This is a genomic window from Peptoniphilus gorbachii, from assembly GCF_016908115.1.
Lineage (GTDB): Bacteria > Bacillota > Clostridia > Tissierellales > Peptoniphilaceae > Peptoniphilus_A > Peptoniphilus_A gorbachii.
Genome location: NZ_JAFBDH010000008.1, coordinates 1 through 57,671, shown reverse-complemented (window position 1 = coordinate 57,671; position 57,671 = coordinate 1). Strand labels below are relative to the sequence as shown.

Below are 57,671 nucleotides of genomic sequence, written 5' to 3'. Positions count from 1 at the left end.
CTTAAAACTTTTGCTTCCTTTGCAGTTATAATTTCTTTTCCATCTAAGTCAATTCCATCATTGGAAATTACATAGGACATGTGAGCTAAGTTTTCTGTGTTAACAAGAATTGAACAAGCTTTAAAATATGTATCTAAAACTTCTTCTACCTTTGTGTCACTTGGTAAAATTCCCTTAGCTAACATTAAATAAATTAGGGTCCTATTTGTAAAAGATGATTCCTTTTCTGACTCTGCAATTTCTCTACTGTAATCAACTTCTTCTCCCAGAAATTCACTTGCTTTTTTAAGTATTACATCAAAAGTTTTTTCTCTATAAACATTGTGTAAAATAGCTACTATAATAATTGCTCCAGCATTTATAAAAGGATTTACTGGTATCCTCTTTTCTGAAAGTTCAAGTTCAATAACACTGTTAAAAGGTTTTGCAGAAGGCCTAACTCCTACATATTTTTTAAGTTCAGCAACTTTGTAATTTTTCATTGCAAGAGCATATAAAATTACCTTTACAATAGACTGAATAGAAAATTTTATTTTAGAATCTCCAACACTTGTCAATTTTCCATCTTCAATAGTGGAAATTGCAACTTTATTTGCTTCAACTTTTGCAAGTTCAGGAATATAATCTGCAACAGCTCCTTCATGTAAGTATTTTCTACCTAAATTGAGAGCCTCTTCCAAAATTTCTTCTGTATAAATAATAAAATTCACCTCCTTAAATTTATTTGGGATTGTTTTCCTCATGTAAATAGATTACCATATCAAAAAATCTTTTTCAACGAAAAATTTCAGCCTGATAAAGCTATAAAAATTAGGAAATCATTTTTTAAATCACTAAATATTTTTATTTTTAAAATAAAAATCATAGGATTTTAAAAAAAAGGACCAAAAATATTGGTCCTAAAATTTTTATAATTAATTTTATTTAACAAAAATTTTATAGTCTGAATATCCCTTCTCATCCATTTCTTCATAGGGAATAAATAAAAGGGCTGCACCATTTATACAATACCTAAGGCCACCCTTATCCCTTGGCCCGTCAGGAAATACATGACCAAGGTGTGAGTCTGAAGAATTTGATCTTACTTCAGTTCTTAGCATGCCAAAGGACCTATCCACATTTTCATCTAAATAAGTTGATACAATTGGTCGAGAAAAAGAAGGCCAGCCACAGCCAGAGTCAAATTTGTCACTTGATGCAAAAAGTGGTTTTTTTGAAAGTTTATCTACATAAATACCCCTTCTGTACTCGTCGTTTAACTTGCTTGTAAAAGGTCTTTCAGTGCCAGCATTTTCCATTACATCATAGGAAATATCATCGAGATAAGCTCTTTTATTTTCTTCAAGAAATTCTCTATCATCATCTATTATTGGATCATCTGCTCTATTTAAATTTACATGACAATATCCTCCTGGATTTTTGTCTAGGTAGTCTTGATGATAATCTTCTGCCTTTACAAAATTTTTAATAGGAGAAATTTCTACTGCAACTTTGCCAATTTTTTCTTCCTCATATTTTATAAAGTCCTTTACATTTTTTTCTGACTCAGAGTCGCCGTCTTCCCAATAAATTCCTGTGCGGTACTGTCTTCCAATGTCATTACCCTGTCTATTTATTGATTTTGGATTAATAATTCTAAAATAGTGGAGGAGAATTTCTGTAAGAGAAATTTTTGAAAAATCGTAATAAATTTTTACTGTCTCTGCATGGTCCGTACTTGATACAATTTCATAACTTGTGTCGTCGCTATCGCCATTGGCATAACCTACAAGAGTCTTAGAAATTCCCTTTAATTTTTTAAAATAGGCTTCTGTTCCCCAAAAACATCCACCAGCTAAATATATAATTTTAATATTTTTCATATAATCACCTAACTTACCTTTACCCAAAAAACTAGAAATAAATATAAGGCCTTGCTGGACTCCTCTTAGGGGGAGAGCTTTGTGGGTAACTTCCTTTCATTTTTATTTTAAAAATCAATTATTTCTAAAGGTTTTTTATGAGGGATCAAATAAATCTTAATAAAATAATTTTTCTAAATAATAATCCTTCGTGTTTATTAAATAAATTTGCATAAGTACTTTAAAATAAAACTTTAGAACTTGCTATACTAGGCTTATAAAATGATGATTAATATCATTTACAAGTTATGTAATATTTTGTAAATCCTTTCATATAAGAAAATTTTTTCTTCTAATTTCTTTAAATTCTTCACAAAATATTACATAACTTATATTTTAAGGAGGAATTATGAATAAAAAATTTAGACTGTCACTAGGCCTATTGGCCCTATCCGCAACACTTCTTGTTGCTTGCAATAAGGAAGAAACTAAGAATGAGCCTAAAGAGAACAACACTAAGGTTGAACAAAATGTAGAGGCTAAGGCTGAAGATAAGGCTACTGATGAAGTTGCTCTTTCTGACTGGGACGGAGAATGGAATAACATTGCCAACTATCTTGATGATCCTGGACTAAAGGGAGCTTACGAGGAAGTTGCTAAGAGAGACAACATCACTGAAGATCAAGCTAAAAAGAATTTTGCTGACCACGTTGCAGTTGATTTTGGAGCCCTAAAGGTTGATGGAGATAGCATAACTTTCTTAACTGGACCTGAAGGAGAGGAAATTGACAAGGCTGACTACAAACTTGTAGACAAACACCCAATGGAACACGGTGGAAAAACTCTTTATTGGTACGAGTTTTCTTCTAATGGAAAATATCCAACAATTTTATTAATGCCAGTTCACGGCGAAGACCACATGCCACACTTCCACTTAAGAGTTGGAGGAAGTGCTGAAGAAATGTTAGCTAAAGATGACTGGTACCCAACATTTGTTAGTCCAACAGTAACTATCGATCAAGTTTACGAAGAAGTTGCTGAATAATATTTCTATTTTTTTCTATCCTCGATGTTTCATCTCTTGATGTTCATCGGGGATAAATTTTTTTAAGAGAAAGGAGACTTTATGCCAAAAATAATAAAAATTATGACTGTATTTCTCTTGGCTTTTTCTCTAGTTGCCTGTAAAGCAGAAAAGGATGACAAGGCAAAATCTGTCGTCTACACTTCCTTTTATCCAGTCTACAGCTTAACTAAAAGCGTAGTTGGTGACACTGTGGACCTAAGGATCCTCATGCCAAAAAACCAGGACCCCCACCTCTGGGAGCCAACTCCAAGAAGGATAAAGGACCTGTCAAATTCTGACCTTTTGATTATAAATGGAGCAAATATGGAAAACTGGGCAGACTCAATTGCAAATACCCTTCCAAATTTGGATATCCTAAATCTTGCCAGTGGGGTAAATTTAATTTCCTACAAGGGGGCTGCTGCCATTGGAGACTTCCAATACATGGTGGCTGGCGACTTTGACAAGGAAACCTACTCCTTTGACTTTGGTCACACCCACGAAGACAACATGAGGATTGCCTTCCTCTATTGCGACAAGGACTACTCTGAAAAGGACCTTGTTAAGATGGGACGAAAGATCATGGAGGACCCCGGAGAAGATATTCCACAAAAATCTTTAATAAAGGTTGAGGACAGGAAGACTTACAAGCTTGCGATGGGCCATGAGCATGGAGAAATTTATTACAAGCTTCCTAAGAAGGGAAGGTGGATTATGTTTAGCGACAGAATTTCCACAGACCTACTTTCTTACAAGATGCTTGATGCCCATGGAGATCCTATGAAACTTGATGTTCTTCGTGATACTTCAACTACTAACGAGGACAAGATAACCTACGATCCTCACTCTTGGATGAGTATTAGAAATGCCAAGAGATATGTAAATGATATTGAATACAAGATGTCCAAGCTCTATCCAGAGAATAAAAGCCTCTACAGGAAGAATGCTTCCAAGACTTTGAGAAAGCTTACAGAGCTTGACTACAAGTACAGGGACCTCTTTAAGAAAACTAAGAGAAAGGAATTTATTGTGAGTCACTTTGCCTTTGCCTACCTTGCCAAGGACTTTGACCTCATCCAATATCCTCTCCAAGGCCTAACAAGTACAGATTCTCCAAGTATAAAGAAGATCACCAGGGCCATAGATGACGCAAGGGATAGAAAGATCAATACAATCTTTTACGAATATGGTATGCCAAAAAATGGGGCAGACATAATCGCAGAAGAAATTGGCGCCGACCTAAAAGGCCTAATATCCATGGAATATATTAACAGGGATATTGAAAGGGACGTTGGAGACGACTTTATAGACATGATGGAATACAATTTGAAAAATATATATGAATCATTGAGGTGATATATGAAGGCTATTGAAATAAAAAATGCCAACTTTGCCTACGATAGGGACCCAGTTCTCAGGGACTTAAACCTAACCCTGATGAACAAGGAGAAAATCACTATAATCGGTGGCAACGGAGTTGGCAAGACAACTTTAATAAAAATAATTATTGGGGAGCTCAAGCTAAGGTCTGGAGAAATAAAAATTTTTGAAGAAGATATAAGTGTAGATTCACTGAAAAAAATCGGCTACGTTCCTCAATCACAAAAGGAAAACTTATATACATTTCCCATTTCCGTCAAGGAGCTTGTAACCCTACAACTCTATGAGAGCATGGGGATGATAAAAATTCCAAGAAAGACCCACTACGACAAAACTATAGAACTTTTAAAGAAGATGAATCTTGAGAAGTACGCAGACTATCCTATAAGGGACCTGTCTGGTGGCTTGAGACAAAGGGTTGTAATCACAAGGGCCCTTATGAACAATCCAGAGATTTTAATTTTTGACGAGCCAACATCTGGTGTCGACGAAAATTCAAAGAGGCAGTTTGCCAAAACCCTTGAAGACCTAAACAAAAATTTTGACGTATCCATAATTTTAATAACCCACGAGCTAGACTGGGTGAAAAACAATTTGCAAATGGATAAGTTTTACGAACTAAAGAAGGGAGGTCTTGAACTTGTTACAGTATAGCTTTATGATTAGAACTCTCTTAGTTTCCCTCATGATTTCCATAATAATTCCCCTCATTGGAATTGTAATAGTAAATCGTGGAACTTCTATGATGGGGGATGCCCTATCTCACGTTTCACTGGCTGGAGTTGCCTTGGGACTAATCCTTTCAATCAACCCCCTAATTGGTGCCATCTTCGCCTGTGTAATTGGAGCCTTCTCCATTGAAAAAATCAGGAAGAAGTTCCCCCAATTTGGTGACATGGCAACTGCCATAATAACCTCCATGGGATTGGGACTTGCTGCCCTCTTGTCAGACTTTTCGCCAGGAGGAAGCAGCTTTGACGCCTATCTCTTTGGTAGTATTGCATCAGTATCAAAGGCTGACGTTATAATCGTCCTCATAACCTTTATACTTGTTGTTGCAATTTCTTTAATTTATTATTTTGGTCTCCTCTCCATTGCAGTTGATCCTCAACTTGCCAAGATGAGTGGGGTAAATGTGGCGAGAATAAATTCAATATTCACACTTTTATCTGCCCTTACCATTGCCCTTTCAGCCAAAATAATTGGTGCCCTCATGGTGACATCGCTTATAGTATTACCAGTGGCATCATCATTATTAATAAGTAAATCCTACAAGGCTACCTTTATAAACACCCTGGTTCTTGGACTTGTTTACACCCTAAGTGGTGTCATCCTGTCCTACTACTTTGACCTAAAACCAGGTGGAGCAATAGTAGTTATTGCCTCCCTAGGAATGCTAGTTTGCCTCTTAATTTCAAAACTAAAAAACAAGAAATCATAACCACCCGTAAAACGGGTGGTTTGATTACGGGCTATAAGCCCGAGTGATACCAACCAGCGTCTCAAGGCGCTGGTTTTCACTTTGTTCAAACCTTATTGTTTTTGCCTCTTTAGCCAGCCCTGAAAGGGCTTCATTCATCTTCTTTTGAATGGATCTTCGTATTCTTTTACACTCAATTTATCCATTGCTATGTCGTGTTGCTCTTGCTCTCTTATATACTTTGCTATTGTTTGTTCATTCAATCCTACTGTACTTACATAATATCCCTCTGCCCAAAAATGTCTATTTCCAAATTTGTATTTTAGGTTTGCATGCTTGTCAAACATCATTAGTGCACTTTTCCCTTTCAAGTATCCCATGAAACTTGACACTGATATTTTTGGAGGAATACTAACTAACATATGCACATGATCTGGCATTAAATGTCCTTCTATTATTTCTACTCCTTTGTATTTACATAACATCCTAAATATTTCTCCCAAACTATCTCGGTATTGATTAAATACTATTTTTCGTCTATAATTTGGTGTAAAGACAATATGATATTTACACATCCATTTTGTGTGTGATAATGAATTTGCCTTTTGTGCCATATTAATCACCTCTTATTATTTTAGGTCTGAACAACTCTATTATAATACTGAGGTGATTTTTGGTATAACCTATTGTTGCCTACCCGCATAGCGGGTAGTTTTATGTTTCGCACGCGTTGCGTGCTCAACTGACTAAAGTCACAATAAAAAGGATAAGAGTTTAATCTTATCCTAAAAAAATTATTTTTTTGTATAATAGGTTGCCCTTCCACTTCCATGCCTTTCAATTATATCTTTTTCTAACAATTCTTTTAGAGACTTTTCTACAGAGGACTTACTAATTGCTGGAGCAAGTTCCATGATTTCACTCTTGGTAAATTTTCCAATTTTTTTGTCAATAGCATTTAAAACTTGATCAAGGGCTGATAACTTTGTATCGAAAATATTTACCCTATCTTCAAAATCTCTATAGGCAGCAAGTATAATAGCCAAAATATATTTTATGAAATATGTTGGATCTTCACTATTTTCGTGCCAATTTACACCACTTTTCTCTAGGGCAATATAGTAATTTGTCTTAGTTTTTTCAATTTTTTCTTCAAGACTTATATATCTTCCTACAACATATCCTAACTTGTATAGCAACAAAGTTGTTAGAAGCCTCGACATCCTTCCATTTCCATCGTTGAAAGGGTGAATGCACAAGAAATCGTGTATAAAAATTGGAATAAGTATTAGAGGGTTTATTTCTCCCTTGTCAATTTCTCTATTGTACTCTTGGCAAATTTTTTCAATTGCTTGTGGAGTTTCAAAGGGGTCAAGAGGCCTAAACCTAACTATTGTCTCACCATCTTTTTTTGTTTCTGAAATATAATTTTGCGAATTTTTATATTTTCCACCAATTGATTTATTTGAAAATTTGTAGAGGTCTCTATGAAGTTGCAAAATTATTTTTGAATTTATTGGCATATAATCAAAAGATTCATGAATTGTAGATAGAACTTCCTTGTAACCTAGAATTTCTTCTTCATCTCTATTTTTGGGAGCAACTTTTTTCTTGACTAAATCCCTTATTCTAGAGTCAGTTGTTCTTATTCCCTCGATTTCATTAGAACTTTGAGTACTCTGTATAATGGCAAGTTCTACGAGATTATTAAGAACTGTAGGCTTCTGACTTAAGTATAATTCTTGTCTTCCCTTATACTCGCTAATTTGTGAAATATAATTTAAGATTTCTGCATCCCACTTTTTTTCTTTTAATAAACTGTAATCAAATTTGCGCATAAAAACCTCCTATTCGCATAAATTATACCATATTTATGCGTAAAAAATATTTTTATGGGCAAATTTTTCTAGTAAATAAAAAGACTGTAAAATAAAATTCACAGTCTTTAAAAATTATTTAACTTTTAAATTTTTATAAATCCAAAGGCTTACATCTTAAATAAAATTTCGTTTTCGATGTAAATGTGTCTTCTCATGTCCTCGTCAAGTTCTCCCATAAGCTTGTTGAGTTCCTTGATTTCTGGCTCTTCTGCATTCATTTTATAGTCACGAGTTAAATATTTTATCCTGTCAAAAAGTCCAATAGTTTTTTCGTGTTCTGCAAGAAGATTTTCAAAGTCAACATTTTTTCCTGCCAAGGCATCTTTAAATTCAAACTCTTCTTCGCTGGAGAAGTGGGAAACAAGTTCTGCCTTAATTAATAAAAGGACTTCATAAATTACAAAGAGTTGTTCTCCTCTTTCTCTGTAATATTTTTTTATTGCTCCCCTAAAAATTTCGTCGATTTTTTCAGTTGTTGCAAGTTCATAAGGGTGAATTTCATCAACAATATAGTGAATAAGCTCTTCCTTATTCATCTTTCTAACTCTATCCATGTCCTTAAAATCAGACTGACCCTCAACTCTTTTTATAAATGCATCACAATTTTCACCAAGAGATTTTAAGGCATCCTCTAAACTTTCCATGGCTATAAAATCATATTCTGCGCCAAGTTTTTGAAGTTCTTGTAAAACTTTTGGATTTTCCATTACTGCAGCTTCAACTGTCATATTTCTTTCTAACATAATTCCTCCTATTATTTAATAGATTTTAAAAAACCTCTCACATCTTCTTCACTTGTTCTATAATTTGTAACAAGTCTAATTATTGACTCTTTCTCATTGTCTATTTCAAAAATATTTTCTTTTTTTAATTTTTCAATTTCTTCTCGATTTGACTTAATAAAAATTTGGTTGGACTCACCAAAAAGTGGATCTCTATTTATTTCTTTTAGTCCATCTACAAGAAGCCTTGACATTTCATAGGCTCTCTTTGCATTTTTATAATATAAGCCATCTTGAAATAAAACCTTAAAAGATAAACCAATTAAGAAGGACTTTGCCATCATGGCTCCCCTTTGTTTTAAGTAATATCTAAAGTCCTTCTTCAAATTTTCATCTAAAATAACTAGGGCTTCACCAAAAATTGCGCCGTTTTTTGTGCCACCAATGGAAAAAATGTGGGAATACTTGGCATAATCAGATAATTTTGTATTATTTGCTGCCATGGCATGAGCAATTCTTGCACCATCAATATATAAGTATAAGCCCTTTTCGGTGCAAGTTTCATAAATTTCTCTTATTTCATCAAGAGAGTAAACTGTGCCAACTTCTGTAGTTTGTGAAATGTAGACAACTTTTATTTTTACATCAACTTCTCCAGCTTGATTCTCAACTAGGTCTTTTATGTCCCTTGCCCTTAGCTTGCCATCAGAAGTTTTTATTGTCACAACTTTATGTCCCGTTGCTTCAATTGAGCCCGTTTCGTGATGAGTTATGTGACCAGTGGATGCAGATAAAACTGCCTCGTAGGGCCTTAGAGCAAAAGTCGTCGCCAAAATATTTGTGGCAGTGCCACCAGAAACAAATTCAATGTCTGCATCTCTATCTATTTCTTTTAAAATTAATTCTCTTGCAGAATTTGAAATTTCATCTAGTCCGTAACCAGAAATTTTTTCGTCAAAAATTTTATTTATCTCGTCATAAATTTCTCTTGAACCAAAATCATTGTAATCATTTCTAAAATTATTCATAACTCACCTCATTTTATTCTTACCCAATATTATATATTAAATGTAAAAATTTTAGCAAATAGGGTACAATAGGAAAGAGGTGTTTAAATGAACAGTCATGGTGCAAATGTTTTTGAAATTGCAAAAAACAATGGCATAAAAATAAAAGACATAAGGGATTTTTCTTCAAATATAAATCCTCTAGGTCCCAGCAAAAAAGCTCTCGACGACCTAAAAGATAATTTAAATTTACTTTCTAGCTACCCCGATGTAGATTATATAGATCTTAGAAATTCTATTTCAAATTATGTAAATTGTAATAGCGAAAATATTGTCCTTGGACTTGGATCTACAGAAATTTTAAAGGATGCAATAAAATTTTTTGCTCCAAAAATTTCTATGATATTATCGCCTTGTTACTCTGAATACGAAAATGAACTTAGAAAAATAAATTCAAAAATAATTGAATATAACTTAGAGGAAAAAAAGGATTTTAAAATTGATTTAGATGAGCTTATAAAAACTATAAGAGAAGATAAAGTTGATTTTTTAGTTTTTGCAAATCCAAATAATCCCACTGGCACAATTTTAAGTGCAAGTGAAATAGAAAAAATTTTAAAAGAAACTTCCGCAAAAATTTTGGTGGATGAAACTTATATTGAATTTACAGATATGTCAATTTATTCTTCCACAAAATTAATTGATACTTACAAAAATCTTGCAGTTGTTAGGGGGACATCAAAATTTTTTGCCCTTCCTGGCATAAGACTTGGCTATGGACTTTCCTCTGATGAAAATTTTTTAAATTATTTTAAAAATAAAGAAGTCCTTTGGCAAGTAAATTCAGTTGCAGAAATTTGTGGCAAGGTCATGTTTTCTGATGAAAAATATATTACAGAAGTCTTTAATTTTATTACTTCAAGGAGAAATTACATATTCAGTGAAATTTCTAAAATAAAAAATTTAAAAGCCTATGAAAGCTTTGGGAATTTTATTTTAATTAAGATTTTAAGGGGTCCCAAGGCAGGAAAACTTCGCGAAAAACTTTTAGAGAAGGACCTCGTAATACGTGATTGCAAATCTTTTAATAATTTAGATGAAAATTATTTTAGGATTTGTCTTTTAAAAGATGATGACAATAAAATACTTTTAAAAAATCTAAAGGAAATTTATAGGAGTGAATAAATTGAATAAAAATTTGAAAAGAAATAAAACTAAAAAAATAAAAAAATTATTTGCTACTTTTCTTCTAATCCCAACACTTTTAATTCCAAGTTTTGTCTCTGCTGCTCCTTCTCTTACAAAGCTTAAAGTAAATAACATAAAAATTGCAGAGAAGCAAAATACCTTAAATAAAAAAATAGAAGAAGCTCAAGAAATAAAATCCAAAAAAAATATTGAATCACAAGATAAAAATCCAATTTTTAGCCCTTGGGCGGCTGAGGAACTTAATCAAGCTCAGTTTATGGGTCTTTATCCTGCAAAAAATTTTTTTGATGGAAGAGATTTTACAAAAGCAGCAACACTTGATGATGCTAAGACTTGTTATAAGCTAGCTAAAGAAAAAATTGAAGCTAAAGGCTTAGAAACTGGAGGAGATTTTTCTTTTAAAAATTTAAGTCGAGCTGAAATTTTAAATTCAATTTCAAAACTTTTAGGGGACGAAAAATTTGAAATAAAAAATTTAAGAGCGGCAAAAATATTTTTAGGTCCAGCTGATGAAAAATATTTAAATTCAAAAATTCCTCTTCAAGAGATGATTTCTTTATATTCAAGAGCTGTTAATAAAGTTCTGCAAGATAAGGGCAAGGTTTCTAAGGGTTTTTTCTACGAAGTAAATAATAAGGGCAATAAAATTTATATGTTGGGATCCATTCATGTTGGCAATAGCTCCCTTTATCCCATAGATGAAAATATAATAAAGGCCCTAAAATCTTCTGAAAAAATTTATATGGAAATAGATTTGTCAAATAGAGAAGAAGCAAAAAAGATGCGTCAAAAAATTTATTATAGTGATGGCAAAAATTTAAAAGATGATTTAGGTGAGGAACTTTACTCTAGAGTTTTAAAAATATTTCAAGGCTATGGTATGGAAGAAGATCAGGTAAAAATTCTTAGACCTTGGGCAATTTATAACACCATGGCATCTGATCCAAAGGGAGAGTCTCCTAAGGGAAGTTTTGGAGTCGAATCTTATTTTTTGGCACTGAGCTTATTAAATAAAATTGAAATTGATGAACTTGAGTCCATGGATTTTCAATCAAATATTCTTTCAAATTTTGACAAGAAAACTTATGTAGAAATGATTGAAAATCTCACTGCTGAAATTGAAAAAAATGGCTACAAAAATATAAATTCAGGCCTTTACACTTTACTTGATGCTTGGCAAAGTGGCGACAGAGATAAAATGAAATCAATTTTATCTTTAAAGGGTGACAAGGCATCAGAAAAATTTAACGAAGCTATTTTAGATGAAAGAGATGAAGGTATGGCTAAAAAAATTGACGCAATGCTAAAAAAAGATGGCAAAAATACTTACTTTATCCTAATAGGTTCAGCACATCTTGTTCCTGAAAATTCTGTAACGGGAATATTAAAGGACATGGGTTATAAGGTTATAGAAAAATAAAATTTAAAATAATTGCAAAATTTATAGAAAAAGGCGAGGCATAAAACCTCGTCTTTATTTTTGCTATTTTATTTTCCAATCATTTCCCTTAAAATTACTTCGTCAGTTTCTTTCATACCTTCTTTTGCAATATGGCCAACAGTTTTTATCATGTCATCTACATCTTCTTTTACAATTCCATCTCCAGCTTTAAAAGAATTTCCTTCCTTAGCTTGCTTGTAAGCAAGAAAAGACATTTTTAAACTAGATGCAATTTTTATTGCACAAGATTCCTTGGCACCATCACAAATAATTCCTGAATTTGTAGCAAGTGCATTTTTGAGAATTTCCTTTATAAGTTTCTCATCTTCATCTTTCATGAAAGAAAGCCCACAAATAGATGCTGCAGCAGCAGAGACAACTCCGCAATAAGCAGAAAGTTCTCCAATCCCTTCTTTTAAATAAAGCCCAATTAAATTTGCAAAAATAAGAGATCTATATAACTTATCCTTATCAATATTGTGATCTTTAGCGTAAATAATTATTGGAACAGAAACAGTAATTCCTTGATTGCCAGATCCTGAATTTATTACAACAGGTTTTTCACAACCTGACATTCTGGCATCTGAACCGGCAGCAGCATAAGCAACTAACTTTTCATTGTAATTATCTTTTGCATCTTCCAAAATCATTTTTCCAATATTTGCACCCCAAGGATTTTCAATACCCTCTTTTGCAATAGCATAATTGTAGTTGATTTCTTTATCTAAAACGTCTATTATGCTCTCATAATTTCCATTTTTTGCAAAATCATAAATTTTATCAAAGGACAAATCAATTTTATCCTCTTCTTTTTCTTCTTCATCTTTTTTTTCAAAGATAATTTCATCATTTAAGCTCTCAAAAATAATGTTAGTGTGATAATCTTTTATAATTACGCGAGATTTTTTAGCTCCCTTCTCCATAATTATGTCTATGTATAGGCCCTTAATTTCGTGTACAAGTTCAATATCAACTAGACCATTTTTTATCAAATTATCTAAATACTCCAACTTACTTTTGTCAACATCAGATAAAACTTCAAGTTTTTTCTTATAATCTCCAAGAAAAGCACCAGCAGCAAGAGAAATTTCAATTCCCTTTCTTCCATCAGTTCCTGGAACTTTGACGCTATTTACATTTTTAATCATATTGCCCGATAACTTTGCCGTAATTTTTTCAGGATCTTCTCCCAAAATTTCTCTAGCACGGCTGGCAGCAAATGCCAAAGCTATGGGCTCGGTACAGCCGAAGGCAGGCACCATTTTCTCTCTCAAAAATTTATTATAATCCATAAAATCCCCTCGTAATTTATTTTTAACAAATATATTATAACAAAAAACGATAAGCTTATCCTAATAGTATTTTTCAAACTCATTTTTTAAAATTTTTTACAATTAAAATAGGTAACTTATTGTTGCAAACAAAAATAAGTTACCATAATATTTTTGGATTTTTAAATTAATAATATATAATAAAATTAAAGATAAGAATAAAGGAGATAATATGTTAAAAATACTCTTGTTAGAAGATGACAATACAATATCTTTTGCTATAAAAAAATATCTTGAAAAAATTAAATATTCCGTAAAAATTTTTAAAACTATTTCTGCCACTGAAGGCCTTTCTTTAAATGAATTTGATTTAATTATTTTAGATGTAAATCTACCTGACGGAAATGGATTTGATTACTTGAACTATGTTAGAAGTTTTTCAAAAATTCCTATTATTATGCTAACCGTTAAAAATGATGAAAAATATATTCTAAAAGGATTTTCAGAAGGTGCAGATGAATACATATCAAAACCTTTTTCTCTTCCTGTTTTGAAAGCTCGAATTGAAAATGTTTTGAAAAGGACTGGACATAAATCAGAAATTATTTTTAAAGACCTGACTTTAAATGATGATATTAAGTCTGCAGAATTAAGCGGCAAAAATTTGGATTTAAATATAAAAGAATATGCCCTTTTAAAACTTTTTATCGCACACAAAAATGAAAATTTACCAAGAGATTTTATTTTAGATAACATTTGGCAAAATGATTTTTATGAAATAAATGATAATACTCTTTCTGTAACAATTAAAAGACTTAGAAAAAAATTGGGTCCTGATTATGAAAAATACCTTAAAACTATAAGAGGATTTGGCTATAAGTGGTCGGAACTAGATATTGAAGAGAGCGTAAAAAAATGAAAAATTATAAAAAATATTTATTTTTGATTGCTTTTAATATTATTTTATCAATGCTTATCGTTTGCATAAGTCCACGATTTGACATGATTACTCTTTTTTATTTTATATTTTTGAATATCTTCATTTTTGCCTTTCTATTTTTATTTGAAAGAAATAAAAATATGAAAATAAATGATCAAATTGACGAAATTATAAATTTAATTCACTCTTTAAATCCAAACAAGGAAGTTTATAAAAAAAATGATGGTGAATTTGGAAAACTTAAAGATGAAATTACAAAAATTATTTTAGAAAATAAAAATATAATTGAAAATTCAAAAGAGAAGCAAAAGGTTTTAAGAGATTACTCAGAAGATCTTGCCCATCAAATAAAAACTCCCTTAACAGGTATTTTGTTGATGTTGGATTTAATTGAAGAAGACAAAGAAAATATAGATGAATATATTTTGTTAATAAGAAATAATATAAATCGGCTTGAAAATTTGACAGACATTCTTTTAAAGCTGGCTTCCCTTGATTCTGATATAACAAAGTTTAATTTAGAGTATGTAAATGTCTTGGAATTGCTAAAAAGTGTAAAAGAGGATTTAGATTCTTACTTTGGTCTAAAGAATTATGAAATTAAAATTTTTGGTGATGATTTTATTTTATATTGCGATAAAAAATGGACTCATGAGGCAATTTTAAATATCTGCAAAAATGCAATTGAAGCAAGTCCAGAGAATAATATCGAAATTATACTTAGAGAAAGTAATGTCTTTGAAAGCATTCTTGTCAAAGATTTCTCTCCAGGTATGAGTAAGGATACTTTAAAAAAAGCTATGCAGAGATTTTATAAATCTGACCCAAACAGTCAAGGCTATGGTATTGGACTTCCAATGGCAAAAACTATATTAAATAAAGAAAATGGCGACTTAATTTATAATCGCGAAAAAAAATATAATACTTTCGAGATGAGATTTTATAAATAACTATATAATTCTTCATTAATATGTGTCACTGACTAGTCACTTTATTTTGTTAATATGAGGAAAAGGAGGCAAATATGTTTATTTTACAGACAAATAATTTGACAAAAGTTTACGATGCTGAAGTCAAAGTAGAAGCGCTAGTTGATGTAAATTTTAATCTTTCTAAAGGTGATTTAGTTGCTATAATCGGAGACAGTGGCTCTGGAAAATCAACTTTCCTCCACCTTCTTGCTGGTGTTGACAAGCCAAGTAGTGGAGATATTTTTATTGAAGATAAAAATATTACTAAACTTAATAAGGAAGATCTTACAATTTTTAGAAGGCGAAATATTGGAGTTATATATCAGTTTTTTAACTTAATTCCAAATATTAATGTTAAAAAAAATATTTTGTTGCCAATACTTTTAGACGACAAAAAAGTTGACCAAGAATATTTTGATGAAATTCTTTCGATTCTCGGGATAAAGGATAAGTTAAATAGATTTCCAAGAGAACTATCTGGCGGCGAACAGCAAAGAGTTGCCATAGCAAGAAGTCTTATAACAAGACCTGCTATAGTTTTAGCTGACGAGCCTACAGGAAATTTAGATAGAAAAAATTCTGAGGATATAATTTCCCTTTTTAAGCTAGTGAATCAAAGGCTTAATTCCACTATCATGATAATAACTCATGATGAGAAAGTTGCAAATTCCTGTAATAAGGTTTATAAAATGGTAGACGGAAGATTTGTCTTTGTTGGAAGAAGGCTTGCAATGAAAATAATAAGTGACCTTGCAAATTCATCCATCAAAAACAATAAAAAAGATACTTTTGCCACAAGAGTTTCTATATTGCTTGCAGTAATTTTACTTGGAACAATTGTATTTATTTTAAGCGATTTGCGACAATCACAAATTAAATACTTAAAAAACACAGTTGGAGATTATGAAGTTTCTCTTTCAGAAATCGACAAACAAACCTACGATCTATTAGAAAAAAATAAGGATATTGAAAAAGTCCATTATGATAAAATAATTTCAACTGATATAGGTCTTATTATCTATGAGAAATCAAAATATTTTCTTGAAAATATAGACACTCACTTAATTGATGGAAGAAATCCAAAAAATTCAAGAGAAATAGTTGTTACAAAACAATTCCTAAATAAAAACAGAAATTATAAAATTGCTTCAAACATTAAAATTAATGAGAAAAATTATAAAATTGTTGGTGTTTACGAAGATTTTTCCTTTTCTTTTGAAGATCCTGTTGCTTTTTCTTATTTTGATGATAGTAAGGGTCTCGATTTTAAAATGGGTGAAAGCTATTTTGCCTATATCTGGTACAAAAATCCAAGAGATACTTACACCAATACCAGAAAAATTCTAAAAGAGTTAAATATTAATGAAAAGAAAGCCCTAGACAAGGGTCAACTTTTTTACAACGCATCTCTTTTGGAGTCAAAGATGATATTTCCAAAGGGAATTATCCCACCAAAAAGAGTTGTAAATTCATTTATTGAATCTTTTGGACTATTCTTTATCCTAATTCTTCTCTTTGCAGTTATGATTTATGGCTCCTTTAATGTTTACAATAATAGAGATATAAAAGAGCTTGCTCTCTTAAAATCTTCAGGCATGACGGAAAAACAAACCAAAAACCTTGTGAAGCTAAAGGCTTTTAAAATTTCATTTTTGCCCATTTTAATTGGAACTCTTTTGTCTTACTTAAATGCTATTTTTTTGACATATCTCATGTATATTAACAACCGCATAAGTTATAAAAATATGTCTAAAATTTTAAGTGATAATTTAGAAATGAGTGGTTTTAAATTCTATACTCCAGATATTAAATCAATCTTTATAATTTTATTTTTCTCACTACTAATGGTGTATATCTCTGCCATTGTGCCTGCTAGAAAAAGTTCAAAAATAAATATAGTTGAAGGTTTAAATGGATTAGATCCTAAAAAGAAAAAACAAGGCAAATCAAAAATTAAGGGCAGCATAGAAAAAACTCTCGCAAAGGATTATTTTAAAACTTACAAAAATACTTATAAAGTGATTTCAATTGCCATTTTGTTATCTTCTATTGCCATGAATGTTCTTTTAGTATCTGTATCTTATAGAAACATGAACGCAAAATATAATAAATTTGATGACCCTTATAATTTTGAAGCTTATCTTTTTTCTGATTCAAGATTAAATAAAAATATGGTTGATGATCTGAAAAATATAAATTTTGTAGATGAAATTCACATTTTTGAAGAAAAAGATTTTAAGTTCTATAAATCCGATAACAAAAATTTCTTATCAAATAAATTTGAAAATGATTTAGAAAATAAAAGTCAGTCAGAAGATTACTTTGTTACAATACTTGCTCTTTCAAAGGAGGATTTTAACAAAATTAAAAAAGAAAATAATTTGACAGAAGAAAGTAACTTTCTTTTGTTAAACAAAACACCAAAAAATAATTTTACTCCCTATAAATTTAGAAAATATATTCCTTTAACTGACTCAAAAAATAATACTATAAATCTGAGATATTATGATGGTGGAAAAATTATTAATATTAATAATTTATCTAATATAAAAAAATTCCCTTACAATTTAGAAGAACATCTAGGACTTGGAATTTATATTATCACAAATGAAAATTCTTTTGATGAGTTTATAAAAAAATATGGAAACGATCCAGCTAATCCTGCAAATAAATTTATTGTAAAAATAAAAGCAAAGGAAAATTTAAAAGATGTTTCTGAAGATGCAATAAAAATAATCACATCATATTTTCAAAAATCAGATTATTCAATCTTTTCTGACATCACAAGAAAAGCTATAGACTCTGAGCAAAGCCGAAATGAAAATCTATTAAGTTTTGGAATTCAAATAATCTTCTTAATTATTGCCCTATCCAACGCCTATAATTCTTTTCATGGAAATTTGCGAGCTAGAAAAAAAGAATTTAATCTTCTTTCTACTGCAGGTATGACTGATTCGCAAATTAGAAAAATGATAAATAATGAGCTAAATTTTTTAATTACAAGAATTCTTGCTATTTATACATTTGTATTTGCCTTATCAGTTTTTGCAAGAGCAAAAAGAAGTCCTTATGAAGTAAATTTTGCTATTAGAGAAATTTTAATTAATATAAATTATCTGCCTTTGTTATTTATTTTTATTGTAACAATAATTGGTTTACTCTTAGCACAAAAAAGTGGCATGAGAGAGCTATCTCGTGATAACATAATCGATAATTTAAAATAAATTAAATTTAAAGGAGACCTAGTCTATTTGGCTTTGGTCTCCTTCTTCTTTTCTATTTATTTTGCCCAGTTCATGGAATATTTTATGGCTTCGTGCCATCTCTTCATTTTTTTATTTCTTTCTTCCTCTTCCATTTTTGGTTCAAAATATTTTTCTATTTCATTGTATTCTCTAATTTCGTCAATATTTTTCCAAAATCCAACTGCAAGTCCTGCCATATAGCAAGCGCCAAGGGCTGTAAGTTCCACTACCTTTGGTCTTGTAACTTCAACTCCAAGAATGTCTGATAAAAATTGCATCAAGAAATTATTTTTGCTGACACCACCGTCAACCTTTAGTGATTTTATTTTTGTCTTTGAATCTTCTTCCATGGCTTCCACTACATCACAGCTTAAATATGCAATTGACTCCAAGGCTGCCCTTATTATGTGATATTTATTTACTGAGCCTGTAAGACCTACTATAGATCCTCTTGCGTATTGGTCCCAATAGGGTGCGCCTAGACCTGTAAAGGCTGGTATAAAGTAACAATCATTTGTATCTTTTACCTTGCTCGCCATGTACTCAGAGTCATCTGCTTGGTCAAGTATTCTAAGGTTATCTCTCAAGAAATTAATACAAGAGCCTGCTTCAAAAATTGATCCTTCAAGGGCATATTTTACCTCGCCATTTATGGACCATGCAATAGTAGATACAAGACCATTTTGTGATCTTATAAGTTCATCACCAGTATTCATAAGTATAAAAGCTCCTGTTCCAAAAGTGGATTTTGCCATTCCCTTCTCAAAGGAAGCTGTGCCAAAAAGTGATGACTGTTGATCTCCTATTGCTGATGCTATTGGAATTTCACAGCCTAAATATTTTGATTTGCTCTTACCATAAACTTCGCTTGAATTTTTTATTTCTGGAAGCATAGACTTTGGTATGTCAAAAATTTCTAAAAGTTCATCGTCCCATTTTTTCTCTTTTATGTTAAATAACATGGTTCTTGACGCATTTGTGTAGTCAGTTATGTGAACTTCGCCATCTGTGAGTTTATAGATGAGATAGGTTTCTACTGTCCCGAAGAGTAGTTCTCCTCTCTCAGCCATTTCTCTTGCGCCTTCTACATTTTCAAGAATCCATCTAATTTTTGTGGCAGAAAAATAGGGGTCAATTACAAGTCCAGTCTTTTCTTTTATTTTCTTTTCAAGGCCCTTTTCTTTTAATTCTTCACAATATTTTGAAGTCCTCTTACATTGCCAGACAATGGCGTTATAAACTGGCTCCATAGTCTTTTTATTCCAAACAATAGTTGTTTCTCTTTGGTTTGTAATTCCTATTGCAGCAATATCCTTTGGATCAATTCCCTTACGAGACATAGCTTCAACTGCAGTACCAATTTGCTTTGACCATAGGTCTTCTGCTTCTTCTTCCACATATCCAGGTTTTGGAAAGTGCTTAATTAAATCTTTTTGTGCAACTGAAACTGGATTTCCTTTTTTATCAAAAATTATAGTTCTAGCAGATGTTGTACCTGCATCAAATGCCATTATGTATTTCATTTAATCACCATCCTTATTATATCATTAAAGAGAGACTTTTTTGCAATTTAACTTTTTTCTAATAAGTGCTATAATTGTTTTAAATCTTTGCTGATATGGCTCAGTTGGTAGAGCAATTGATTCGTAATCAATAGGTCGGCGGTTCAAATCCGCCTATCAGCTCCATTTTAAACTATATGACAAAAGCTGACTTAAAGAAGCCAGCTTTTATTATCTTATAAAATTATCTTCCATATTTATCTATAATATTATCAATCATTTTAGAATTTCTTGAACTAATATTGTAATAAATATTATTTATTCTTATTGTAAGTCCTACTTTTACAAAGGAAATTTTATTTCCACTTGTAAAATAAACATTTATATAGTTTGCAATTTCTGCATTGGTATCTTTATTTGCTTGTTTTCCTCTTAAACTATTTAAATCTTTTACAATTTTATTTACAGTTTTTTCTTCCTTTATAGTCTTCATATTATCTGTTTTAAATCCGATTATTTCAATATAATCTACATCTTTAGGGTCAATATCCACAATTTTATTTCTCGAAGATACTAAACTAACACCAAAAAACATAATTACAACAAAAAATATAAATAGAACAATTTTAGATTTATTCGATTTCTTTTCTCTTCTCGCCATTATATATTTAAAACTCCGTTCATAAATACGTAAGCTCTTCCTCCAACTCTAATCCTGTTTTCAACATCAGTTAAACTAGTAAAAACCTTAGAAATTCTGCCTATGTAATCACCTTGTGTTGCCCTTATGTTTTTACTATCACTGATTTTATTTGAGCTTAGATAATGCATAGTAGCAGCAGTTGACGTTCCACTTCCAAATTCTTCATCTTCGCCAATTATTGGTGAAAAAGTTCTCTGTTTAATTTCTTTTCCGTCTTCAGTAGTAAAAGCGTGAATGGAAATTATATTTTCTTCCCTTGATATCTTTATTGCATCCTCTTTATTTAAGACAATTGATGACAATACCTCTTGATTTTTAACTGGCACTATTATGTCACAAGTTCCCGTTGAAATTTTTTCCATTTGTGCATTATTACAAATTTCAAGTCCAATATCATCTTGAGATAAATTTAAAACTTTTAAAATCTTATCTGTATCATGAAACTTTTCCTCTAATTTAATATCAAGATTCATATAAATATTTTTAATTTTTCCATTTTGATATTCTAATTCAACTGGGATTTTTCCTATTTTTGTGTGTTGAATAATTTTCTTTATGCCTTGATCTTCACTTTTTATATACTCGTTTTCTGCAAGGGCATAAAAAGTTGCGACAGTAGCATGTCCACATAAATTTATTTCTCCATGAGGAGTGAAAAATCTTGTTAAATATCTATCTCTATCTAATTCTCTTACAAATACAATTACGGATTGGTTAATATCCTTTGCAATATTTTCCATTTCCAAATCCGTAAGCCTTCCATCATCAATTACAACACCTGTTGAATTGCCCATAAAAGCCCTATCTGAAAAGGCTGATACTAAATAAGTTGTGTAAAATCTCTTCATATATTACAAAGCCCTCTGCAAAAGAAAATCAACTATCCTAGATAAATCTTCTTCACCATAATAATCTATTTCAATTTTTCCAACTTTTCCCTTTTTTTTGAAGCAAACCCTTGTACCAAGAGTTCTCTCAATTTCACTTCTTATATCTTCCATAAAAATATCTTCAACCTCTTGTTTCTTTCTCTTTGAAGTTTTTTTATTGTCATTTACAGGAAGAGAATTTTTTATAATTTTCATGGCTTCCTTATACTGTTTATCACCATCTTTTATTGAAAGAAGATTTTTCCCATGCGAAGGGCTTAATTTTTCTTCTTCCAAAAGTTTTAAAACCCTTGGATCTAACTTTAAAAGCCTTATTGTATTGCCAATATATTGGCGGCTTTTTCCAAGTTCATCTGCAAGTTCTTTTTGTGTCAAATCTTGAGAATCAAGTAAGTGCTTGTAACTCATAGCTTCTTCTACTGGATTTAAATCTTTTCTTTGAATATTTTCAATAATTGCAATTCTAGATGAAATATCATCAGATACATCTTTTATTATTGCTGGGACTTTTGATAGTCCAATTTCTTTTGCTGCTCTAAATCTTCTTTCTCCAGCTATGATTTCATATTTATCATTTTTTCTTTTGAGAAGTAGGGGTTGAATTATTCCATATTTTTCAATTGATTGAGATAAATCATATAGCTCATCCTTATTAAAATTTTTTCTAGGTTGATCTTCGTTGGGAACAATCTCATTTAAATCAATTTCCATGAGTCTAGAATTATCTTCATCAATAACTTCTCTTATTTTTTCACTAGAGGATAAGAAATTTCCTATTCCTCTTCCTAATCCATTCTTTTTAACCATCTATTTCACCTATTACTTCCTTAGCAAGATCTGTATATGCCTTTGCTCCTTTAGATTTATAGTCATAATCAAATATGTTCATGCCAAAACTTGGTGCTTCTGCAAGCCTAACATTTCTTGGTATAAAAGTTTTAAAAACTTTATCCTTAAAGAATTTTTCAACTTCTTCCACTACTTGATTAGAAAGATTAGTTCTTCCATCGTACATGCACATTACTACTCCCAAGATGCTTAAATTTGAATTGAAATTGTCTCTTACAAGAGTTATTGTATCCATAAGTTGCGTTACACCTTCAAGGGCATAATATTCGCACTGAACTGGTATAAGTATTTTGTCACTTGCTACTAAAGACATCATAGATAGAACTCCAAGAGAAGGAGGTGAGTCTATGATTACAAAATCATAATCATCCTTAATTTTATCTATCATTTTCTTCAGTTTAAATTGCCAATCATCGTATCTTGCAAGTTCAATTTCTACTCCAGCAAATTCTCTGCTTGACGGAATTATGTAGAGTTTATTAAAAGTGGTTTTATAAATAGAATCTACATCTTCATCAATTAAAAAATCGTAAATTATTTTTTCAAACTCATAGACTCCTAAGCCTGATGTTGCATTTCCTTGTGGATCCATATCGACTATTAGAGTTTTTTTGCCCCTCAAAGCTAGTGCTGAAGCTAAATTTATAACTGTGGTGCTTTTTCCAACGCCACCTTTTTGATTAAATACTGTAATTACAACAGACATTTTTTACCTCATTTCTATATTATTAATAATAACATGTTTGAAATTTTTTTAAAAGATTAAGCAAAAAAATAAGCTCCAAAAATTTTTTGAAGCTTTGCTCCACGTGGAGCATTTTTTTATTTTTTTATCGATGCTCTATGTAGAGCATTTTATTTTTTATGGGATTGATAGAATATTACATTTTATTTTTGCTCTACGTAGAGCATTTCTTTATGTTAATTTTTATAGAGGTGCTTTTCTTGGCTTTCCGCCGCCTCTTGGATATTTTTTATCTGTTTCTTTTACTTTTTTTATTACTATTATATAGTGATCAATATCATTAGGTAGGGGAGTGTGAATGACATCTTTTACTTCTCCACCCATTAATTCTATTGCTCTTTTCGCACTTTTTAATTCTTCCTTATACTCTGGTCCCTTTTGAGAAATAAAATATCCTCCAACTTTAACAAAAGCCATTGAATATTCTGTTAAAGTTGATAAATTGGCAACCGCTCTAGATACAGCAATATCATAACTTTCTCTATAATTTGGATCTCTTACAATTTCTTCTGCTCTTGCATGAATTGCCCTTATTTTCTTTAGATCAAGTTCTTCTATTACACCATTTAAAAAATCAATTCTTTTTCTAAGTGAATCAAGTAGAGTTATGTCTAAGTCTTCATTATAAAGCTTTAAGGGAAGACCTGGAAAGCCTGCACCTGTTCCAATGTCTATTATTTTTTTATCTTTCACAAATAAATCTGTTTTAAATAAGCTTAAAGAATCCAAAAAATGTTTTACATTAAATTCTTCATCTTCAGTAATTCTCGTTAAGTTTGTGTGTTTATTATATTCAAGAATTAATTCTTTATACTTTTCAAATTTATCAATGTTTTTTGTATCTAGACCGTAGTCTTCTATATAATCAATTAACATTTTTTCTCCTCATTTGTTCAAGATATATCAAGAGTACATTTATATCTGCTGGTGAAACACCTGTAATTCTAGATGCCTGACCAATTGATTCTGGCCTTATATCTGATAGTTTTTCTCTTGCTTCTATTCTTAGACCATCAATATTTTTGTAGTCAATATCTTTAGAAAGTTTTTTATTTTCTAGCTTTTTAAATTGTTTTATTTGAATTTCTTGTTTTTTAATGTAACCTTCGTATTTTATTTCTATTTCAATATTTCTTATTACATCATCACGCACAAAAGGTCTGTCCTTGTCAAAAACTGCTAGTTTTTTGTAGTCAAGCTCAGGTCTTTTTATAAGTTCATATAAGGAGAAGGAGTTTTGAGTTTCTGTTGAACCAAGGCTTTCAAGGATTTTATTGTTTTCAGCAGTTGGGTTAATTTGAATTTTTTTAATTCTATTAATTTCTTCTTCAATAGCATTTTTTCTGTAAAGATACCCTTCATATCTTTCGTCATCTACAAGACCAATTTCTCTTCCTCTCTCAGTAAGTCTTAAATCAGCATTATCTTGCCTTAATGTAAGCCTATATTCTGCTCTTGAAGTCATCATTCTATAAGGCTCCAAGCTTCCTTTTGTAACTAAATCATCAATTAAAACTCCAATATATGCTTCTGATCTATCTAGTACAAAGGGCTCTTTTCCTTTTACTTTTAGTGCTGCATTTATTCCTGCAACAATACCTTGGCATCCTGCTTCTTCATAGCCACTAGAACCATTAATTTGTCCTGCAAAAAATAGTCCCTCATAGTCCATATGTTCCAAGCTTCTCTTTAAAAGAGTTGCATCAATTGCATCATATTCTATGGCATAGGCAGGTCTTAATATTTTGCAATTTTCCATTCCAATTATTTCTTTATAAAATTGATGTTGAATTTCTACTGGAAGGGAAGAAGAAACGCCTTGAATATACATCTCATCAGTTGTTAATCCTTCAGGTTCTATGAAAACTTGATGGGCATCTCTATCTGCAAATCTTGTTACCTTGTCTTCAATTGAAGGGCAATATCTTGGACCTTTTCCTTCAATATCACCAAGTGCTAAAGCTGATCTTCCAATGTTTTCTCTTATAATATCGTGACATTTTTTTGTAGTATAAGTTAAATAGCAAAGTTCTTGGTGAATGTCATAGTCCTTGTCTATATTTAAAAAAGAAAAAGGAACAATTTTTTCGTCTCCAGCTTGTTCTTTCATGACAGAATAATCTATTGATTTTCTAAGAACTCTTGCAGGAGTACCTGTTTTAAGTCTTCTAAGTTTCATTCCAAAATCTTTTTCTAAGCTTTCTGAAAGATAATTTGCTGGACCAAAGCCACTAGGTCCTGAAGAATAATTTACTTCTCCCATAAATACTCTTGATCTAAGATAAGTTCCAGAGCAAATTACAACGCTTTTTGTCTTATATTTTGCCCCATTTTTAGTCAATACTCCTGTGACTTTATTTCCATCTTTTAAAATCTTAACGGCTTCATCTTGCACAAGATATAGATTACCTTCATTTTCCAAAACTCTTTTCATTTCTTCGTGATACTTTCTCTTGTCGGCTTGAACTCTAAGTGAGTGAACTGCTGGTCCCTTAGAAGTGTTTAGCATCCTTGATTGAATAAAAGTCTTGTCTATATTTTTCGCCATTTCGCCACCAAGTGCATCAATTTCACGAACTAAATGGCCCTTACCTGTACCACCAATGTTGGGGTTACAACTCATTTGTGCAATTGAATCTAAATTTATACATAATAAAAGAGTTTTTGCACCAAGTCTTGCCGATGCAAGAGCAGCTTCACTGCCTGCGTGGCCTGCTCCAATTACAACTGTGTCAAAATCTCCAGCTTCAAAATATTTAATATCTGACATCTTTACCTACTTTCCTATACAAAAATCAGAAAATACCCTGTCCAAAATATCTTCTGTCGTAATTGTTCCTGTTATTTCAGAAATGTGAGCAATTACATTTTCAAGGTCAACTTCAATTAAATCTAAAAACACCCTTTTATTTAGGCTCTCATTTACCTCTAAAAGCTCTTTTTTTGCTTCCTTTAATGCATTTATATGCCTTAAATTAGAAAGCACCGTATCAGAGGAAATTTGAAGCTCTCCATCAAAAAACAGATCTATAATAAGTTTTTCAACTTTCATAACAGATTCATTTTCCATTACTGAGAGTCTCAAATAATCATCCTCAAAATATTTTTCTATTTCTTCGTCAGAAATCTTTTGTTCTAAATCGTCCTTATTTAAAATTATGATGTGTTTTTTATTTTCAATTAATTTTAAAATTTCTTTGTCGTCTTCATCGAAGTCTCTTGATAAATCAAAAATTGCAATTACAAGGTCTGCATCCTTTAATTTTTCTCTTGCAATATTAACACCAATTTTCTCAACTTCGTCATCAGTTTCTCTAATCCCTGCAGTATCAGAAATTTTTAATAAAACTCCATCTAAGTTGATGTAATCTTCAATTACATCTCTAGTAGTTCCTGCTATGTCTGTAACAATTGCTCTGTCGTATTTTAAGAGACCATTTAAAAGAGAAGATTTGCCAACATTTGGCTTTCCAAGAATGACTGTATTTATTCCATCTCTAAGAAGTCTTGAATTTTTAGAATTTTCAAGTAGATTATCTATTTTATCAAGAATTTTTTTACTTCTATCTAAAAGATCATTATAGGCAGCATCTTCTATATCTTCATCAGGAAAATCAATATTTGCCACAATCAGAGCCTGCATGGATACAAGTTCATCCTTTAATTTATTTAAAACTTCGCTAAGAGCACCACTTAATTGATTTAAACCAAGGTCAAAGGAAATATCTGTCTTGGCTTTAATAAGATCTATTACAGCTTCAGCTTGGGTTAAATCAATTCTTCCATTTAAAAAACCCCTTTTAGTAAACTCACCTTTTTCAGCAAGTCTTGCACCCTTTGATAAAATTAAATTTAAAATTCTCTTAACAGATACAACTCCGCCATGACAGTGAATTTCAACAATATCTTCTGCAGTGTAAGAGTGAGGTCCCTTCATCTTAACAACTAAAACTTCATCAATTTTTTTGTCAGCATCATAAATGTGACCATACATGAATTTTCTATTTTCTGCATCTTTCATCTTAATTTTACTTGCAGCTACAAAAATTTTATCTATTATATTTATTGAATCTTCGCCGCTCATTCTTACAATTGCAATACCAGCTTCGCCAATAGCAGTAGAAATTGCAGCTATAGTATCATTTAAATTTCCCATTATATCAGTCCTTTTAAACTATATTACTACAATTAAAAGAAATAAAAAAGAAGGCTTTTAAAATAAAGCCCTCTAAAAAATATTTTTACATCAATATTTTCTTTCTTTTTGAATTACAACTTTTCTAAAAGGATCTTTTCCTTCAGAATGTGTAAGTACTCCTTCATAATCTTGCAAAGCTGTATGAATAATTTTTCTTTCATAAGAATTCATAGGTTCAAGTTTAACTGACCTTCCAGTCTTAGTAACTTTATTTGCCATTTTATTTGCAAGGTTTATAAGAGTTTCTTTTCTCTTTTCTCTATAACCACTAGAATCTAAATTGACTCTAATATATCTTGAAGATTTTTTATTGACAAGTAAATTTAAAATATATTGGATTGAATCAAGAGTTACACCTCTTTTTCCAATTAAAATTCCAAGTCTATTTTCATCTCCATTGACATTTATGTTTAGAGTATTATCATCAAGTTCCATTTCCACAATGTTTTCAAGTTCCAAAGTATCAAGAATTTTTGAAATAAACTCTCTTGCAGTAGCTAAAATTTCTTCATTTTCTTCTTCAATGCTTTTTAGACTTTCTTCAACATCTATAACTTCTTTTTCATCATTATTAGAAACTTCATTATTTTCTATTTCAAGTTCAACATCATTTTGAACTGCGTCTTGGCTCTTCTCTGATTCAATTTCTTCATTAAATATTTCATTTAAAATACTTTTAGTCTCGTCTTCTTTTTGCCAAACTTTAACAGTGGCATCTTTAGAACCAATAAGTCCTAAAAATCCTTTTTGACCTTCATCAAGTACTTCAATTTCAGCATTTTCTCTTGAAATATTTAATTCGCTTAGAGCCTCTCTTACTGCTTCATCTACGGATTTTCCCGTTTTAATTACATAATTCATTACTTATCCTTAACCTCAACTTCTTCAATCTCTTCTTCTACAATCCTGTTAGTAATAAGCTGTTGGACTATTGAAAATATATTAGAAACAGTCCAATAAATAACAAGACCAGCTGCATATTTTCTTGCCATAGAAAAAATTAAAATAGGCATTACAACCATCATAGTAGTCATCATAGACTTAGCTTGATCAGCACCTGCACCTTGTGTAGCAGGGTTTTTAGTAGTAATAAAACTTACTAAAAATGTAGAAACAGCAGCTATAACTGGCATAATAAAAGTTGGATCAACATGATCAATATTCTTTATATAAAAGAAATTCTTGTTCATGGCTTCGTAAAAACCTGGGTCTGTAAAAGCGTAGGTTTGCGGATTCCAAAAAACTCTATAGAAAGCAATTAAGACAACCATTGTAATAATCATAGGTAAACAACCTGCAGCAATGTTTGTATTAGCATCTTTATAAAGTTTTTGTTGCTTTGCAGCTAAAGTTTGTGGGTCATTTTTGTACTTTTTTTGAATTTTTTTAAGCTCTGGTTGAAGTTTTGCCATTTTCTTTTGATTTTTCATTTGAGAAATGTTAAGTGGCAAAATTAAAAGCTTAATAATAATTGTTGCGACTATAATTGAAAGTGCAAAATATGAAACTTGAGCTGGTTCATGAGGTAAAATTGTAGCAAGTCCGTCATATATGAACTTTACAAAAATACCAAGTATAGAACTAATTAAATGCATTAATAAATTCCTCCAATATTAAATGAGAGGATCGTAACCGCCTTTATGAAAGGGATGGCATTTTAGAATTCTTCTAATAGTAAGATAAGTTCCCTTAAAAAAACCATATTTCTCGTAGGCTTCATAACTATATTGTGAACAAGTGGGTGTAAATCTACAGTGTCTTCCTGGTAAAAGGTATGTCGAAATAAATTTTTGATAAAATCTTATTAAAATCATACAAATTTTACTCATTTAATCATCTTCTTTTGTCTTTTTAAAACAGAAAAAAAAGAATCCATAAAGTCATTAAAATCAGATTCGCATGCTTCCTTTTTTACAACAAAAACATAATCGTAACCTGCTTTTATTTTATGAGAATTCTCTCTTAAAAGGTGTTTTAATCTTCTTCTAACAAAATTTCTCTTTACTGCATTTCCAATTTTTTTAGTGGTGGTAATACCAAATCTTGGATAATCTCTATTGTTTTTTACAGTAAAAAGAGTAATAAATTTTGATCCAGAAATCTTCTTATTAGAATAAACCCTTTGAAATTCACTATTTTTTTTTAAATAACAATCCTTCATTATAAAACCTAAGCTGAAAGTCTCTTTCTGCCCTTTCTTCTTCTTGCTTTGATAACGGCTCTACCTGCTCTAGTTCTCATTCTTGAACGAAAACCGTGTTCTCTTTTTCTTTGTTTATTTTTTGGTTGAAAAGTTCTCTTCAAAGTTCTCACCTCTTTCTATCCTTATCATTTTATTTACAAATGGGAGTCTTGTCAAGTAATATAGGTGATTTATTAAAAAAAATGATATGAAAATAATTTTATAATAATAAAAATAATATCTAATTATAAATATTGCTAAATCGCTTATTGTTGATAAGTATAGCAATATTTGTTAAAATATATGTGGATAAATATAAAGTGTATGTGAATAAAAACAAAATTGTTTATAAATAAAGTTATTAACATTCTGTTGATAAATTGTTGATAATTTTATTTTTATTTTTTTAAATTTCTAAATAATCGGTTTTTTAAGTAATTTTATCAACAATTTTACTAAACACGTACTGTTAATATTTATTTATCCACAAATTTATTCACAATTGTAGATTTAATTATAAACGTAAAATTATCAACAATTTATTATTTGTTAATTTAGGAGGAAATATGGACAAAGAACTTTCCACTATGTGGGAATCTTTTTTAAAAGAACTTGAAAAGAGATCTATGTCTCAAGTTACATATTCCACTTGGTTTTCCAGAATGCTCCCAAAATCAATTGACTACGATAATAAGAAAATTATAATAAAAGTTCCTTCACCTTTTATAAGGGATTATCTAGTAAATAATAAGAGGCATTTCGATTTAGTCGGCGATGCTTTAAAGGAAATTACTGGCATTGATTTTGATATAAGCATTATTTCAGATGATGAATCAACTGATTCAAATCCTGCAGATATTGTAAATAAGCCTTTTTTAAATGTTTCTAGGCTAAATCCAAAATATACTTTTGATACATTCGTAGTTGGAAAGAGCAATGAATTTGCCCATGCAGCTGCACTTGCAGTGTCTGAAAATTATGAAAATCCACAAAATGCATTTTCAAATCCATTATTTATATATGGAGGTGTTGGACTTGGTAAGACCCACTTAATGCATGCAATTGGACATTTTGTACTAGAACAAGATCCTACTAAGAAAATTTTATATGTTACTAGTGAACAATTCACAAATGAACTTATAAATTCTATTCAAACTAATAAAAATGAAGACTTTAGAAATAAATATAGAAAAGTTGATCTTCTATTAATCGATGATATTCAGTTTATAGCTGATAAAGATAGGACTCAGGAAGAATTTTTCCATACTTTTAATGAACTTCACGAGCAAAATAAGCAAATTGTCCTAACATCTGATAAACCTCCAAAGGACATTAAAAGTCTTGAAGAAAGGTTAATTTCAAGATTTGCCTGGGGACTTGTGGTGGATATTGGTCCACCTGATCTTGAAACTAGAATTGCAATTTTAAGAAAAAAAGCTGATTCCGAAGGTTTTGAAGTTAGCCAAGAGGTTATGAATTTTATTGCTGAAAATGTAAGAAGTAACATTAGAGAACTTGAAGGAGCTCTCTCTCGTGTAATGGCATATTCCAAACTCACTGATTCTGAAATTTCAGTTGATTCTGCTGCCATAGTTCTTCGTGATATTTACGAAACTAAGACAAAAAAACAAATTACTGCAGAATTTATTAAGTCTGAAGTGGCAAAAAAATATGGTTTAACTACTGATGATTTAAATTCAAGAAAGAGAACGAAAGCTATTGCATATCCAAGGCAAATAGCCATGTATATTACTAGAGAACTTACTGATTTAAGTCTTCCAAAAATAGGCGATGTATTTGGTGGTCGTGATCATTCTACTGTAATTCATGCTTATGATAAAATAACTGAGGATTTAGATAATGATCCTATATTTAAAATTGAGATAACAAATTTAATAAAAGAAATAAAATCATAACTGTTGATAACTTTTTATAATCCTAAAACTTATCAACATGTTATCAATATTAAATTTTATTATATCTCATATGTTTGAAGGTCTTATTAACAAATTAACAAGCCCTACTACTATTACTAATTAATATACTATTTTCTAGGAGGAAAAAATGCTAATAAAGGTTAACAGAAAAGAACTTACAAAACACATTTCAATAGTTCAAAAAGCAATTTCTCAAAGAACAACTATGCAAATACTTGAGGGCATAAAAATTTCAGCTAAAGACAATACCTTAATACTTACTGCAACTGATACAGAAATAAGTATTAAGACAAAATTAAATGCCATAGTTGAAAGAGAAGGAGAAATCGTAATAAATTCAAGACTCTTTGGAGATATTATAAGAAAGCTTGAAAATGACATTATAAATATAAATGTAGAAAATTATGTGATGAATCTAAAATGTGGCGACTCTATTTTTAATATTTCTACACAAAAAGCAGATGAATATCCTGATCTTCCAAAGCTTGAAGAGGATATTAAAATAGTTATATCTTCTAAAGATTTAAAAAATATTGTAAAGAAAACAACTTTTGCAGTTTCTACAGATGAATCAAGAATTGTATTTACTGGCGTTTTAATGGATATAAAGAAAAACTTTATAAATTTTGTTGCACTAGATGGATTTAGAATGGCAATTCAAAAGCTTGTTAAGGAAACTGGCATAGAAAATAAAGTTATTATTCCATCAAGATCACTTAATGAACTTGTAAAAATAATTGACGATGATATAGATGTAACTCTTAATATTTCAAGAAATAATATAGTTTTTAAATTTGATGAAACTGTATTTTATAGCACTCTATTAAGTGGAGAATTTTTCAGCTACAGTGCACTTTTGAGAGATGAACACAAAATTTCTACTACTGTTTCTAAAAGAGAATTTCAACTTGCAGTTGAAAGAGCATCTCTACTTGCAAGAGAAGATAGAGCAAATCTTATAAAGTTAAATGTAAATGAAAGCTATATTGATATAAAAAGTAATTCTGAAATTGGTGATGTTTTTGAAAAAGTAAAAACATCAGAACATGATGAAACTTTGGATATTGCTTTTAATTCAAGATATATTTTAGATGGAGTTAAAATTTTAGAATCAGAAGAAATTGTGCTTAATTTCACAGATTCTGTAAATCCACTAATAATAACTGAAGTGGAAGACGACTCATATATTTATCTTGTACTTCCAGTAAGACTTGCGGGGTAATATGGAAACTATAAATATAGATACTGAATATATAAAACTAGATTCTCTTCTAAAACTTACAGGACTTGCTGAATCAGGAGGATTTGCAAAAGCTATGATTTTAGATGGACTTGTTAAAGTTAATGGAGAAGTAGAAACTAGAAGAGGCAAAAAATTATATAAGGGAGATAAAATTTCCTTTATGGGAAATGAATTTGTTATTGGTGAAAAATGAAACTCAAATATCTAAGACTTTTTAATTTCAGAAATTACAAGAGTTTAGATTTTAATCCTGGTGAAAATATAAATGTTCTCTACGGTTTAAATGCTTCAGGAAAGACAAATTTAATTGAATCAATTTATATGTCTATAAGGGCAAATTCCTTTAGAAATTCAAAGGACAAAGATCTTATAAATATAGATGAAAATTCTTCTAGTATTATTTCTAGATATAATACTTATGATTATAAAGATGACTTTAGAGTTGAAATTTCAAAATTTGAAAATAAAAAATTATTTATTAATGATGAAAAAGTAAATACAAAGGACTTTAGAAAATCAAGATTTGTGGTCCTATTTAATCCTGATGATCTCAATATGATAAAATATTCACCAAAAGAAAGAAGAAAATTTTTAGACGATTTGCTATCTAATATTGATTTAAACTATGATTTTTATATGTATAAATACAGAAGACTTTTATTCGAGAGAAATAAACTTTTGAAAATGAATATGGATAAAAATCTCTTAGATGTATATGACAGAGAAATCGTAAAAAATGGCACAAAAATAATCATTATGAGGCTAAAGACAATTAAGAAATTAAATGAAATTGCAAAAGAGCATTATAAATTAATTTCTGGAGATGATTTAAATATTACTTATCTCTCAACAGTTCCAGTTTTTGTAGATGAAAGAGAACTTATGGAAAATTATTTTAAACTCATGAAGGATTCTCTAAACAAGGACATGGAGAAAAAATATACCACTATTGGTCCTCACAGAGATGATTTAGATTTTAAAATCAACAAATTTTCTTCTAAAAGTTATGGTTCTCAAGGTGAACAGAGAAGTATTGTACTTAGTTTAAAATTAGCTGAAGCAGATTTAATAAAAGATTTATATAAAATAAAACCTCTCCTTCTTCTTGATGATGTTTTTTCTGAAATTGATTCAAATAGAAGTAGGTATTTATTACATTCATTAAAAGATTTACAGACCTTTATTACTACAACAGAAACTGATGAATTTTTAAAATCAGTTGATGCAAATTTTTATAGAATAAGTGAAGGCAAAGTAATGTATTAGAATAGGAGATAAAATGGCGAAGGATAAGAGACATTATGACGCATCGGACATACAGGTCTTAGAGGGACTAGATCCAGTTAGAAAAAGACCTGGTATGTATATTGGTTCTACTGGACCAAGAGGTTTACATCATCTAGTTTATGAAATTGTAGACAACTCAATAGATGAAGCTCTTGCTGGTATTTGCGATCATATAATTATAAAGATAAATAAAAATGGAAGCGTAGAAATTACTGATAATGGTTCAGGTATTCCTGTTGCTATACATCCGCAAACTGGAAAATCTACAGTAGAAACTGTACTTACAATACTTCACGCAGGTGGAAAATTTAACAATTCTGCCTATAAGGTTTCTGGTGGACTTCATGGTGTAGGTGTATCTGTTGTAAATGCTCTTTCAAATAAATTAGTTGCAACTGTAAAAAGAGATGGCAAAATTTATAGACAAGAGTTTTCCAAAGGTATTAGAAAAAGTGAACTTGAAGTAATTGGAGAAACAAAAAAAGAAGACACTGGAACTACAATTTATTTTGAACCAGATGATACAATCTTTGAAACTGTAGAATTTTCTGACGAAGTTTTATCTAAAAGATTTAGAGAAATGGCATTTCTTAATAAGGGCATAAAAATTGAATTTATTGATGAAAGAAAAGATTTAAGAGAAGTATTTCACTATGAAGGTGGAATTAAATCCTTTGTTGAATTTATAAATCACAAGAAAAAGCCAGTTCACGATGAAATAATATATATTGATGAAGTTAGAGAAGAAACTGCTGTAGAAATTGCAATTCAATACACAGATTCTTATTCAGAAGTTGTACTTTCTTTTGCAAATAATATTAATACTGAAGAAGGTGGAAGTCACCTTTCAGGATTTAGATCTGCTCTTACAAGAACTTTGAACGATTATGGTAGAAAAAATAACATAATTAAAGAAAAAGAAGAAAATCTTTCTGGTGAAGATGTAAGAGAAGGAATATCAGCAGTAATAAGTGTAAAACTTCCTGATCCGCAATTTGAAGGACAAACTAAGGCAAAACTTGGTAATTCAGAAACTAGGGGAATTGTAGATTCAGTTTTATCAGAAGATTTGGCAGTTTTCTTGGAAGAAAATCCAAAGGTTGGAAAACAAATATTAGATAAGGCCCTTTCAGCAAGACGTGCAAGAGAAGCTGCAAGAAAGGCAAGAGACTTAACTAGAAAGAAAAACAATTTAGAGTCTATGACTCTACCAGGTAAGCTTGCAGATTGTCAAAATGATGATCCAGGTAGAAATGAAATCTTCTTAGTCGAAGGTAATTCTGCCGGTGGTTCTGCAAAGGACGGAAGAGATTCAGCATATCAAGCAATTCTTCCTCTAAGAGGAAAAATTATGAATGTTGAAAAGGCAAGACTTGATAGAATGCTTAATTCATCTGAAATTCGTGCAATGATTACTGCCTTTGGAACAGGAATTGGCGAAGAATTTAACATAGAAAAATTAAGATACGATAAAATTATAATAATGACCGATGCCGATGTTGATGGTGCCCATATTATGACACTTCTTTTGACATTCTTCTTTAGATATATGAAACCTTTAATAGAAGAAGGCCATGTCTATGTTGCACAAGCTCCATTATTTGGAATAGAAAAGGGAACTAAAATACTCAGATATTGTCATAATGAAAAGGAACTTAGACTTGCACTTAAAGAGTATGACGATGCGAAAATAAATATTAAAAGATACAAGGGTCTTGGTGAAATGGATCCTGAACAACTTTGGGAAACTACAATGAATCCAGATAATAGACTTCTTTTAAAGGTAAATATAGATGATTTATCTGAAGCTGATGATACTTTTACAGTTTTAATGGGAACAGAAGTTGAGCCAAGAAGAGAATTTATAACAGAAAATGCAGTTTATGCAGATTATATTGATGCATAGGAGTGAAAGATGACTGAAAATAATTTTATAGAATCAGGAATACTTGATGTTGATATTAATAAAAAGATGAGGTCTTCTTATCTCGACTATTCAATGTCTGTAATAGTGGCAAGAGCACTTCCTGATGTACGTGATGGATTAAAACCAGTTCATAGAAGAATTTTATACGGAATGCAGGGACTTAATCTTGCATCAAATGGACCTTACAGAAAGTCAGCAAGACTTGTTGGGGATGTAATGGGTAAGTATCACCCTCATGGTGACTCATCTATTTATGAAGCAACAGTAAGACTTGCTCAAGATTTTAACACAAGATATCCCTTAGTAGATGGACAAGGAAACTTTGGTAATATTGACGGCGATGGCGCTGCAGCTATGCGTTATACAGAAGTTAGAATGACTAAGCTTGCAGAAGAAATGCTAAGAGATATTAACAAAGATACTGTTAATTTTGTACCAAACTTTGATGAAAATGAAAAAGAGCCAACTATACTTCCATCAAGATTTCCAAATTTATTAGTAAATGGTTCTTCTGGTATTGCTGTAGGTATGGCCACAAATATGGCTCCACACAATATGAATGAGTCTATTGATGGAATCATAGCATATATTGATGATGACAATATTTCTATTTCTGAATTAAATGAAATAATCAAGGGACCAGATTTTCCTACAGGTGCCCAAATTATGGGAACTGAAGGGATTAAATCTGCTTATGAAACAGGTAGAGGAAAAATAACTGTAAGAGCAGTTGCAGAAATTAAAACTTTTAAAAACAATCGTGAAAAAATTGTAATTACAGAACTTCCTTATCAAGTAAATAAATCATCCTTAATTATGAAAATAGCTGAACTTGCTAAAAATAAAGTAATTGATGGAATTTCAAATATAACAGATGCTTCCAATAGAAAAGGCATCAACATAATAGTTGAATTAAAACGTGATGCCAATGCAGAAGTTGTTTTAAATAAACTTTACAAAAACACTCAAATGCAAACAACTTTTGGAATTATAAATCTTGCCCTTGTAAATGGAAAACCAGAAATTTTAAATTTAAAGGAAATAATAAGATATTATGTTGATCATCAAGTTGAAGTTGTAACAAGAAGGACAAAATTTGATTTAGATAAAGCTGAAAAGAGAGCTCACATAGTTGAAGGACTTTTTATTGCACTTGATAATATTGACAGAATTATAAAAATAGTAAGGGCATCAAAAGATGACAATGAAGCAAAAGAAAAATTCTACCAAGAATTTAAACTAACTGAAGCACAATCTCAAGCTATTTTAGACATGAGAATTAGGAGACTTACAGGACTTGAAAGAGAAAGACTTGAAGCTGAATATGAAAAACTAAAGGCTGATATAAAATGGTTTAAAGAAGTTTTAGAAAATAATGATGTACTTATGAATGTTATAAAAGAAGAACTTCTTGAAATTAAATCAAAATATGGTGATCTTAGAAGAACTGTAATTTCTCATGACAGAACTGATATTGAGATGGAAGATATTATAAAGAGAGAAGATGTTGTAATAACTCTTACTCAATTTGGCTACATCAAGAGAATGAGTGAAGGAACTTATAAGCCACAAAAAAGAGGTGGAAGAGGAGTTTCATCGGGAAATATGAGAGATGAAGACTTTGTAAAAGAACTTTTTGTTACTTCAACTCACGATATGATTTTATTCTTTACATCTCTAGGAAATGTATTTAAATTAAAAGCTTTTGAAATTCCTGAAGATTCTAGAACTTCAAGGGGAACTGCTATTATTAATCTTCTAGATTTAGATGAAGGCGAAAGAGTAACTTCAATAATACCTGTGGAAGAATATGACCCTGATATGAATTTCTTAATGGTTACAGAAAAGGGACTTATAAAGAGAACACCTTTTAAAGAATATAAAAATATTAGGAAATCAGGAATAATTGCAATAAAATTAAATGAAGATGACAAATTAATTGATGTACATTTGACTAAAGATGATGAAGACGTAATGCTTGTAACTAAAAAAGGTCTTGCCATAAGATTTAATGAAGAACAAGTAAGAAAATCTGGTAGAAATTCAATGGGCGTTAAGTCAATTGATCTTAGTGAAGATGACATTGTAGTTTCATCTGATCTTGTTTGTGAAGATAAATATTTACTTGTAATTTCAGAAAATGGATTTGGAAAATTAACTGAAATTTCTAAATATAGACCTCAAAATAGAGGCGGCAAGGGTCTTTTAACTTATAAAATTACTAAAAAGACAGGAGATTTAGCTGCTGCAACAGTTGTTGAAAAAGAAGACGATGTTATGATAATTGCAGATTCTGGAATTATTATTAGAATTTTAACAGAAGATATTTCTATCCAAGGTAGAAACACTTCTGGTGTTAAACTTATGAATTTGACAGATGCAAAAGTTGTAGCTGTTGCCAATTATATTGGAGACTAGGAGGCTTTATGGAATTTAAATTAGAGTCAAAAAATACTGATGAATTTTTAGTTTTATATCCAAAGGGAGAACTTGACGTTTACAATACAAAAAAATTTAAAGAAAAATCTTTAAAGATTTATGAAAAAGATAAAAAAGATATTTTATTCGACTTTGGTGAATTGGAATATCTTGACTCAACAGGTCTTGGTTCACTAATCTATATACTAAAAGAAATTGAAAAAGATGGTAATAAAATTGTAATTGAAAATATAAACAATTCAATAATGAAGCTCTTTAAGATAACTAAACTTGAAGATATGTTTGAAATTAGGGGGTAGTATGGATAAAATTAAATATCAAATACCTAATGATGCAAAATATTTTTCAACAGTTAGACTTACCTTATCTGGGATTTTGAATCTTTTAAATAGAAACATTGAAGAAATTGAAGATTTAAAAATGGCAGTGACAGAGAGTTTAAATATTGCACAAAATTGTACAGATTTAGATTATATAGATTTAGTATTTGAAATAGAAGAAGAAAAAAATATTAAAATTTTTGTTAGTGAAATAGAAAAAGATAAGTTAGATTCATCTGAGAATTTATTTCTTGCCAAAACTATTATTGAATCTCTTGTTGATGAATGTTATTTTGATGGAAATAAATTAATTTTGTCAAAAAAATTGTAAGGGTTTGTTATGAATTTAAAAGAATACAACAATTTAGATAGAAGACTTACAAAAGAAGAGAGAAAACAACTCTTTAAAGAGTATCATGAAACAGAAGATCAAGAAATAAGAGATATTTTAATTGAAGAGCATCTTTATATTGCAGAAATCCTATCTAAAAAGTATACAGGTAGAGGAATAGATTATGACGATATTTATCAAGTTGCATCTATAGGACTAATCTATGCCATAGAGAGATATGATCCAGACAAGGGTTTTGAATTTTCATCTTTTGCAACACCAACTATAATTGGAGAAATTAAAAAATATTTTAGGGATAATGGATGGACAATTAGAGTTCCAAGAAGAATTCAAGAGTTATCTAAAAAAATTGCAAATGCAACTGTAACTTTATCTCAAAAATATCAAAAAACTCCTACTATTGATGAGATAGCAGAATTTCTAAATTCAACTCCAGAAGAGATAATGGAAGCTATGGAAGCATCAAAAGTTTATACTCCTCAGTCTCTTGATATAACTTATGATTCAGGAGACGAAAGTGAAGTAAATCTATCAGATTTAATAGGAGTAGAGGAAAAATATTTTGACAAAATAGAATCAAATGACTTTTTCAAAAGAGCTATGGAAAATTTAGACGAAGTTGAAAAAACTATTTTAATCGACAGATATTTTAACAAAAAGACTCAAGTTGTAATTGCCAAAGAATTAAATATTTCTCAAATGACAGTTTCGAGAATAGAAAAAAAAGTTTTAGAAAAAATGAAAAAAGAACTTGCTAAAACTATGGAGGTATAATGAACAGGAATAGGTATTTAGTTACCCTTTTAAAATTAGTAAATTTATTTGAAATAGTTGTGTCCATTATGCTAATAGCTGGCGTTATAATTTCAGTGCCAGATATTTTAAAATATTATTTAAAAATACTTACAAGTGATGCAACACTTTCCTATAAAATATTTCAAAATTTTCTCTCCCATGTACTTTTACTGGTAATAGCAATAGAATTTGTAGTTTTGATGATTGCACATACAGATGCAAATATTATTCACTTGATATTACTTGTAATTTCGAGAAAAATGTTAGTATATTCAGATAATATGGTGGACTTACTTATTGCGACAATAGCAATTGCAGTATTATTTGCAGTAAGAAAATTTTTACTTACGGGAGTAAATATGGATAGCACAACAAATGAACAAAATGAATTCTCTGCATCTACTCCTATAAAAATACTCAACAAAAAGTATGGCTTTGACATAGAACCAGGCGATTCAACTACACTTGGAGGATATGTATCAGCCCTTCTTATTAAAAATGCAGAAGAAGCAGAAGCTGGAGTAATAGTTGAAGATGGAAATTATATTTTCCAAATAGTAAAAATGGCAACTGGTGGAGTTATAGAGACTGTTTCAGTTGAAAGTATTGATGAAAAAGAAAAGAAAAATAAATAATTTAATTTTAACCTATGAGATAAAACTCATAGGTTCTTTATTTTAAAATTATTAAAAAATTTTTATATCAAATAAAATGTTAATAAAAAATAAAAGATATTTAATAACAAATGTAGATAGAATTAAAAAAATGTGAATAACTTTTTGAAATTTTTCCAAGAAAATTAATAAAAATCATAAAAATAGGCACTTATCCACAAAAAAAGGCTCGATATTATCTCGAGCCTTAATTTTTATATTACATAGTTTTTTTATCAGCTGGTAAAAATGAATCAACAATACCAAGAATAAGTGCGCCGATAATAGCACCGAGAATTGATACAGTAAATCCATCTACGATTTTACCTGTGATAAATAGAATGATAGCAGCAACTACAAATCCGACAGCTCCTCTACCAAATGGTGAAGCGTCAACACCTGTGAATTTATTAATTGCCCAGTCTAAAATACCAATTACAACAGCTGCTAAAATTGCAGTTGTATACCCATCAGTTTGAATTCCTATAGAAAGTGCAGAAGTTATAAGAATTGCTAATCCACTAATAAGAATTTTGATTATTAATTTTATCATAATCTCCCCTCCTGATTTATTTATAACCAATGAATAACAATTTAAACAATTTTTTCTAATTTGGGTATAAAAAAATAGGAGGTTTATCATGAAATTTTTAAAAATAGAAGTATTTATACCAAGAGAAAATACGAAAAAATTAATGGAAAAAATAAATGAAGGCGGATTTTTAAGAGAAGAAAACTATGATTTTTGCTACGCAGAAACACCTGTAACAGGACACTTTAGACCAATTGAAGGGGCAAATCCCTACATAGGTAGTCTTGGAAAAATTGAAGATGTGCTAGAAAATAAAGTTGAATTTAGAATAAGAAAAAGTGATTTAGATGAAGTTATGAAAATAATAAAGAAAAATCATCCCTATGAAGTTCCAGTTATAAATGTAATAGAACTTTTTAATGACTAGTTTAAATTTTAAATCAAAAAAAATCACCTGCTAATGCAAGTGATAGTGGCGTCCACGAGAGGAGTCGAACCTCCGGCCCCACGCTTAGGAGGCGTGTGCTCTATCCTACTGAGCTACGTAGACCTATAAAATAATTGTATATAAATTTTTAAGAAGTGTCAATTTTTTTTGACACTTCTAGTTTTTTAAAATTTTTTATTTTAAATTTGAAATTTTTATTTAAAATTTTTTATAATTTTAAGCTGCCTTTTCTATATTTACAAAAATTTCTTCAAAGACTTTTTTAAATTTATTAAAAAATCCTTTTTCATAAACCTTGTCCTTAACAATTAAATAACTTTTATAAACTAAGTCATCATCTTTGTAAAAAGAAATTTTTCCAACTGAAGTACCTGCTTCTAGGGGAGCTTTTAAATCTTCATCAATACTTACTATTTCTTTTAATTTTTTATCGGACTTTGAAAGAATATATCCAACTTCCTTTTGATAAACTGGTATTCCTTCATCTTGAGAGTTAAGAACTTCTATAGTTCTAACTTCTTTTTCTGTATCTCCCACTGCATTATAGCCATAATCTTCAAATCCTCTTGTGATAAGTCTTTTGCAAGCCACAAATCTTTCAAAATCAGAATTTGAACCAGTTGTTATACAAATTAATCGCATGTCCTTTGATTTATTTTCTACACCCTTTTCAAGGCCTGTCAAAATTACACATCTGCCAGCTGCATTTGTGTAGCCGGTTTTTAAACCATCAACTTCAGGAACAATACCAAGAACTGGATTTGTACTATATTCTATAAAATTTCTCTCGGGCTCTTCTAATTTTTCAATTGTTGTATATTGTAAAATCTCAGGATGTTGTTTTAAAAGTTCTGTTGCAAGTTTAAACATTTCCCTTGTTGTCATCTTGTTATAATCGGTGATTTCATAATCTGTAAGTCCAGTTGGATTTACCATTAGTGAATTTTTTAGTCCAAGCTCTTCACATTTGTCATTCATCATTTTTACAAAGGCATCTGTTGAGCCTGCAATGTATTTTGCAAGGGCAGTTATGGCATCATTACCTGATACAACCATTGAGGCTTCAATTAGTTTTTCTACACTAACCTTGTCGCCTTCCTTTAATTTAAAAGTTGAACCAGTAAGAGATGCAACTTCGTAATCAATTTCTACTTCATCCTTTAGTGAGATTGACCCATCAGAAACTTTATCTAAGACAACAAAAATTGAAACAAGCTTTGAAGTCGATGCCATTGCACGAACTTCATCTAAATTATAACCTTCTAAAATTTCGCCAGATTTGTAATCTCCTAAAAGATAAGATTTTGTAAGTCCTTCTAAGGGAACTTCTTCCAATTTTTTTATTTTATCGGCTTCATATTGATTGGCTTTTTGTACGCCTTCTTTAGTTGGAACTAAGAAGTCTTTATTTCTAATTGTATTTGGATCAATTTCCTTGGTATTTTGATTTGTATTTTGATTTGTATTTTGATTTGTGTTTTCTACTGTTTTTACATTTTCAGCCATTACATTTATTGGGGATAAAAATAATATAGAAACAATAGATAAGTATAGAAGTAATTTCTTCATCTTTCACCTCGGCAAATATTGTACCAAATTATAAATAAATTGTAAATTAAAGACAAATTAGCTCTTTATTATTATAGGAGCTAATTTGTGGGTATTAGTTATTAATGTAAGCATCAATATGTTATAATAATTTTTGTAATTAAAAAATCTATAAGGAGATTATAATGGATAAAGAAAAAATTGAAAAAGCTGTAGAAATGATAATCGAAGCAATTGGAGAAGACAAAACTAGAGAAGGTTTAGTTGAAACTCCAGCTAGGGTTGCAAGGATGTATGAAGAAGTCTTTGCAGGTATTGGCAAAACTGCTGAAGAACATCTTTCAAAAACTTTTGAGATTACTGAAGATAATATTGTTGTAGTAAAGGATATAAACTTCTACTCAATGTGTGAGCATCACTTCCTTCCATTTTATGGCAAGGCTCACATTGCATATATTCCAGACCAAAAAGTTGCTGGACTTTCTAAACTTGCAAGAACTGTTGAAACTTATGCAAAAAAACCACAACTTCAAGAAAGACTTAGCATTGAAGTTGCAGATGCAATGATGAAATACCTTGAACCAAAGGGAGTTTTAGTTGTTATTGAAGCTGAGCACATGTGCATGAATATGAGAGGAGTTAAAAAACCTGGCTCAAAAACTGTTACAGCAGTTGCTAGAGGCGTTTTAGAAACTGATGAAAAACAAAAGCAAGAAGCTTTTAGATTAATTGAATTCAAGTGAAAAACACAAATAAAATCATTAAGAGCAAAATCTACAATGATTATTTAAATGAATTAGAGTACCTTGAAAGGGATAGATTCTTTTGTAGGCACAATTATGAACATTTTATATCTGTTGCTAGAATTTGCTACATTTTAAAATTAGAAGAAGATGTTGATGTTGATAAGGATATGATTTATTCAACGGCACTTTTACATGATTTAGGTCGTGTAATTGAGATTAAAGAAGGGATAAATCATGCTAAGGCATCAGTTGATATAGCAAGAGAAATTTTAGAAATTACAGATTTTTCTAGTGAAGAAAAAGATAGAATTTTAAACTGCATAGCCTATCACAGGACTAAGGATTTGGCAGAAGATGAATTTTTCAATATTTTTTATAGGTCAGATAAGTTATCGAGACCTTGCTTTAGATGTCCTGCCTATGAGGCTTGCAATTGGTCCTATGAGAAGAAAAATCACGAAATAAAATATTGATGGGAGAATTATGGATTTTATCAAGATAAAAGACCTTGAAGTTTATGCAAATCATGGACTTTTTGGAGAAGAAAAAAAACTTGGACAAAAATTTTTAATAAGTGCAGAAATTGGACTTAGTTTTAGAAAATGTGCAATAGAAAAAAATTTGGATGAATCCATAGATTATGGAAAATTATCCCATGAGCTTTATGACTTATTTAAAGGAGAAACTGAAGATTTAATTGAGACTCTTTCCTATAAGCTTACAAAATTTATTTTTGACAATTATGAAATTGCACAGACAGTTGATTTAACAATAAAAAAACCATGGGCGCCAATAAATTTGCCCCTTGATACAGCTTCTGTTAGATGTAATAAAAAAAGAAGAAATTATTACATCGGCATTGGCACAAATCTTGGCGATAGAGAAGGATATATAAAAAGTGCCCTTGAAATGATGGAAAGAGAAGGTCTTAAAGTTCTTGATAAGGCAAGTATTATAGAGACAAAGGCTTGGGGAAAAACTGACCAAGGCGACTTTTTAAACACAGTTGTAAAAGTTTCTTCTTATGAAAATCCCCATGATTTGCTTCACATTTTGCAAAAGATTGAGCTTGATTTAGGAAGAGTTAGACATGAAAAATGGGGCGAGAGGACAATTGATCTTGATATTTTATTTATTGATAGAGAAGTAATATTTACAGATGAATTAATTGTTCCTCATCCTTATATAGCAGAGCGTGAATTTGTTTTGGAATCTTTAAATGAATTAATTCCAAATTACTTCCATCCAATTTTAAATAAAAAAATAAGTAAACTTTATGAAGAAGTGAGAAATGAAAATTAAAAAAATTGGCTGCGGCTGTCTTGTTATTATCCTAACTTTTCTTGCAATTATTTTTCTCATGAGTTTTTTCATAAATAGGGCTCAAGAAAAAAGAGACTTAGAAGAAAAAAACTACAGGGAAAATTATATTGAAGACAGTGCAAAATTGGCAGTTAGAATGGCAAAGAGAAATGATCTTTTTCCTTCTGTTATGATTGCACAGTCAATTCTAGAAAGTAACTGGGGAAGATCTCAGCTTTCACTTGAATATAATAATTATTTTGGCATTAAGGCAGTGAAAAAAAAAGATGGCATAGTCTTTGAGACAGAAGAATATGTTGAAGGCAAAAGCGGAAGGTATATGGAAAATTTTAAAAAATATTCTTCTAAAAGTGAATCCTTTAATCATTATGCAAAACTTCTTTCTACAGCTAAGAGATACTCTAAGGTAAAAACTGCCAAGGACTACAAAGAAGCAGCAAAATATATTCAAGAAGGCGGCTATGCAACTGATCCAAATTATGCCGACAAAATAATTTCTGTAATAGAAAAATATAATTTAAATAGATATGATGAGTAATAATCCCAGGAGGGATTATTTTAATTAAAAGGAGTACAAGGTGAATAAAAAATTACAAAATGCAATTATAGGCATTTCAGTCTTAATACCCTTTGGTTTAAGTTTATCTGGAATGAAAAATGAAATGGGAAAAAGTGCCCTATTATATTCAGTAATGTGGGGATTGATAAATTATTTATTTATTATGACAGCTGTTGATTTTATTTCAAAATACAAAAATATTTCAAAGCTACCAGGTTTAAAAATAAGAAAGAGAACTTATTATATAAATATATTTGTCTACATAGGATTTTTATTCTTTGTAAATATATACTTTTTACAACAAATGTATTTTAGAAATGTAGATATAATTAACACATTGGCAAGTCCAATATTTATAGTGGGATTATTTTTATTGTTTTTATTTAATTTACAAAATGGAAAATTCCTTATTAAAGATGAAAAAGAGACAGATATTTATGAAATTCCCAAAAAACATTCCTTTAGAAATGGAAATGATGTTCTTGGAAATGTAGTTGGATCCTATGAAAATGGATTAGTTTTAGGAAATTATTATTTTCCCTATGAAGGTATGAAATCTATTTCCAAGTCAAAAGAAAATGAAGTTATTATTAAGGGAAAAGATGATTCAAAAAATTATATCGTAAAGGTTGGATCAAAAAACTCTGAAAATCAATTGATTTCAGAAATAAAAGATGCCCTTGAAAAAGGAAAAATTGAAGAAAATAAAGTAAATTTAAAAAAGTTAAAAAATTTATAGGAAAACATTGACAAAAATAGAATCATGCTCTATACTATAGTTAAGCTAGCTGATGAAAACAAATTGGTAACTAAGAAAAGGTGATTCCAATGAAGAGTTTTAATTTATCCCGAAAGGGAAAAGTAGCAAAGTATCTCATTTGAAGTAGCTAAGTGCTAAAGGTTTAAATGCTTAATTTAAGAGATATAGAGCTATAGTTACATAACAACTGAAAATTAAATTTAAGAGACTCTCTAATGAGTCTCTTTTTTTGTATTTTGGAAATTTAAAGTGTGAAAATTTAATTTTAGTCTAATAATTAAAAAAATATATAAAAATGCTCATTTGCAACTAAAAGTTTCCCCTCTATTTGCTTGTTCGACAAATGTTTTTTTGCTATATTTGATTTGGATATCCAAAATATTATTAAAATTTCAAATTCAAAAAATTTTACTTAAGCATAAAATTAAAACTTTGAAAAAATTTTTTAATAACTTGACAAATTTGTATATCGGGACTATAGTGTAAATATAAAGTATATACACTTTGTTTTTGTATTATTTTTAAAAAGCCTTAATTAAAAAATTTTTATAAAATTAATCTTTAATTTTAAGCCAATAATTATTTTTATTGTTAAAAAATTTTCCAACAAAATAAGAAATTTTGTAATATTTATTTAATTTGAAAAGCTTTTTCTCTTGTAATACAATAAAGAAAAATAGGAGGTATTTATGAAAAAGAAAATTTTAGCTATTTTACTTGTGCTATCATTCGCACTTACTCTTGGTGCTTGTAGCGCTAACACGACATCTTACCTTGACTCAGCTCAAAAGGTCGCAGACTGGAAGGGCTCAAAAGTTTCAGGAAAACTAGAATACAATGTTGAAGTTAAAGATCCTGAAACAAATGAAATATTGAATATTAATTTCCCTGTAACTCTTACTGGCGAACAAATGGGAAGAGACAAGGCTCACGTTGTAATGAACATGGACTTCTCAAAGTTCAAAGAACTTATTGCTAAAAAAGCTGGTTCAGATGAAGAGGTTGCAAGTCTTAACAAAGATGTGCCTGACAAAATTAAAATGGATATCTTTGTAAAAGATAATGAAGTTATTATGTCAAAGGACATTTTCGCCCTAGCTGGAGATGGACTTAAGGACATCAAGGAAGACTACATCTCAATTTCCAATGAAGAAAATGGTCTTTCTCCAAAGGCAACAAAATACTTTAGCTCTGAAGAATTTAAGACTGATTTATTAGATTTAATGAACACTGCATCTAAAGATATTAAGCAAGGAATTGACTACAAGGTTGAAGGCAACACTTATACTTTAAACACTACAAGTGATGCCGTTATTGACGAATTTATCAAATATGCAGATAACATTATGAAAAATTGGGACGCTGTTTCAACAAGCGCTCTTAAAATTGTTGATAAGGCTGGTCTTCCATTAACTGACGAAGAAAAGAAAGATTTCAAAGAACTTAACAAAGAATACAAGGCAGAAGATTTAAAAGAAGCTGCTAAGGGAATTAAAGAAATGATTAAGGGCTCAAGCCTTTCTGAAAAAACTACTTTTGAAGAAAATAAATTCAAACAAGAACTTGCCTTTACATTTAACTTTGCTGATTTCGTAAAAGTTTCTGTTAAGGGAAATGTTGATACAGTTAAGGACGAAAATGTAAAAATTAACTTCCCAACATCAGTTAAGAAATTAACTATGGATGAATACATGAATTTAATTATGCCAAAAATGAATGTAGTTACAGTAAGAGTAAATGGAGAAGATATTACTTTTGAAGATCCTGAAGCTCTTCCAAAAATCATGAATAATAGAACAATGCTTGCAGCTCGTGCTTTCTATGAAAAAATTGGTGCAAAAGTTGATTGGAATGGAAAAGCTAGAACTGTTACAGTTTCTAAAGATAAGGACAAAATTGTTCTTACAATTGGTTCAAATAAAGCTCTTGTAAATGGCAAAGAAGTTGCTATTGATTCAGCTGCAACTATTGTAAATGACAAAACTTACATCCCAGTAAGATTTGTATCTGAAGCTTTTGGCTACAAGGTTAAATATGATCCTAACGAAGGAATGCCAATAGTTGATATCTTTAACATCACTGAAAAAGAACTTGCAGACAAACTTCAAGAACTTGAAAAAGAAGAAAATTACAAGATGATTGCTTCAATGAAATCAACTGGACAAAAGGACGAAGAAATTGTAAAAACTTTAAAAGACCTTTATGAAGGCGAAGAATTAGAAAAAATTCTTGCAGCAAAAGCTGACCTTGACAAAAACCCTGAACTTCTAAAAAAATACCAAGACCAAGTTAAAAAGGAAATGGAAGAATTTTTAGGAGACGATAAGGAAGAAGTTAAAGAAGAAAAGTCTGAAACTAAAGAAGTTAAAGAAGAAAAAGTTGCTGAAAAAACAGAAAAAACTGCAGAAAAAGCAGCAAAAGTTTTATTTTCAGTAATCCAATAATTTAATTTAAAATTAAAAATTAGAATCCCAAGGGCAAAGGCTCTTGGGATTTTTTTATAAATTTCTAAAAAAATTTTTTATGAAAAATAAGAATAAAATTAAAATAATTAATTATTTTATTTTATGATTAGTCTACTTATAAATTATTCTTTGTGATAATATATAGTAGTATTTAGAATAAAATTATAAAAATTATACTATATGGGGGATTCATGAAAATATTAAAAAGAGACAAGAGAGAGGCTACTTTTGACCATCTGAAGATAAAAAATGCAATTGAAAAGGCCTTTGATTCTGTTGGAAAAGAATACGATGACAATGTAATAAATAATTATGCTCTTGACATTAAAGAAAAGCTTATGAAAAATTATGATCCCAAGAATCCTCCCACAGTTGAGGAAATCCAGGATCTAGTTGAATTAAAGCTAATTGATGAAAAAGAAATTGAAGTTGTAAAGGCCTATATTCTTTATAGAAATAGGCATTCTGAAGAAAGACAAATTTTAGATAAATTTTCTTATTTTATTAAAGATAAAAATGTAATAAAGATTTTAAAATTTGTTAGAAAAAATTATGATCCAAAAAAATACGAGTTGGAAAATTTATACAACAAGTTTGAATCTTTTGTGAAAAAGGACCAAAGTCAAGATGCCTATCTTTCTGAAATTATAAAGGCTGCCAGTGAACTTACTGATAAGGACTCACCTAAATGGGAATTTATTGCTGCCCTATTTTTAAACTATGATTTGGAAAAGAAAATTGCAGAAAATTTGCATGACATAAATATAAATAATTTCTACGAAAAAATAAAATTTTTAACTGAAAAAAATCTCTACGGAAAATATATTTTGGAAAATTATTCTAAGGAAGAAATTTTAGAACTTGAAAATTATATTGATAATTCAAGAAATCAGCTTTTAAATTATTCTGGTCTTGATCTTTTAATAAAGAGATATGTAATAAGAAGTCACGATGGCAGATTTGTGGAAAGCATCCAGGAGATGTTTATGGGCATTGCCATGCACCTTGCCATACCTGAAAAAAATAAGATTTATTGGGCAAAGAAATTTTATGATATTTATTCAACACTAAAGGTTACAGTGGCAACTCCAACTATGTCCAATGCGAGAAAGCCTTACAACCAGCTTTCATCTTGCTTTATAGACACAGTTCCAGATACTTTAAAGGGAATTTATCGCTCCATCGATAATTTTGCACAAATTTCTAAGCATGGAGGCGGAATGGGACTTTATTTTGGAAAAGTTCGTGCAACAGGTTCTGATATTAGAGGTTTTAAGGGTGTTGCTGGTGGAGTAATAAGATGGATTAAACTTGCTAATGACACTGCTGTTGCTGTTGATCAATTAGGAGTTCGTCAGGGTTCAGTTGCCTGCTATTTAGATGCTTGGCACAAGGACATTCCAGAATTTTTACAACTTAGGACAAATAATGGCGATGATAGAATGAAGGCACATGACATCTTCCCTGCTATTTGCTATCCAAATTTATTTTTTGAACTTGCAGAAAAAGATATAAATGCAACTTGGTATATGTTCGATCCTCACGAAATTTTAGAGAAAAAGGGTTATTCCCTTGAAGATTTTTACGGCAAGGAATGGGAAGAAAAATATAGAGAATGTATTGCAGATAAAAACATTTCAAGACGTGAAATGAGCGTCAAGGATTTAGTGAGACTTATTATAAAATCTCTTACAGAAACGGGAACTCCTTTCGCCTTTTATAGAGATAATGTCAATGAAATGAATCCAAATAAGCATAAGGGCATGATTTATTCTTCAAATCTTTGCACAGAAATTATGCAAAATATGTCTGCCATAGAAACTCTTGACACCACTATAGAAAATATCGATGGAGAAGAAATAATTGTTACAAAGACAAGACCTGGCGATTTTGTTGTATGTAATCTTGCCTCCCTTGTACTTGGAAATATTGATTTACAAGATGATGAGGGCTTAAAGGATATTGTTGCCACAACAGTTAGGGCCCTTGATAATGTAATCGACCTAAACTACTATCCAATACCTTATGCAAAAGTTACAAATAGGAAGTATAGGTCCATTGGACTTGGCACATCTGGTTATCATCACGCCCTTGTAAAAGCTGGCATGGCATTTTCTGATATAGAAGACCACCTAAAGTGGGCAGACGATGTTTATGAGAGAATAAATTATCATGCAATAACTGCTTCTATGGAAATTGCCAAGGAAAAGGGAGCCTATGATTTCTTTGAAGGATCTGACTGGCAAAGTGGCGAATATTTTGATTTAAGATATTATAAAGATGACAAGTGGAATAAACTTAGAGAAGATGTAAAAAATAATGGACTTAGAAATGGTTATATAATGGCAATTGCACCAACGGGATCAACTTCTATTATATCTGCAACAAGTGCTGGCGTTGATCCAATTATGAATAGGTACTTCTTGGAAGAAAAGAAGGGCTCAATCCTACCTAGAGTTGCACCAGATTTAACTCCGCAAACTTTTTGGCTTTACGAGAATGCTCATGAGCTAGACCAAAATTTTGTAATTGAAGCTGCTGCCATTCGTCAAAGACATATTGACCAAGCTCAATCAATTAATTTTTATATCACAACGGACTTTACAATGAGAAAAATTTTAAATCTCTATATAAAAGCAGCTAAGGAAAAAATAAAGTCAGTTTATTATGTTAGAAGTAAGTCACTAGAAGTGGAAGACTGCGATTATTGTGCGTCATAAAATAGGAGGAATTATGAAACTTTCAAAAAGAGGTCTTTTTAATGAAAAGGGCGACATTGAAACATCAAAGAGAAGAGTTATTAATGGAAACACAACAAATTTAAATGATTTTAACAATCTAAAATACAGCTGGACTAGTGACTGGTATCGCCAAGCCATGAATAATTTTTGGATACCAGAAGAAATTAATCTTTCACAAGATGTAAAGGACTATAGACTTTTAGATGTCCATGAAAAGACTGCCTACGACAAAATTTTGTCTTTTCTAATATATCTTGATTCACTACAAACTGCACAAATTCCAAAACTTCAATCCTATGTAACGGCAAATGAAATAAATTTGTGTCTATCAATTCAAGGTTATCAAGAGTCAATTCACTCTCAATCTTACTCTTATATTCTTGACACAATTTGTTCCCCAGAAGAGAGAGAAGAAATTCTCTACCAATACAAGGACGATGAAGTTCTCTTAAAGAGAAATAAATTTATTGGCGACCAATACCAAGATTTTTATGAAGACGAAAATATAGACAACTTCATGAAGGCTCTTATTGCAAATTATATTTTGGAAGGAATTTATTTTTACTCAGGCTTCTCCTTCTTCTACAATCTTGGAAGAATGGGCAAGATGCCTGGCACAGTATCTGAAATAAGATACATCAACAGAGATGAGAACACTCACCTTTGGCTCTTTAGAAGTATTATTCTTGAGATGAAAAAGGAAAATCCAGAAATATTTACTGATGAAAATATAAAAAAATATAAAGAGATGCTTAAAAAAGGTGTTGAAGAAGAAATCTCTTGGGGTAAGTATGTCATAGGCGATGAAATTAGAGGTCTAAATGAAAAAATGATCGAAGACTACATTATGTATCTTGGCAACTTGCGTTCAAGAAATTTAGGTTTCGGGAATCTCTTTGAAGAAAACACTGAAGAACCTGAATCCATGAAATGGGTTAGCGAATACTCCGATCCAAATCAAATTAAGACAGACTTTTTTGAAGCAAAGCCATCTGCTTATTCAAAATCTTCTGTAATAGAAGACGACCTTTAATAAAATAAAATTTTAGCCGGATCTTGCATCCGGTTTTTTAATTAAAAAATTTTAATTCATCCCAATTTAATAGGAGGAAAATTATGGAAAATAAAGGCAATAATAATAAGAGACCTCAATATAATTTACTTAGATATTACTTAATTGCCATCTTGGCAGTTTTTGCCCTAAACTGGTTGATTCTTCCTATGCTTTCACAAAATAGCATGGAAAACTCAGCGTATTCCGATTTTAGAAGAAATCTTAGCCAGGGAAAAATTGAGGAAGTAAACTTTAGGCAGGACCAAATTCTTTACACTTTAAAAGATGATAAAAAAATTTACAAAACTGGAAAGATGGAAGACCCAGATCTTGTTAAAGATTTAGAGGAAAAAAATGTAAAATATTCCTCAGAAATTCCTGAAAAACCAAGTTTATTTATGTCCTTTATAATGACTTGGGGAATTCCAATTTTGTTATTTTTCTTTTTACAAAGAGCCTTTGCCAAGAAAATAGCAGGCATGACTGGTGGTCCTGGAGGAATTTTTGGCGGCGGAAAGAAAATTGAAAAATACGAACCCAACGGCGAGACTGTAAATTTTGGAGATGTCGCAGGTCAAGAGGAAGCAGAAGAATCTCTTGTTGAAATTGTAGATTATTTAAAAAATCCAAAGAAGTACACAAGAATTGGTGCGAAATGCCCAAAGGGAGCCCTACTTGTAGGACCTCCAGGAACTGGTAAAACTTTACTTGCAAGGGCAGTTGCTGGCGAAAGCCATGTGCCTTTCTTCTCTATTGCAGGTTCTGAATTTGTGGAAATGTTTGTTGGTCGTGGAGCTGCAAGAGTTAGAGAACTTTTTGAAGAAGCAAAGAAAAATGCTCCTTGCATTATTTTTATAGACGAAATTGACACAATTGGAAAGAAGAGAGATTCAGCAGGAATTTCAGGTAACGATGAAAGAGAACAAACTTTAAATCAACTTTTATCTGAAATGGATGGTTTTGACGGAAACATAGGAATTGTTATGCTGGCTGCAACTAATAGACCAGAAATTTTAGACCCAGCCCTTTTAAGACCAGGAAGATTCGATAGACAAATTAGAGTTGAGCTTCCAACACTTAAAGACAGAATTGAAATATTAAAAGTTCACGCAAAGAAATATCTCATGGAAGATGGCATAGATTTTTCTCTTGTTGCAAGATCAACTGCCGGTGCATCTGGTGCTCAACTTGCAAATATTTTAAATGAAGCTGCTCTTCGTGCAGTGAGAATGGGTCACGACAAAGTTCGTCAAGAAGACATACAAGAATCCATTGAAGTTGTAATTGCAGGAGCACAAAGAAAGCAAGATATCCTATCTCCAGAAGAAAAGAAGAGGGTATCCTACCACGAAATTGGTCATGCCCTTGTTGCTGCCCTTCAAACTGGCTCTGAACCTGTGGAAAAAATTACAATTATACCAAGAACTTCAGGAGCTCTAGGTTATACTATGCAGGTTCCAAAAGATGAAAAAAATCTCTACACAAGAGAAGATTTAATAAATCATATAACAACTCTATGTGGTGGTCGTGCAGCAGAAGAAGTTATTTTTAATGAAGTATCAACTGGCGCTGCCAATGATATTGAAAAGGCAACAGAAACTGCTAGGGCTATGATAACTCAATATGGCATGGCTGACGAATTTGGCATGGTTAAGTTCCAAGATGCTGGTTCAAGATATATGGGCGACAATGGAAATATGAACTGCTCAGAAGAAACTAGAAAAGAAATTGACGACTTAATGGTTAAAATCATAAAAAATGCACAAGAAAATGCCAGAAAATTAATTGCAGACAATAGAGATGCCATGAAGGAACTTGCAGAATACTTGCTTGAAGAAGAAACAATAACTGGCAAACAATTTATGGAAATTTTATCAAAGTACAAGAACTTAGATGAAGAAGAATAAGAATTATGAAGAAGGCGGCATGAGCCGCCTTTTTTGATTGTGACTTTAGTCAGTTGAGCACGCAACGCGTGCGAAACAAAAAACTACCCGCTATGCGGGTAGGCAACAATAGGTTATACCAAAAATCACCTCAGTATTATAATAGAGTTGTTCAGACCTAAAATAATAAGAGGTGATTAATATGGCACAAAAGGCAAATTCATTATCACATACAAAATGGATGTGTAAATATCATATTGTCTTTACACCAAAGTATAGACGAAAAATAGTATTTAATCAATACCGAGATAGTTTGGGAGAAATATTTAGGACATTATGCAAATACAAAGGAGTAGAAATAATAGAAGGACATTTAATGCCAGATCATGTGCATATGTTAGTTAGTATTCCCCCAAAAATATCAGTGTCAAGTTTCATGGGATACTTGAAAGGAAAAAGTGCACTAATGATGTTTGACAAGCATGCAAACCTAAAATACAAATTTGGAAATAGACATTTTTGGGCAGAGGGATATTATGTAAGTACGGTAGGATTGAATGAACAAACAATAGCAAGGTATATAAGAGAGCAAGAGCAACACGACATAGCAATGGATAAATTGAGTGTAAAAGAATACGAAGATCCATTCAAAAGAAGATGAATAAAGCCCTTTCGGGGCTGGCTAAAGAGGCAAAAACAATAAGGTTTGAACAAAGTGAAAACCAGCGCCTTGAGACGCTGGTTGGTATCACTCGGGCTTATAGCCCGTGATCAAACCACCCGTTTTACGGGTGGTTATGATTTACCAAGTTTTATTAACTTACTTATTAAGCTTTGAAATTATTTGTGCTACTTCTGCCCTTGTTAAGTTTGCCTTAGGTGAGAACTTGTTGTTAGTAGTTCCACTTAGGATTCCCTTATTAACTAGGAATTCAATTTCGCCAAGAGCCCAGTCAGAGATTTCCTTTTGGTCATCAAAGACTACCATCTTAAGAGTTGAAGTGTCGTCACCCATTAGTTTTAGATAAGCTGCCAAAGTGTAAGCCATTTCTTCACGAGTGATGTCTTCATTAGCCATAGCTTTAGAAGTCTTTGGAAGAAGTTTATTTTCAACAGCCCAGTTCATGTATTCAGTGTAGAACTTGCCAGCTTCGATGTTCTTGTCCTTAACTTCAGCATATTTCTTTGTATCAACCTTGCCAAGTCTTCCAAGTATAGTGATAAATTCTCCGCGAGTAATTTTTTCATTTGGAGAGAACTTAAGCTCACTTGTACCCACCATTAACTTCTTGTTGATGGCATCGATAATAGGCTTTCTTGCCCAGTGATCAATTAAGTCAGCCTTAGAAACTTGTGAAAGTTCCTTTTGTAGTCCCTTTTCTAGGTCAAAAACTTCTTTTTCCCATTCCATTGTCTTAGCAGTAGAGAATTCTGCAGCCTTTGCCTTGTCCTTAGAATAAAGTTCAATCCATTCCTTTTCAACTTGAGGAAGGTCCTTCATGATTTTAGCTTCAAAGTCTGTTACAGTTTTTCTTGTTGATTCGCCAAGAGCTTCTCTGTTGCCAGAAACTAAATCATTAACTGATGAGCCAACCCAGTAGTAAGAATTTGCATCGTAAACTGGTGAATCATTTTTTGCTTCAGGAGTAGAGTCATTGATGTCAGGGAAAATTGGAATCCAAGGAATGTTAAGTGGACTTCCTAGAGTCATCCACATAAGACCCGGAGCTTCCTTTGGATAACCCTTCTTAATTTGGAAGATGTGGGCTTGCATTGTGTTAATGGATCCAATTGGTCTCTTGTGAGTCTTAGGGTTTGCCTTTCTTTCAGCTTTGTTGTCTGATGGAGTAAATTCAGTTCCATCAAGTCTATTTCTAAAGACATTTAATGCATGAGTGATGTCTATTTTTTCACTGCCTTCAGATAGGTCGTTTAACAAATCAAATCTCTTTGCATCGTAAGGAAGCTTTGAGTTAGGGTCAAGGTCGTGAATACCAGACCAAACTCTTGAACGAGATGTATCTGCAATTTCCTTAGGACCATAGGATCCAGCCATGTCCATAAGACCATCAGCAGTTTCCTTATAAGTCTTTGCTTTCTTTGCAACTTCGACTATGTCTTTTGATGCAATTACATTTTCCTTGTCCTTAAGGTCAACGCCACCTAGCCAAAAATCGTTAGGGAAGATACTAAATTTGTCGGCAGGATACTTAATGGCAACATATTGGTGGCCAGTGTAAATTTCCATGTACCAAACTTCATCTTGGTCGCCAAAGGCAACAATGTCACCCATTGACGCACCTTGCTCATCAATAGTTTTTGCCAAAAGTTCAATTGCGCCCCTAGCTGATTTTGCGTGTGCAAGTAAGAAAGTTGTCATACTTGCTTCATTGACACCATCTTTTACAAAAGGATCAGCCTTTAAGACTTCGTCTGATGGGTCAGCAGAAACTGTACAGAAGATACCTACACCTGCTTCATTGTAGCCAGCTGCATCGTAGACACCTTGTTCCATGTCTTTTGGCTTCTTAGAAGAGTCTGGAGTTGAGAAAAACTTCAAAGAGTCTTCCTTGTGTATGTATGTAAATCCGTTGTTGACATCAACCAACTTATCGCCTTTCTTGATTTCTCCACGTGGGTGAGTTACAAGTCTCATAGTCCTATTTCTTTGGTAGTCTTCAGTTCTTCCAAAGATAAAAGAACCATCAGTAGTTAGGTCTTTACCAACGATAATACCTGTGCAGGCAAAAGTTGGAACTGCCATGGATAAGACCATGCTAGATGCAAGACCTGCTATCAATAATCTCTTCTTGCTATTTTTCATAAATACCTCCTTGCTCCCTTTTATAAAAATGTTTTCTTTATCTAAATAAAGATGATAGGAGCGTTTTTATAAATATAAATTAACACCTGAGAGTATAATAAGTCAATGTTTTAATTTTGTACTAAATTTTGTCGATTTATCAATTAAAACCACAAAAGAAAAGTCTGCAAGTTATCTTGCAGACTTTTCTTTTGTGACTTTAGTCAGTTGAGCACGCAACGCGTGCGAAACAAAAAACTACCCGCTATGCGGGTAGGCAACAATAGGTTATACCAAAAAATCACCTCAGTATTATAATAGAGTTGTTCAGACCTAAAATAATAAGAGGTGATTAATATGGCACAAAAGGCAAATTCATTATCACATACAA

53 protein-coding genes, 2 tRNA genes and 1 pseudogene (1 of these 56 running past the window's edge) are annotated in these 57,671 nt (G+C 30.9%); 32 read left to right on the top strand and 24 right to left on the bottom strand.

Translation table 11 applies throughout. The annotated features are described in order from the left end of the window. Positions 1-743, bottom strand: partial view of a glutaminase A gene (gene glsA, locus JOD41_RS07770; RefSeq protein WP_239541156.1) — the 5' portion only. The gene continues 223 nt to the left of window position 1, outside the view; 743 of the gene's 966 nt are visible here — the first part of the coding sequence; it begins with the start codon at positions 741-743; the stop codon falls past the left edge of the window. Positions 744-920: 177 nt separating this feature from the next. Next, complete coding sequence (msrB, locus tag JOD41_RS07765) at positions 921-1,862, bottom strand: peptide-methionine (R)-S-oxide reductase MsrB (protein WP_205052334.1); 942 nt, start codon at positions 1,860-1,862, stop codon at positions 921-923. Positions 1,863-2,250: 388 nt separating this feature from the next. On the opposite strand from msrB, the gene JOD41_RS07760 reads away from it, so the two are divergent. The 4 genes from JOD41_RS07760 to JOD41_RS07745 all read left to right on the top strand — a co-directional run bounded on the left by JOD41_RS07760 (position 2,251) and on the right by JOD41_RS07745 (position 5,728). Continuing rightward, entirely contained in the window at positions 2,251-2,886 is a 636-nt protein-coding gene (locus JOD41_RS07760; RefSeq protein WP_205052333.1) for a ZinT/AdcA family metal-binding protein, read from the top strand. An 81-nt stretch (positions 2,887-2,967) separates the two neighbouring features. Beyond that, a complete protein-coding gene (locus JOD41_RS07755; RefSeq protein WP_205052332.1) occupies positions 2,968-4,263 on the top strand; it encodes a metal ABC transporter substrate-binding protein in 1,296 nt (431 codons plus the stop codon). Between the two features lie 3 nt (positions 4,264-4,266). Beyond that, complete coding sequence (locus JOD41_RS07750) at positions 4,267-4,941, top strand: metal ABC transporter ATP-binding protein (RefSeq protein WP_205052331.1); 675 nt, start codon at positions 4,267-4,269, stop codon at positions 4,939-4,941. Beyond that, positions 4,928-5,728 (top strand): metal ABC transporter permease, encoded by an 801-nt coding sequence (locus tag JOD41_RS07745; RefSeq protein WP_205052330.1) that lies wholly within the window; start codon positions 4,928-4,930, stop codon positions 5,726-5,728. Before JOD41_RS07750 ends, JOD41_RS07745 begins: the two co-directional genes overlap by 14 nt. A 134-nt stretch (positions 5,729-5,862) precedes the next feature. Here JOD41_RS07745 and tnpA (JOD41_RS07740) read toward each other — a convergent pair whose 3' ends face one another. From tnpA (JOD41_RS07740) to JOD41_RS07725, 4 genes are all read right to left on the bottom strand, one after another. Continuing rightward, entirely contained in the window at positions 5,863-6,321 is a 459-nt protein-coding gene (tnpA, locus tag JOD41_RS07740; RefSeq protein ID WP_205052329.1) for an IS200/IS605 family transposase, read from the bottom strand. A gap of 180 nt (positions 6,322-6,501) precedes the next feature. Then, a complete protein-coding gene (locus JOD41_RS07735) occupies positions 6,502-7,545 on the bottom strand; it encodes a Fic family protein (protein ID WP_205052328.1) in 1,044 nt (347 codons plus the stop codon). A gap of 149 nt (positions 7,546-7,694) precedes the next feature. Beyond that, positions 7,695-8,330: a hemerythrin domain-containing protein gene (locus JOD41_RS07730; protein ID WP_205052327.1), complete on the bottom strand. Its 636-nt coding sequence runs from the start codon at positions 8,328-8,330 to the stop codon at positions 7,695-7,697. A gap of 11 nt (positions 8,331-8,341) precedes the next feature. Beyond that, a complete protein-coding gene (locus JOD41_RS07725; RefSeq protein ID WP_205052326.1) occupies positions 8,342-9,337 on the bottom strand; it encodes a threonine aldolase family protein in 996 nt (331 codons plus the stop codon). An 87-nt stretch (positions 9,338-9,424) separates the two neighbouring features. Between JOD41_RS07725 and JOD41_RS07720 the strand changes: the two genes are divergently transcribed. Both JOD41_RS07720 and JOD41_RS07715 read left to right on the top strand, forming a co-directional pair. Then, complete coding sequence (locus JOD41_RS07720) at positions 9,425-10,501, top strand: pyridoxal phosphate-dependent aminotransferase (protein WP_205052325.1); 1,077 nt, start codon at positions 9,425-9,427, stop codon at positions 10,499-10,501. A gap of 1 nt (position 10,502) precedes the next feature. Continuing rightward, positions 10,503-11,945 (top strand): TraB/GumN family protein, encoded by a 1,443-nt coding sequence (locus JOD41_RS07715; protein WP_239541153.1) that lies wholly within the window; start codon positions 10,503-10,505, stop codon positions 11,943-11,945. A gap of 68 nt (positions 11,946-12,013) precedes the next feature. Here JOD41_RS07715 and JOD41_RS07710 read toward each other — a convergent pair whose 3' ends face one another. Beyond that, positions 12,014-13,258 (bottom strand): L-cysteine desulfidase family protein, encoded by a 1,245-nt coding sequence (locus JOD41_RS07710; protein WP_205052324.1) that lies wholly within the window; start codon positions 13,256-13,258, stop codon positions 12,014-12,016. 211 nt (positions 13,259-13,469) lie between these two features. Here JOD41_RS07710 and JOD41_RS07705 point away from each other — a divergent pair, with 211 nt between their 5' ends. The 4 genes and pseudogenes from JOD41_RS07705 to JOD41_RS09220 all read left to right on the top strand — a co-directional run bounded on the left by JOD41_RS07705 (position 13,470) and on the right by JOD41_RS09220 (position 18,372). Continuing rightward, positions 13,470-14,156, top strand: a complete 687-nt coding sequence (locus JOD41_RS07705) for a response regulator transcription factor (RefSeq protein WP_205052323.1) — start codon at positions 13,470-13,472, stop codon at positions 14,154-14,156. Between the two features lie 161 nt (positions 14,157-14,317). Beyond that, the gene (locus tag JOD41_RS07700; RefSeq protein ID WP_205052322.1) at positions 14,318-15,127 is read left to right on the top strand and encodes a sensor histidine kinase; all 810 of its coding nucleotides are present in this window, start codon (positions 14,318-14,320) and stop codon (positions 15,125-15,127) included. Positions 15,128-15,201: 74 nt separating this feature from the next. Further along, positions 15,202-15,867, top strand: a pseudogene (locus tag JOD41_RS09225) (ABC transporter ATP-binding protein); the annotation flags it as partial. Between the two features lie 12 nt (positions 15,868-15,879). Then, positions 15,880-18,372 (top strand): FtsX-like permease family protein, encoded by a 2,493-nt coding sequence (locus tag JOD41_RS09220; protein ID WP_338046856.1) that lies wholly within the window; start codon positions 15,880-15,882, stop codon positions 18,370-18,372. A gap of 56 nt (positions 18,373-18,428) precedes the next feature. Here JOD41_RS09220 and glpK read toward each other — a convergent pair whose 3' ends face one another. Further along, complete coding sequence (gene glpK / locus JOD41_RS07690; RefSeq protein ID WP_205052320.1) at positions 18,429-19,916, bottom strand: glycerol kinase GlpK; 1,488 nt, start codon at positions 19,914-19,916, stop codon at positions 18,429-18,431. An 89-nt stretch (positions 19,917-20,005) separates the two neighbouring features. Here glpK and JOD41_RS07685 point away from each other — a divergent pair. Then, positions 20,006-20,081, top strand: a tRNA-Thr gene (locus JOD41_RS07685). A 58-nt stretch (positions 20,082-20,139) separates the two neighbouring features. Here JOD41_RS07685 and JOD41_RS07680 read toward each other — a convergent pair. From JOD41_RS07680 to rpmH, 12 genes are all read right to left on the bottom strand, one after another. After that, positions 20,140-20,556 (bottom strand): hypothetical protein, encoded by a 417-nt coding sequence (locus JOD41_RS07680; protein WP_205052319.1) that lies wholly within the window; start codon positions 20,554-20,556, stop codon positions 20,140-20,142. Continuing rightward, a complete protein-coding gene (locus JOD41_RS07675) occupies positions 20,556-21,446 on the bottom strand; it encodes a PhzF family phenazine biosynthesis protein (RefSeq protein ID WP_156701606.1) in 891 nt (296 codons plus the stop codon). Before JOD41_RS07675 ends, JOD41_RS07680 begins: the two co-directional genes overlap by 1 nt. A gap of 3 nt (positions 21,447-21,449) precedes the next feature. After that, on the bottom strand, positions 21,450-22,295 hold the full coding sequence (locus tag JOD41_RS07670) for a ParB/RepB/Spo0J family partition protein (RefSeq protein ID WP_205052318.1): 846 nt from the start codon (positions 22,293-22,295) through the stop codon (positions 21,450-21,452). Beyond that, complete coding sequence (locus JOD41_RS07665; protein WP_205052317.1) at positions 22,288-23,043, bottom strand: ParA family protein; 756 nt, start codon at positions 23,041-23,043, stop codon at positions 22,288-22,290. Before JOD41_RS07665 ends, JOD41_RS07670 begins: the two co-directional genes overlap by 8 nt. Before the next feature lie 222 nt (positions 23,044-23,265). Then, the gene (rsmG, locus tag JOD41_RS07660) at positions 23,266-23,958 is read right to left on the bottom strand and encodes a 16S rRNA (guanine(527)-N(7))-methyltransferase RsmG (protein WP_205052316.1); all 693 of its coding nucleotides are present in this window, start codon (positions 23,956-23,958) and stop codon (positions 23,266-23,268) included. Next, positions 23,948-25,852, bottom strand: a complete 1,905-nt coding sequence (mnmG, locus tag JOD41_RS07655) for a tRNA uridine-5-carboxymethylaminomethyl(34) synthesis enzyme MnmG (protein WP_205052315.1) — start codon at positions 25,850-25,852, stop codon at positions 23,948-23,950. The genes rsmG and mnmG overlap by 11 nt, the downstream gene beginning before the upstream one ends. Before the next feature lie 6 nt (positions 25,853-25,858). Beyond that, a complete protein-coding gene (gene mnmE / locus JOD41_RS07650) occupies positions 25,859-27,238 on the bottom strand; it encodes a tRNA uridine-5-carboxymethylaminomethyl(34) synthesis GTPase MnmE (protein WP_205052314.1) in 1,380 nt (459 codons plus the stop codon). A 90-nt stretch (positions 27,239-27,328) separates the two neighbouring features. Further along, positions 27,329-28,141 (bottom strand): RNA-binding cell elongation regulator Jag/EloR, encoded by an 813-nt coding sequence (gene jag, locus JOD41_RS07645; RefSeq protein ID WP_205052313.1) that lies wholly within the window; start codon positions 28,139-28,141, stop codon positions 27,329-27,331. Further along, entirely contained in the window at positions 28,141-28,875 is a 735-nt protein-coding gene (locus JOD41_RS07640) for a YidC/Oxa1 family membrane protein insertase (protein WP_205052312.1), read from the bottom strand. The genes jag and JOD41_RS07640 overlap by 1 nt, the downstream gene beginning before the upstream one ends. Before the next feature lie 18 nt (positions 28,876-28,893). Beyond that, on the bottom strand, positions 28,894-29,109 hold the full coding sequence (gene yidD, locus JOD41_RS07635) for a membrane protein insertion efficiency factor YidD (protein WP_205052311.1): 216 nt from the start codon (positions 29,107-29,109) through the stop codon (positions 28,894-28,896). Beyond that, on the bottom strand, positions 29,106-29,441 hold the full coding sequence (gene rnpA, locus JOD41_RS07630; protein WP_205052310.1) for a ribonuclease P protein component: 336 nt from the start codon (positions 29,439-29,441) through the stop codon (positions 29,106-29,108). The genes yidD and rnpA overlap by 4 nt, the downstream gene beginning before the upstream one ends. Before the next feature lie 8 nt (positions 29,442-29,449). Beyond that, positions 29,450-29,584, bottom strand: coding sequence for a 50S ribosomal protein L34 (gene rpmH / locus JOD41_RS07625; RefSeq protein WP_019139068.1), 135 nt, complete (start codon positions 29,582-29,584; stop codon positions 29,450-29,452). Between the two features lie 444 nt (positions 29,585-30,028). On the opposite strand from rpmH, the gene dnaA reads away from it, so the two are divergent. From dnaA to JOD41_RS07575, 10 genes are all read left to right on the top strand, one after another. Beyond that, positions 30,029-31,378, top strand: a complete 1,350-nt coding sequence (gene dnaA, locus JOD41_RS07620) for a chromosomal replication initiator protein DnaA (protein WP_205052309.1) — start codon at positions 30,029-30,031, stop codon at positions 31,376-31,378. Positions 31,379-31,526: 148 nt separating this feature from the next. Next, positions 31,527-32,621 (top strand): DNA polymerase III subunit beta, encoded by a 1,095-nt coding sequence (dnaN, locus tag JOD41_RS07615; protein WP_205052308.1) that lies wholly within the window; start codon positions 31,527-31,529, stop codon positions 32,619-32,621. A gap of 1 nt (position 32,622) precedes the next feature. Further along, positions 32,623-32,835 carry a S4 domain-containing protein YaaA gene (gene yaaA / locus JOD41_RS07610; RefSeq protein ID WP_205052307.1) on the top strand — a complete coding sequence of 71 codons (213 nt, stop codon included), beginning with the start codon at positions 32,623-32,625 and terminating at the stop codon, positions 32,833-32,835. Then, positions 32,832-33,908: a DNA replication/repair protein RecF gene (gene recF, locus JOD41_RS07605; RefSeq protein WP_205052306.1), complete on the top strand. Its 1,077-nt coding sequence runs from the start codon at positions 32,832-32,834 to the stop codon at positions 33,906-33,908. The genes yaaA and recF overlap by 4 nt, the downstream gene beginning before the upstream one ends. 13 nt (positions 33,909-33,921) lie before the next feature. Then, the gene (gene gyrB, locus JOD41_RS07600) at positions 33,922-35,835 is read left to right on the top strand and encodes a DNA topoisomerase (ATP-hydrolyzing) subunit B (protein ID WP_205052305.1); all 1,914 of its coding nucleotides are present in this window, start codon (positions 33,922-33,924) and stop codon (positions 35,833-35,835) included. Positions 35,836-35,844: 9 nt separating this feature from the next. After that, positions 35,845-38,274 (top strand): DNA gyrase subunit A, encoded by a 2,430-nt coding sequence (gene gyrA, locus JOD41_RS07595; RefSeq protein ID WP_205052304.1) that lies wholly within the window; start codon positions 35,845-35,847, stop codon positions 38,272-38,274. An 8-nt stretch (positions 38,275-38,282) separates the two neighbouring features. Continuing rightward, entirely contained in the window at positions 38,283-38,594 is a 312-nt protein-coding gene (locus JOD41_RS07590) for an STAS domain-containing protein (protein WP_205052303.1), read from the top strand. A 1-nt stretch (position 38,595) separates the two neighbouring features. Next, complete coding sequence (locus JOD41_RS07585; protein ID WP_156701571.1) at positions 38,596-38,946, top strand: ATP-binding protein; 351 nt, start codon at positions 38,596-38,598, stop codon at positions 38,944-38,946. Between the two features lie 9 nt (positions 38,947-38,955). After that, a complete protein-coding gene (locus JOD41_RS07580) occupies positions 38,956-39,741 on the top strand; it encodes a SigB/SigF/SigG family RNA polymerase sigma factor (RefSeq protein WP_205052302.1) in 786 nt (261 codons plus the stop codon). Continuing rightward, entirely contained in the window at positions 39,741-40,397 is a 657-nt protein-coding gene (locus JOD41_RS07575) for a transporter associated domain-containing protein (protein ID WP_205052301.1), read from the top strand. The genes JOD41_RS07580 and JOD41_RS07575 overlap by 1 nt, the downstream gene beginning before the upstream one ends. Before the next feature lie 238 nt (positions 40,398-40,635). On the opposite strand, the gene JOD41_RS07570 is transcribed toward JOD41_RS07575, so the two are convergent. Further along, entirely contained in the window at positions 40,636-40,968 is a 333-nt protein-coding gene (locus tag JOD41_RS07570; RefSeq protein ID WP_205052300.1) for a phage holin family protein, read from the bottom strand. Between the two features lie 88 nt (positions 40,969-41,056). On the opposite strand from JOD41_RS07570, the gene cutA reads away from it, so the two are divergent. Further along, positions 41,057-41,374 carry a divalent cation tolerance protein CutA gene (gene cutA, locus JOD41_RS07565; protein WP_205052299.1) on the top strand — a complete coding sequence of 106 codons (318 nt, stop codon included), beginning with the start codon at positions 41,057-41,059 and terminating at the stop codon, positions 41,372-41,374. 46 nt (positions 41,375-41,420) lie between these two features. Here the strand turns inward: cutA and JOD41_RS07560 are convergent. Beyond that, positions 41,421-41,497 (bottom strand) — tRNA-Arg (locus JOD41_RS07560). Positions 41,498-41,611: 114 nt separating this feature from the next. Then, entirely contained in the window at positions 41,612-42,964 is a 1,353-nt protein-coding gene (locus tag JOD41_RS07555; protein ID WP_205052298.1) for a D-alanyl-D-alanine carboxypeptidase family protein, read from the bottom strand. A gap of 164 nt (positions 42,965-43,128) precedes the next feature. Between JOD41_RS07555 and folE the strand changes: the two genes are divergently transcribed. The 10 genes from folE to tnpA (JOD41_RS07505) all read left to right on the top strand — a co-directional run bounded on the left by folE (position 43,129) and on the right by tnpA (JOD41_RS07505) (position 55,138). After that, on the top strand, positions 43,129-43,686 hold the full coding sequence (folE, locus tag JOD41_RS07550) for a GTP cyclohydrolase I FolE (protein ID WP_019125349.1): 558 nt from the start codon (positions 43,129-43,131) through the stop codon (positions 43,684-43,686). Beyond that, positions 43,683-44,162: an HD domain-containing protein gene (locus JOD41_RS07545; protein WP_156701549.1), complete on the top strand. Its 480-nt coding sequence runs from the start codon at positions 43,683-43,685 to the stop codon at positions 44,160-44,162. Before folE ends, JOD41_RS07545 begins: the two co-directional genes overlap by 4 nt. A 10-nt stretch (positions 44,163-44,172) precedes the next feature. After that, positions 44,173-44,991 carry a 2-amino-4-hydroxy-6-hydroxymethyldihydropteridine diphosphokinase gene (folK, locus tag JOD41_RS07540; RefSeq protein ID WP_205052297.1) on the top strand — a complete coding sequence of 273 codons (819 nt, stop codon included), beginning with the start codon at positions 44,173-44,175 and terminating at the stop codon, positions 44,989-44,991. Further along, positions 44,981-45,550 (top strand): glycoside hydrolase family 73 protein, encoded by a 570-nt coding sequence (locus tag JOD41_RS07535; RefSeq protein ID WP_205052296.1) that lies wholly within the window; start codon positions 44,981-44,983, stop codon positions 45,548-45,550. Before folK ends, JOD41_RS07535 begins: the two co-directional genes overlap by 11 nt. A gap of 40 nt (positions 45,551-45,590) precedes the next feature. After that, positions 45,591-46,310 (top strand): hypothetical protein, encoded by a 720-nt coding sequence (locus JOD41_RS07530; RefSeq protein WP_156701543.1) that lies wholly within the window; start codon positions 45,591-45,593, stop codon positions 46,308-46,310. 710 nt (positions 46,311-47,020) lie between these two features. Beyond that, a complete protein-coding gene (locus tag JOD41_RS07525; protein ID WP_205052295.1) occupies positions 47,021-48,775 on the top strand; it encodes a copper amine oxidase N-terminal domain-containing protein in 1,755 nt (584 codons plus the stop codon). Positions 48,776-48,987: 212 nt separating this feature from the next. Continuing rightward, positions 48,988-51,516: a ribonucleoside-diphosphate reductase subunit alpha gene (locus JOD41_RS07520; RefSeq protein WP_205052294.1), complete on the top strand. Its 2,529-nt coding sequence runs from the start codon at positions 48,988-48,990 to the stop codon at positions 51,514-51,516. A gap of 13 nt (positions 51,517-51,529) precedes the next feature. Further along, on the top strand, positions 51,530-52,570 hold the full coding sequence (locus tag JOD41_RS07515) for a ribonucleotide-diphosphate reductase subunit beta (RefSeq protein ID WP_019108229.1): 1,041 nt from the start codon (positions 51,530-51,532) through the stop codon (positions 52,568-52,570). A gap of 83 nt (positions 52,571-52,653) precedes the next feature. Continuing rightward, positions 52,654-54,498 (top strand): ATP-dependent zinc metalloprotease FtsH, encoded by a 1,845-nt coding sequence (gene ftsH, locus JOD41_RS07510; protein WP_205052293.1) that lies wholly within the window; start codon positions 52,654-52,656, stop codon positions 54,496-54,498. Between the two features lie 181 nt (positions 54,499-54,679). Continuing rightward, positions 54,680-55,138, top strand: coding sequence for an IS200/IS605 family transposase (gene tnpA / locus JOD41_RS07505; RefSeq protein WP_205052292.1), 459 nt, complete (start codon positions 54,680-54,682; stop codon positions 55,136-55,138). A gap of 159 nt (positions 55,139-55,297) precedes the next feature. Here tnpA (JOD41_RS07505) and JOD41_RS07500 read toward each other — a convergent pair whose 3' ends face one another. Then, positions 55,298-57,301, bottom strand: a complete 2,004-nt coding sequence (locus JOD41_RS07500) for a C69 family dipeptidase (protein WP_205052291.1) — start codon at positions 57,299-57,301, stop codon at positions 55,298-55,300. Between the last annotated feature and the right edge of the window lie 370 nt (positions 57,302-57,671).

What these genes read in the sequence shown, in the direction of transcription:
- msrB (WP_205052334.1), bottom strand. Translation starts at nt 1,862, where the DNA reads ATGAAAAATATTAAAATTATATATTTAGCTGGTGGATGTTTTTGGGGA.
- JOD41_RS07760 (WP_205052333.1), top strand. Translation starts at nt 2,251, where the DNA reads ATGAATAAAAAATTTAGACTGTCACTAGGCCTATTGGCCCTATCCGCA.
- JOD41_RS07755 (WP_205052332.1), top strand. Translation starts at nt 2,968, where the DNA reads ATGCCAAAAATAATAAAAATTATGACTGTATTTCTCTTGGCTTTTTCT.
- JOD41_RS07750 (WP_205052331.1), top strand. Translation starts at nt 4,267, where the DNA reads ATGAAGGCTATTGAAATAAAAAATGCCAACTTTGCCTACGATAGGGAC.
- tnpA (WP_205052329.1), bottom strand. Translation starts at nt 6,321, where the DNA reads ATGGCACAAAAGGCAAATTCATTATCACACACAAAATGGATGTGTAAA.
- JOD41_RS07735 (WP_205052328.1), bottom strand. Translation starts at nt 7,545, where the DNA reads ATGCGCAAATTTGATTACAGTTTATTAAAAGAAAAAAAGTGGGATGCA.
- JOD41_RS07730 (WP_205052327.1), bottom strand. Translation starts at nt 8,330, where the DNA reads ATGTTAGAAAGAAATATGACAGTTGAAGCTGCAGTAATGGAAAATCCA.
- JOD41_RS07725 (WP_205052326.1), bottom strand. Translation starts at nt 9,337, where the DNA reads ATGAATAATTTTAGAAATGATTACAATGATTTTGGTTCAAGAGAAATT.
- JOD41_RS07720 (WP_205052325.1), top strand. Translation starts at nt 9,425, where the DNA reads ATGAACAGTCATGGTGCAAATGTTTTTGAAATTGCAAAAAACAATGGC.
- JOD41_RS07710 (WP_205052324.1), bottom strand. Translation starts at nt 13,258, where the DNA reads ATGGATTATAATAAATTTTTGAGAGAGAAAATGGTGCCTGCCTTCGGC.
- JOD41_RS07705 (WP_205052323.1), top strand. Translation starts at nt 13,470, where the DNA reads ATGTTAAAAATACTCTTGTTAGAAGATGACAATACAATATCTTTTGCT.
- JOD41_RS07700 (WP_205052322.1), top strand. Translation starts at nt 14,318, where the DNA reads ATGAAAATAAATGATCAAATTGACGAAATTATAAATTTAATTCACTCT.
- JOD41_RS09220 (WP_338046856.1), top strand. Translation starts at nt 15,880, where the DNA reads ATGAAAATAATAAGTGACCTTGCAAATTCATCCATCAAAAACAATAAA.
- glpK (WP_205052320.1), bottom strand. Translation starts at nt 19,916, where the DNA reads ATGAAATACATAATGGCATTTGATGCAGGTACAACATCTGCTAGAACT.
- JOD41_RS07680 (WP_205052319.1), bottom strand. Translation starts at nt 20,556, where the DNA reads ATGGCGAGAAGAGAAAAGAAATCGAATAAATCTAAAATTGTTCTATTT.
- JOD41_RS07675 (WP_156701606.1), bottom strand. Translation starts at nt 21,446, where the DNA reads ATGAAGAGATTTTACACAACTTATTTAGTATCAGCCTTTTCAGATAGG.
- JOD41_RS07670 (WP_205052318.1), bottom strand. Translation starts at nt 22,295, where the DNA reads ATGGTTAAAAAGAATGGATTAGGAAGAGGAATAGGAAATTTCTTATCC.
- JOD41_RS07665 (WP_205052317.1), bottom strand. Translation starts at nt 23,043, where the DNA reads ATGTCTGTTGTAATTACAGTATTTAATCAAAAAGGTGGCGTTGGAAAA.
- rsmG (WP_205052316.1), bottom strand. Translation starts at nt 23,958, where the DNA reads ATGTTAATTGATTATATAGAAGACTACGGTCTAGATACAAAAAACATT.
- mnmG (WP_205052315.1), bottom strand. Translation starts at nt 25,852, where the DNA reads ATGTCAGATATTAAATATTTTGAAGCTGGAGATTTTGACACAGTTGTA.
- mnmE (WP_205052314.1), bottom strand. Translation starts at nt 27,238, where the DNA reads ATGGGAAATTTAAATGATACTATAGCTGCAATTTCTACTGCTATTGGC.
- jag (WP_205052313.1), bottom strand. Translation starts at nt 28,141, where the DNA reads ATGAATTATGTAATTAAAACGGGAAAATCCGTAGATGAAGCAGTAAGA.
- JOD41_RS07640 (WP_205052312.1), bottom strand. Translation starts at nt 28,875, where the DNA reads ATGCATTTAATTAGTTCTATACTTGGTATTTTTGTAAAGTTCATATAT.
- yidD (WP_205052311.1), bottom strand. Translation starts at nt 29,109, where the DNA reads ATGAGTAAAATTTGTATGATTTTAATAAGATTTTATCAAAAATTTATT.
- rnpA (WP_205052310.1), bottom strand. Translation starts at nt 29,441, where the DNA reads ATGAAGGATTGTTATTTAAAAAAAAATAGTGAATTTCAAAGGGTTTAT.
- dnaA (WP_205052309.1), top strand. Translation starts at nt 30,029, where the DNA reads ATGGACAAAGAACTTTCCACTATGTGGGAATCTTTTTTAAAAGAACTT.
- dnaN (WP_205052308.1), top strand. Translation starts at nt 31,527, where the DNA reads ATGCTAATAAAGGTTAACAGAAAAGAACTTACAAAACACATTTCAATA.
- yaaA (WP_205052307.1), top strand. Translation starts at nt 32,623, where the DNA reads ATGGAAACTATAAATATAGATACTGAATATATAAAACTAGATTCTCTT.
- recF (WP_205052306.1), top strand. Translation starts at nt 32,832, where the DNA reads ATGAAACTCAAATATCTAAGACTTTTTAATTTCAGAAATTACAAGAGT.
- gyrB (WP_205052305.1), top strand. Translation starts at nt 33,922, where the DNA reads ATGGCGAAGGATAAGAGACATTATGACGCATCGGACATACAGGTCTTA.
- gyrA (WP_205052304.1), top strand. Translation starts at nt 35,845, where the DNA reads ATGACTGAAAATAATTTTATAGAATCAGGAATACTTGATGTTGATATT.
- JOD41_RS07590 (WP_205052303.1), top strand. Translation starts at nt 38,283, where the DNA reads ATGGAATTTAAATTAGAGTCAAAAAATACTGATGAATTTTTAGTTTTA.
- JOD41_RS07585 (WP_156701571.1), top strand. Translation starts at nt 38,596, where the DNA reads ATGGATAAAATTAAATATCAAATACCTAATGATGCAAAATATTTTTCA.
- JOD41_RS07580 (WP_205052302.1), top strand. Translation starts at nt 38,956, where the DNA reads ATGAATTTAAAAGAATACAACAATTTAGATAGAAGACTTACAAAAGAA.
- JOD41_RS07575 (WP_205052301.1), top strand. Translation starts at nt 39,741, where the DNA reads ATGAACAGGAATAGGTATTTAGTTACCCTTTTAAAATTAGTAAATTTA.
- JOD41_RS07570 (WP_205052300.1), bottom strand. Translation starts at nt 40,968, where the DNA reads ATGATAAAATTAATAATCAAAATTCTTATTAGTGGATTAGCAATTCTT.
- cutA (WP_205052299.1), top strand. Translation starts at nt 41,057, where the DNA reads ATGAAATTTTTAAAAATAGAAGTATTTATACCAAGAGAAAATACGAAA.
- JOD41_RS07555 (WP_205052298.1), bottom strand. Translation starts at nt 42,964, where the DNA reads ATGAAGAAATTACTTCTATACTTATCTATTGTTTCTATATTATTTTTA.
- folE (WP_019125349.1), top strand. Translation starts at nt 43,129, where the DNA reads ATGGATAAAGAAAAAATTGAAAAAGCTGTAGAAATGATAATCGAAGCA.
- folK (WP_205052297.1), top strand. Translation starts at nt 44,173, where the DNA reads ATGGATTTTATCAAGATAAAAGACCTTGAAGTTTATGCAAATCATGGA.
- JOD41_RS07535 (WP_205052296.1), top strand. Translation starts at nt 44,981, where the DNA reads ATGAAAATTAAAAAAATTGGCTGCGGCTGTCTTGTTATTATCCTAACT.
- JOD41_RS07525 (WP_205052295.1), top strand. Translation starts at nt 47,021, where the DNA reads ATGAAAAAGAAAATTTTAGCTATTTTACTTGTGCTATCATTCGCACTT.
- JOD41_RS07520 (WP_205052294.1), top strand. Translation starts at nt 48,988, where the DNA reads ATGAAAATATTAAAAAGAGACAAGAGAGAGGCTACTTTTGACCATCTG.
- JOD41_RS07515 (WP_019108229.1), top strand. Translation starts at nt 51,530, where the DNA reads ATGAAACTTTCAAAAAGAGGTCTTTTTAATGAAAAGGGCGACATTGAA.
- ftsH (WP_205052293.1), top strand. Translation starts at nt 52,654, where the DNA reads ATGGAAAATAAAGGCAATAATAATAAGAGACCTCAATATAATTTACTT.
- tnpA (WP_205052292.1), top strand. Translation starts at nt 54,680, where the DNA reads ATGGCACAAAAGGCAAATTCATTATCACATACAAAATGGATGTGTAAA.
- JOD41_RS07500 (WP_205052291.1), bottom strand. Translation starts at nt 57,301, where the DNA reads ATGAAAAATAGCAAGAAGAGATTATTGATAGCAGGTCTTGCATCTAGC.